This is a genomic window from Streptomyces sp. NPDC053513 (assembly GCF_044544765.1).
GTDB lineage: Bacteria > Actinomycetota > Actinomycetes > Streptomycetales > Streptomycetaceae > Streptomyces > Streptomyces litmocidini.
The window spans coordinates 383,247-424,265 of the sequence record NZ_JBITXP010000005.1 but is presented as its reverse complement, the minus strand read 5'-3'; the positions used below and the strand labels follow the sequence as shown (position 1 = coordinate 424,265).

The 41,019-nt window shown below is 70.7% G+C and carries 41 protein-coding genes and 4 tRNA genes (1 of these 45 cut by a window edge); 31 read left to right on the top strand and 14 right to left on the bottom strand.

Going from position 1 to position 41,019, the window contains the following annotated elements:
- Positions 1 to 167: 167 nt before the first annotated feature.
- Together ACIGW4_RS12175 and ACIGW4_RS12170 are read right to left on the bottom strand one after the other, a co-directional pair.
- A complete protein-coding gene (locus ACIGW4_RS12175) occupies positions 168 to 1,454 on the bottom strand; it encodes a sensor histidine kinase (protein ID WP_398710110.1) in 1,287 nt (428 codons plus the stop codon).
- Positions 1,455 to 1,613: 159 nt separating this feature from the next.
- Positions 1,614 to 2,777 carry a sensor histidine kinase gene (locus ACIGW4_RS12170; RefSeq protein WP_398710112.1) on the bottom strand — a complete coding sequence of 388 codons (1,164 nt, stop codon included), beginning with the start codon at positions 2,775 to 2,777 and terminating at the stop codon, positions 1,614 to 1,616.
- Positions 2,778 to 3,179: 402 nt separating this feature from the next.
- On the opposite strand from ACIGW4_RS12170, the gene ACIGW4_RS12165 reads away from it, so the two are divergent.
- From ACIGW4_RS12165 to ACIGW4_RS12105, 13 genes are all read left to right on the top strand, one after another.
- Positions 3,180 to 3,608, top strand: coding sequence for an NADH-quinone oxidoreductase subunit A (locus ACIGW4_RS12165; RefSeq protein ID WP_123454568.1), 429 nt, complete (start codon positions 3,180 to 3,182; stop codon positions 3,606 to 3,608).
- Positions 3,599 to 4,174: an NADH-quinone oxidoreductase subunit B gene (locus ACIGW4_RS12160; RefSeq protein WP_123454570.1), complete on the top strand. Its 576-nt coding sequence runs from the start codon at positions 3,599 to 3,601 to the stop codon at positions 4,172 to 4,174. The genes ACIGW4_RS12165 and ACIGW4_RS12160 overlap by 10 nt, the downstream gene beginning before the upstream one ends.
- Positions 4,171 to 5,571, top strand: coding sequence for an NADH-quinone oxidoreductase subunit C (locus ACIGW4_RS12155; RefSeq protein WP_399579997.1), 1,401 nt, complete (start codon positions 4,171 to 4,173; stop codon positions 5,569 to 5,571). The genes ACIGW4_RS12160 and ACIGW4_RS12155 overlap by 4 nt, the downstream gene beginning before the upstream one ends.
- A complete protein-coding gene (locus tag ACIGW4_RS12150) occupies positions 5,568 to 6,536 on the top strand; it encodes a complex I subunit 1 family protein (RefSeq protein WP_123454574.1) in 969 nt (322 codons plus the stop codon). The genes ACIGW4_RS12155 and ACIGW4_RS12150 overlap by 4 nt, the downstream gene beginning before the upstream one ends.
- On the top strand, positions 6,536 to 7,108 hold the full coding sequence (locus ACIGW4_RS12145) for an NADH-quinone oxidoreductase subunit I (RefSeq protein WP_123454576.1): 573 nt from the start codon (positions 6,536 to 6,538) through the stop codon (positions 7,106 to 7,108). The genes ACIGW4_RS12150 and ACIGW4_RS12145 overlap by 1 nt, the downstream gene beginning before the upstream one ends.
- Positions 7,105 to 7,674, top strand: coding sequence for an NADH-quinone oxidoreductase subunit J (locus ACIGW4_RS12140; protein ID WP_123454578.1), 570 nt, complete (start codon positions 7,105 to 7,107; stop codon positions 7,672 to 7,674). Before ACIGW4_RS12145 ends, ACIGW4_RS12140 begins: the two co-directional genes overlap by 4 nt.
- Positions 7,674 to 8,015 (top strand): NADH-quinone oxidoreductase subunit NuoK, encoded by a 342-nt coding sequence (nuoK, locus tag ACIGW4_RS12135; RefSeq protein WP_093874583.1) that lies wholly within the window; start codon positions 7,674 to 7,676, stop codon positions 8,013 to 8,015. The genes ACIGW4_RS12140 and nuoK overlap by 1 nt, the downstream gene beginning before the upstream one ends.
- A complete protein-coding gene (locus tag ACIGW4_RS12130) occupies positions 8,012 to 9,991 on the top strand; it encodes an NADH-quinone oxidoreductase subunit L (protein ID WP_398710117.1) in 1,980 nt (659 codons plus the stop codon). Before nuoK ends, ACIGW4_RS12130 begins: the two co-directional genes overlap by 4 nt.
- A gap of 27 nt (positions 9,992 to 10,018) precedes the next feature.
- Positions 10,019 to 11,572 (top strand): NuoM family protein, encoded by a 1,554-nt coding sequence (locus tag ACIGW4_RS12125; protein WP_399580019.1) that lies wholly within the window; start codon positions 10,019 to 10,021, stop codon positions 11,570 to 11,572.
- Positions 11,569 to 13,059 carry an NADH-quinone oxidoreductase subunit N gene (locus ACIGW4_RS12120; RefSeq protein WP_399579993.1) on the top strand — a complete coding sequence of 497 codons (1,491 nt, stop codon included), beginning with the start codon at positions 11,569 to 11,571 and terminating at the stop codon, positions 13,057 to 13,059. Before ACIGW4_RS12125 ends, ACIGW4_RS12120 begins: the two co-directional genes overlap by 4 nt.
- A gap of 36 nt (positions 13,060 to 13,095) precedes the next feature.
- On the top strand, positions 13,096 to 13,551 hold the full coding sequence (gene mscL / locus ACIGW4_RS12115) for a large conductance mechanosensitive channel protein MscL (protein ID WP_399579989.1): 456 nt from the start codon (positions 13,096 to 13,098) through the stop codon (positions 13,549 to 13,551).
- A gap of 154 nt (positions 13,552 to 13,705) precedes the next feature.
- The gene (htpX, locus tag ACIGW4_RS12110; protein WP_123454587.1) at positions 13,706 to 14,569 is read left to right on the top strand and encodes a zinc metalloprotease HtpX; all 864 of its coding nucleotides are present in this window, start codon (positions 13,706 to 13,708) and stop codon (positions 14,567 to 14,569) included.
- A complete protein-coding gene (locus ACIGW4_RS12105; RefSeq protein WP_398710120.1) occupies positions 14,566 to 14,964 on the top strand; it encodes a YccF domain-containing protein in 399 nt (132 codons plus the stop codon). Before htpX ends, ACIGW4_RS12105 begins: the two co-directional genes overlap by 4 nt.
- Positions 14,965 to 15,054: 90 nt before the next feature.
- Here the strand turns inward: ACIGW4_RS12105 and ACIGW4_RS12100 are convergent, their stop codons facing one another.
- The 4 genes from ACIGW4_RS12100 to ACIGW4_RS12085 form a co-directional block, all read right to left on the bottom strand.
- Entirely contained in the window at positions 15,055 to 16,293 is a 1,239-nt protein-coding gene (locus ACIGW4_RS12100) for an APC family permease (protein ID WP_398710121.1), read from the bottom strand.
- 10 nt (positions 16,294 to 16,303) lie between these two features.
- A complete protein-coding gene (locus tag ACIGW4_RS12095) occupies positions 16,304 to 16,933 on the bottom strand; it encodes an alpha-ketoglutarate-dependent dioxygenase AlkB (RefSeq protein WP_123454591.1) in 630 nt (209 codons plus the stop codon).
- Positions 16,930 to 17,439, bottom strand: coding sequence for a methylated-DNA--[protein]-cysteine S-methyltransferase (locus ACIGW4_RS12090; RefSeq protein ID WP_359590061.1), 510 nt, complete (start codon positions 17,437 to 17,439; stop codon positions 16,930 to 16,932). The genes ACIGW4_RS12095 and ACIGW4_RS12090 overlap by 4 nt, the downstream gene beginning before the upstream one ends.
- A 117-nt stretch (positions 17,440 to 17,556) precedes the next feature.
- Positions 17,557 to 18,048, bottom strand: coding sequence for a YajQ family cyclic di-GMP-binding protein (locus ACIGW4_RS12085; protein WP_123454594.1), 492 nt, complete (start codon positions 18,046 to 18,048; stop codon positions 17,557 to 17,559).
- A gap of 172 nt (positions 18,049 to 18,220) precedes the next feature.
- On the opposite strand from ACIGW4_RS12085, the gene ACIGW4_RS12080 reads away from it, so the two are divergent.
- Positions 18,221 to 18,302, top strand: a tRNA-Tyr gene (locus ACIGW4_RS12080).
- A gap of 65 nt (positions 18,303 to 18,367) precedes the next feature.
- Here the strand turns inward: ACIGW4_RS12080 and ACIGW4_RS12075 are convergent.
- Entirely contained in the window at positions 18,368 to 19,024 is a 657-nt protein-coding gene (locus tag ACIGW4_RS12075; protein ID WP_123454596.1) for an NAD(P)H-binding protein, read from the bottom strand.
- A gap of 2 nt (positions 19,025 to 19,026) precedes the next feature.
- The gene (locus ACIGW4_RS12070) at positions 19,027 to 20,307 is read right to left on the bottom strand and encodes an amidohydrolase family protein (protein WP_359590059.1); all 1,281 of its coding nucleotides are present in this window, start codon (positions 20,305 to 20,307) and stop codon (positions 19,027 to 19,029) included.
- Between the two features lie 206 nt (positions 20,308 to 20,513).
- Between ACIGW4_RS12070 and ACIGW4_RS12065 the strand changes: the two genes are divergently transcribed.
- The 6 genes from ACIGW4_RS12065 to ACIGW4_RS12040 all read left to right on the top strand — a co-directional run bounded on the left by ACIGW4_RS12065 (position 20,514) and on the right by ACIGW4_RS12040 (position 23,061).
- Positions 20,514 to 20,586, top strand: a tRNA-Thr gene (locus tag ACIGW4_RS12065).
- A 44-nt stretch (positions 20,587 to 20,630) separates the two neighbouring features.
- Positions 20,631 to 20,703, top strand: a tRNA-Met gene (locus ACIGW4_RS12060).
- Between the two features lie 88 nt (positions 20,704 to 20,791).
- Entirely contained in the window at positions 20,792 to 20,956 is a 165-nt protein-coding gene (gene rpmG / locus ACIGW4_RS12055; protein ID WP_003956487.1) for a 50S ribosomal protein L33, read from the top strand.
- Positions 20,957 to 21,055: 99 nt separating this feature from the next.
- Positions 21,056 to 21,508, top strand: coding sequence for a MaoC family dehydratase N-terminal domain-containing protein (locus ACIGW4_RS12050; protein WP_030687915.1), 453 nt, complete (start codon positions 21,056 to 21,058; stop codon positions 21,506 to 21,508).
- Positions 21,509 to 21,510: 2 nt separating this feature from the next.
- Positions 21,511 to 21,939, top strand: a complete 429-nt coding sequence (locus ACIGW4_RS12045; RefSeq protein WP_123454602.1) for a MaoC family dehydratase — start codon at positions 21,511 to 21,513, stop codon at positions 21,937 to 21,939.
- A gap of 12 nt (positions 21,940 to 21,951) precedes the next feature.
- A complete protein-coding gene (locus tag ACIGW4_RS12040; protein ID WP_398710126.1) occupies positions 21,952 to 23,061 on the top strand; it encodes a UDP-N-acetylmuramate dehydrogenase in 1,110 nt (369 codons plus the stop codon).
- Here the strand turns inward: ACIGW4_RS12040 and ACIGW4_RS12035 are convergent.
- Positions 23,058 to 23,690 carry an NAD(P)-dependent oxidoreductase gene (locus ACIGW4_RS12035; RefSeq protein WP_123454606.1) on the bottom strand — a complete coding sequence of 211 codons (633 nt, stop codon included), beginning with the start codon at positions 23,688 to 23,690 and terminating at the stop codon, positions 23,058 to 23,060. The two genes, ACIGW4_RS12040 and ACIGW4_RS12035, sit on opposite strands and share 4 nt — an antisense overlap.
- An 87-nt stretch (positions 23,691 to 23,777) precedes the next feature.
- Here ACIGW4_RS12035 and ACIGW4_RS12030 point away from each other — a divergent pair, with 87 nt between their 5' ends.
- Positions 23,778 to 24,374 carry a TetR/AcrR family transcriptional regulator gene (locus tag ACIGW4_RS12030; RefSeq protein WP_123454608.1) on the top strand — a complete coding sequence of 199 codons (597 nt, stop codon included), beginning with the start codon at positions 23,778 to 23,780 and terminating at the stop codon, positions 24,372 to 24,374.
- On the opposite strand, the gene ACIGW4_RS12025 is transcribed toward ACIGW4_RS12030, so the two are convergent.
- Positions 24,367 to 25,386 carry an adenosine deaminase gene (locus ACIGW4_RS12025; RefSeq protein ID WP_398710128.1) on the bottom strand — a complete coding sequence of 340 codons (1,020 nt, stop codon included), beginning with the start codon at positions 25,384 to 25,386 and terminating at the stop codon, positions 24,367 to 24,369. The two genes, ACIGW4_RS12030 and ACIGW4_RS12025, sit on opposite strands and share 8 nt — an antisense overlap.
- A 129-nt stretch (positions 25,387 to 25,515) precedes the next feature.
- Positions 25,516 to 26,742 (bottom strand): pyridoxal phosphate-dependent aminotransferase, encoded by a 1,227-nt coding sequence (locus ACIGW4_RS12020; protein WP_123454612.1) that lies wholly within the window; start codon positions 26,740 to 26,742, stop codon positions 25,516 to 25,518.
- Between the two features lie 206 nt (positions 26,743 to 26,948).
- Between ACIGW4_RS12020 and ACIGW4_RS12015 the strand changes: the two genes are divergently transcribed.
- From ACIGW4_RS12015 to ACIGW4_RS11970, 10 genes are all read left to right on the top strand, one after another.
- Positions 26,949 to 27,021, top strand: a tRNA-Trp gene (locus ACIGW4_RS12015).
- 103 nt (positions 27,022 to 27,124) lie between these two features.
- Positions 27,125 to 27,409 (top strand): preprotein translocase subunit SecE, encoded by a 285-nt coding sequence (gene secE / locus ACIGW4_RS12010; protein ID WP_030687899.1) that lies wholly within the window; start codon positions 27,125 to 27,127, stop codon positions 27,407 to 27,409.
- A gap of 43 nt (positions 27,410 to 27,452) precedes the next feature.
- Entirely contained in the window at positions 27,453 to 28,313 is an 861-nt protein-coding gene (nusG, locus tag ACIGW4_RS12005; protein WP_359590056.1) for a transcription termination/antitermination protein NusG, read from the top strand.
- 158 nt (positions 28,314 to 28,471) lie between these two features.
- Positions 28,472 to 28,906, top strand: coding sequence for a 50S ribosomal protein L11 (gene rplK, locus ACIGW4_RS12000; protein WP_030687894.1), 435 nt, complete (start codon positions 28,472 to 28,474; stop codon positions 28,904 to 28,906).
- Positions 28,907 to 29,012: 106 nt separating this feature from the next.
- Positions 29,013 to 29,741, top strand: coding sequence for a 50S ribosomal protein L1 (rplA, locus tag ACIGW4_RS11995; RefSeq protein WP_123454618.1), 729 nt, complete (start codon positions 29,013 to 29,015; stop codon positions 29,739 to 29,741).
- Between the two features lie 115 nt (positions 29,742 to 29,856).
- Positions 29,857 to 30,762 (top strand): hypothetical protein, encoded by a 906-nt coding sequence (locus ACIGW4_RS11990; RefSeq protein ID WP_399579977.1) that lies wholly within the window; start codon positions 29,857 to 29,859, stop codon positions 30,760 to 30,762.
- Between the two features lie 251 nt (positions 30,763 to 31,013).
- Positions 31,014 to 31,544 carry a 50S ribosomal protein L10 gene (rplJ, locus tag ACIGW4_RS11985; protein ID WP_030757401.1) on the top strand — a complete coding sequence of 177 codons (531 nt, stop codon included), beginning with the start codon at positions 31,014 to 31,016 and terminating at the stop codon, positions 31,542 to 31,544.
- A 112-nt stretch (positions 31,545 to 31,656) separates the two neighbouring features.
- Positions 31,657 to 32,043, top strand: coding sequence for a 50S ribosomal protein L7/L12 (rplL, locus tag ACIGW4_RS11980; protein ID WP_123454622.1), 387 nt, complete (start codon positions 31,657 to 31,659; stop codon positions 32,041 to 32,043).
- Positions 32,044 to 32,589: 546 nt separating this feature from the next.
- Positions 32,590 to 36,072: a DNA-directed RNA polymerase subunit beta gene (rpoB, locus tag ACIGW4_RS11975; protein ID WP_123454624.1), complete on the top strand. Its 3,483-nt coding sequence runs from the start codon at positions 32,590 to 32,592 to the stop codon at positions 36,070 to 36,072.
- A 108-nt stretch (positions 36,073 to 36,180) separates the two neighbouring features.
- Complete coding sequence (locus tag ACIGW4_RS11970; RefSeq protein ID WP_123454626.1) at positions 36,181 to 40,080, top strand: DNA-directed RNA polymerase subunit beta'; 3,900 nt, start codon at positions 36,181 to 36,183, stop codon at positions 40,078 to 40,080.
- A gap of 73 nt (positions 40,081 to 40,153) precedes the next feature.
- Here the strand turns inward: ACIGW4_RS11970 and ACIGW4_RS11965 are convergent, their stop codons facing one another.
- The 3 genes in view from ACIGW4_RS11965 to ACIGW4_RS11955 are tightly spaced (at most 16 nt apart) and all read right to left on the bottom strand, a layout consistent with a single transcriptional unit that may run on beyond the window.
- The gene (locus ACIGW4_RS11965) at positions 40,154 to 40,417 is read right to left on the bottom strand and encodes a hypothetical protein (RefSeq protein ID WP_123454628.1); all 264 of its coding nucleotides are present in this window, start codon (positions 40,415 to 40,417) and stop codon (positions 40,154 to 40,156) included.
- A complete protein-coding gene (locus ACIGW4_RS11960) occupies positions 40,404 to 40,637 on the bottom strand; it encodes a hypothetical protein (protein WP_116159371.1) in 234 nt (77 codons plus the stop codon). The genes ACIGW4_RS11965 and ACIGW4_RS11960 overlap by 14 nt, the downstream gene beginning before the upstream one ends.
- A gap of 16 nt (positions 40,638 to 40,653) precedes the next feature.
- A protein-coding gene (locus tag ACIGW4_RS11955) for a peptidoglycan-binding protein (RefSeq protein WP_359590053.1) crosses the window boundary here: on the bottom strand, positions 40,654 to 41,019 show its final stretch. Its footprint extends 546 nt past the window's final position; the window shows 366 of its 912 coding nt (coding positions 547–912); its start codon lies off the right edge, out of view — the gene reads right to left on this strand; its stop codon occupies positions 40,654 to 40,656.

The following is a 41,019-nucleotide window of genomic DNA, read 5'->3' as shown; positions in this document are numbered from 1 at the left end:
GCGGGTCCAGGCACCACAGCCTCTGGCGCCGGCAGGGCGCGGGTCCGTTGTGCCCACCCGTTCCGCCCCAGCGGAACGACTGCCCACAACGGGGGTGGGCACCGCCCGGCGGGCACGGCCCACACGGGCGGGCCCGCAGAGAGGGGGCGGCGTCCTGTGGGCGGGGGTTACGCGCGCCAGGGCAGTTCCGCCGTCACCGTCGTCGGCCCACCCCCCGGCGAGTCCACCGCCAGCACCCCGTCCACCGCCCCCACCCGCCCCGAAAGGTCCGCGAGACCACCGCCCGCCCCCACCCGCGCGCCCCCCACCCCGTCGTCCCGCACCTGGAGCATCAGCCGGTCCCCCGTGCGCCACACCTCCACCCACGCGCGCCGCGCGCCCGAGTGGCGGGAGACGTTCCGGAGGAGCTCCGAGGCCGTGAAGTACGCGATGCCCTCGATCGCCGGCGCCGGCCGCCCCGGCAGGTCCACGTCCACGGAGACGGGGACCGCGCACCGGGAGGCCACCGCCGACAGCGCCGCGTCGAGCCCCCGGTCGGTGAGGACCGCCGGGTGGATGCCCCGGGCGAGGTCCCGCAGCTCCTGGAGGGCGAGCTTGACCTCGCCGTGCGCCTCGTCGACGAGTACCGCCGCCGCCCGCGGGTCCCGCGCCAGCTTCTCCTTGGCGAGCCCCAGGTCCATGGCGAGCGCGGCGAGCCGGGCCTGCGCGCCGTCGTGCAGGTCGCGCTCGATGCGCCGCAGGTCGGCGGCGGCGGTGTCGACGACGACGCCCCGGTCCGACTCCAGCTCGGTGACGCGGGAGGCCAGCCGGGACGGGCCGAGGAGCCCGGAGACGAGGAGCCGGTCGACGGAGACGAACCCGCGCAGCACCCACGGCCCGGCGAGGACGAACACGAGCCCGATCAGGCTGGTCACGGCCAGTTCGAAGGGCGAGTCGAGGTAGAAGGCGTGGTTCCGGTCGCCGTACAGCTGGAGTCCTTCCTGCCCCGCCCACAGGGGGAAGACCCACTGCCACAGCGGATACGTGAAGAGGCTCCAGCCCCAGCTCCACAGCGCCACCGTGACGGAGAAGGAGAACACCGCCCACGGCATGTGCAGGACCGCGTACAGCAGGTGCCGCCACGACGCGCCGCTCTTCAGCATGGCGCCCATCCACGAGAACGCCCCGCCGGTCCGGCCGCGCACCGGCTCCGGCGCGGCCACGTCGAGGTCGAGCAGCCCGCGCGCCCGGGCCCGCTCGACCGCGCCGAAGCCCCGGCACATCGCGAGCGTCCCGGCCAGGACCGGCACGCCGAGGAAGGTGATGAGCAGTCCGGCGCCGGCCGACGCGAAGGCGACGGAGAGCGCGAACCAGCAGACACTCAGCGGCAGCCCGATCAGCACGTACAGGAAGGCGCGCCAGGTGCGGGCCTCGAACGGCGCGCGGATCGCGGCGGGGAGTCGGTGGGAGGCCATCGCGGTGTTCCTTCTCTGCTCGGAGACCCTGCTCGGCGGCTTTGCCCGGAGGCCCTGTTCGGAGGGGCGGGCGGTACGTGTTCCAGCGTTCCGTCCCGCGCCCCGCCGGACCATGAGGCGGGTGGGCGTCTGCGGGCGGGGGTTTTCCCCACCTCCCCGTCAGGCCCCCGGCCGGGAACGCCACGGCAGCTCCGCCGTGACCGTCGTCGGACCGCCCTCGGGGGAGTCGAGGACGAGCACCCCGTCGACCGCGCCGAGCCGCTCCGCGAGCCCGGCGAGCCCCGTACCGCCGTCGAGTCGCGCCCCGCCGGCCCCGTCGTCGCGCACCTGGAGCATCAGCCGGTCCCCGGCCCGCCAGGCGTCCACGGAGGCGGACCGGGCGCGCGCGTGCTTGGAGACGTTCTGGAGGAGTTCGGACACGGTGAAGTACGCGATGCCCTCGATCGCCTCGGCCGGCCGCTCGGCCAGGTCCACGTTCACCTTCACCGGCACCGTGCAGCGCGCGGAGACGGAGGAGAGGGCGGCGCCCAGGCCCCGGTCGGTGAGGACCGCCGGGTGGATGCCCCGGGCGAGGTCCCGCAGCTCCTGGAGGGCGAGCTTCACCTCGCCGTGCGCCTCGTCGACCATCGCCGCGGCGGCCTCCGGGTCCTCCAGCAGCTTCTCCTTGGCGAGGCCGAGGCCCATGGCGAGGGCCACGAGCCGGGCCTGCGCGCCGTCGTGCAGGTCGCGCTCGATGCGTCGCAGGTCGGCGGCGGCGGTGTCGACGACGACGCCCCGGTCCGACTCCAGCTCGGCGATCCGCCGCTCCAGCTCGTCGGAGGGCGAGAGCAGCCCCCGGACCATGCCCCGGTCGGCGCCGGCCAGGCCGCGGGCCAGGAAGGGCAGGACGGGCCAGAGGACGAAGAGCGAGACGAGCGCGACGGTGAACGTCAGGATCCCCCAGGGCAGCCGGATCAGCCCGTACAGCTGGGTCCGCCAGGCCACCGGGTCCTTCAGCGAGGCCCACAGCCAGCCGAAGAAGCCGCGGTGCCGCGGCGGCGGGGAGGGCTCGGCGACCTCCACCCCGAGCAGCGCGCGGGCCCGCGCCCGCTCCGACCGGCCGATGAGCCGGGCGCCGCCGAGGCCGAGGGCGAGCAGCGGCAGCCCGATCACGGTGACGGAGAGGCCCACGCCGACGGAGACGGTCACGACCGCGTAGACGAAACCGGCCAGTGCCGTGAAGAGGTTGGAGAGGAGGAAGGCGATCTCCTTCCAGGTCTCCTTCCCGTAGGCGAGCCGCAGCGGCGGACGGGACGTCTCGGCGGAATCAAGATCGGCGCTCATGACCCCCAGACTGCCGGTCGGGGGCGGCGCGACGCCATGGGGGAGGTGGGTGAGCGGGAGGGGGGATATCCCCACCGGGGAACCGATCGCGAGGTACCGGCACAGCCACCGCGAGGCACCGGCACAGCCACCGCTAGGTCCCGGCGCAGTCGCCGCGAGGCGCGGGAAGAGCCACCACGAGGCGCGGCAAGAGCCCTCGCGAGGTACGGGAGGAGCCGTCGCGAGGTACAGGAGGAGTCCTCGCGTGGCGCCGGCCCAGCCGCCGTCACGTCACCCCCGGGCCCCCGCGAAGCTACTGACGAGGCAACCGCGGAGCCGCCGGTGAGGCATCCGCGAAGGCACCCGCGCCTGCTTACGGTCCCTTTAGCAGGGCCTAGACTCGCGTCCGTACAGAAGTGACTCATGAGACACCGAGACCGAGGGGCGGACGTGCGGGAACCGACCGTTGTCGCGGCCGACGCGGCGGACTACTTCCAGACGTACTCCGTCGTCGGCGTGCTCGCCGTCGTCGGCGTGCTCTTCGTCGCCGTGGCCTTCTCGGCCAACCGGCTGCTGAGGCCCGTCGTGCCGACGCCCGAGAAGCTCCTCACCTACGAGTGCGGTGTCGACCCCGTGGGGGAGGGCTGGGCCCACACCCAGGTGCGCTACTACGTGTACGCCTTCCTCTACGTCATCTTCGCCGTCGACTCGATCTTCCTCTTCCCCTGGGCGACGGTCTTCGCCGCGCCCGGGTACGGCGCCACGACCCTGGTCGAGATGTTCGTCTTCCTCGGCTTCCTGGCTGTGGGGCTGCTCTACGCGTACAAGAAGGGCGTCCTGGCATGGACGTAACACCTGGACCCGTGTCCCTGCCCGCTCCGAAGCTGGGGCCGCTCGCCCGCCTGGCCCCCGAGCCGATGAAGGTGGTCCTGAACTGGGGCCGCCGCTACAGCCTGTGGGTCTTCAACTTCGGCCTCGCCTGCTGCGCGATCGAGTTCATCGCCGCGTCCATGGCCCGGCACGACTTCATCCGGCTCGGCGTGATCCCCTTCGCGCCGGGCCCGCGCCAGGCCGACCTGATGATCGTCTCGGGCACGGTGACGGACAAGATGGCGCCGGCGGTGAAGCGTCTGTACGAGCAGATGCCGGAGCCGAAGTACGTCATCTCCTTCGGCGCCTGCTCGAACTGCGGCGGCCCGTACTGGGACTCGTACTCCGTCACCAAGGGCGTCGACCAGATCATCCCGGTGGACGTCTACGTGCCGGGCTGCCCGCCGCGCCCCGAAGCGCTGCTCCAGGGCATCCTCAAGCTCCAGGAGAAGATCGCCCGGGAGAGCCTGGCCGAGCGGTACGCCACCGCCGCCACGGTCTCCCAGCTGACGAGCCCCCTGGTCGAGCGGCCGGGAGGCACGGCATGACCGCCTACGACTCCCTCCCCGACGCCGTGACGGAGATCTTCGGCGAGGAGGCGACGGCGGAGCAGGCGTACGACCTGCTGACCGTCGACGTCCCCCCGTCGGCCTGGCTCACGGCGCTCGAGACCGCCAGGGACGCCCTCGGCTGCACGTACTTCGACTGGCTGAGCGCCGTGGACGAGCCGGGCACGGGCTTCCGCGTCTGCGCGCACGTCGTGGCGCTGGGGGAGGGGGCTCCGAAGCGGCTCCTGCTGCGCACGACGGTGCTCCACGAGGCCCCCGTCCTGCCGACGGCGATCGGTGTGTACGCGGGCGCGGGCTGGCACGAGCGCGAGACGCACGAGATGTTCGGCGTGGCCTTCGAGGGCCATCCGCACCTCGTCCCCCTCCTGCTCCCCGAGAACTTCGAGGGCCACCCGCTCCGCAAGGACTTCGTCCTGGCGGCCCGGGTCGCCAAGGCGTGGCCGGGCGCGAAGGAGCCGGGCGAGTCGCACGACGGCGGCGGTCCCAAGCGCCGCCAGATGCTTCCGCCGGGCGTCCCGGACCCCAACGAGTGGGGCCCCCTCAAGGGCCAGCTCCCGCCGGCCCCCGCCCGCCCCGCCCGCGCGGCGGCCGGCGACCGCCCGGTCCGCCGCACCCGCACGGCCACGGAGGGCTCGGCGAGCCAGGCGGCCGCGGAGTCGGCTGCTCCGGTACGGCGTTCCCGCTCGGCGTCGGAGGGCTCGGCGAGCCAGGGCGCCGCCGAGCCCGGCGCGCCGGACGCCCCGGCGGCCCGTCCGCCGCGCCGCTCCCGCTCGGCCGCGGACGGCTCGGCGAGCCAGACGACCCCGGAGCCGGGCACGTCCCCGGAAGCGGACACAGCCCCGGAGGCCTCGGCCCGCCCGCCGCGCCGTTCCCGCTCGGCGGCGGACGGCTCGGCGAGCCAGGCGGCCCCGGAGGCCGGTGGCCAGTCGATCCCGGACACGACCGGCCCCGCGCCCCGCGCGGCGGCCGCCACTCCGCGTACCCGCAGCTCGGACGCCCCGTGGCACCACGCCCGCCCGGCCTTCGACGACGAGACGCCACCCCCGGCCACGCCGTCCGCAACGGAACCCCCCGCGCCGACGGCCCCTCAGGCCCCCGGCCCTGAGACACCGGCTTCGGAGGCCACTCCGGCTGCCGAGCCCGAGCCTCAGGCTCCGGCGGCCACCCCGGCCCCCGAGCCCGAGGCCCCGGCCCCGGAAGGCACCCCGGTCCCCGAGCCGGACGCCCCCGAGCCCGACGCCCCGGCGGGCCCCCGGGCCCCCGGGTCCAAGAACGTCCGTGCCGCCGGCTCGGGCGAAGGAGCCGACGCCGAGCCGCCCGCAGGGCGGGGCGGCACCGACACCCCCACCGACACCGCCGGAGGCGATCCCGCGTGAACGACGTACTCGACGTCGCCCTCCGGCTGGTCGTCGTCTTCGTGTGCTTCCTCGTGCTGCCGCTCGTCGTCGGGCAGACCGAGCACAAGGTCATGGCCCACATGCAGGGCCGTCTCGGCCCCATGTACGCGGGCGGCTTCCACGGCTGGGCCCAGCTCGTCGCCGACGGCGTGAAGTTCGCGCAGAAGGAGGACGTGGTCCCGGAGAACGCGGACCGGCGGATCTTCCAGCTCGCACCGGCCGTCGCCCTCCTCCCGTACCTGCTCGTCCTCCTCGCGATCCCGATCGGGCCGAGCGAAGGCGCCGTCGGGCAGGTCGTCGACGCCGGCGTCTTCTTCGTGCTCGCCGTCATGGGCGTCGGCGTCCTCGGCAGCCTCATGGCCGGCTGGGCCTCGGCGAACAAGTTCTCCCTGCTCGGCGGCCTCCGCACGGCCGCCCAGCTCCTCGCGTACGAGCTGCCGATGCTGCTCGCCGCCGCGTCCGTCGCGATGGCCGCCGGCACCGTCTCGCTCCCGGGCATCCTGAACGCCTTCGCGTGGTGGTGGGTGCCCTGGCAGATCGTCGGCGCGCTGGTGTTCTTCACCGCGGGGCTCGCCGAGCTCCAGCGCCCGCCGTTCGACATGCCCGTCGCCGACTCGGAGATCATCTTCGGCGCGTACACCGAGTACACCGGTCTCCGCTTCGCGCTCTTCCTGCTCGCCGAGTACGCGGGCATCGTCGTCCTCTGCGGTCTCACCACCGTCCTCTTCCTCGGCGGCTGGCACGGCCCCTTCGGCGCCGACGGCCTCGGCTGGGTCTGGACCCTGCTGAAGACGGCCGTCCTCGCGTTCGTCGTGATCTGGCTGCGGGTGAGCTACCCGCGCCTGCGCGAGGACCAGCTGCAGAAGCTCGCCTGGACGACCCTCGTCCCGCTCGCGCTCGCGCAGATCGCGCTCACCGGCATCGTGAAGGTGGCGATCCAGTAATGCCCATCCCCGGCTCCGGCCTCGCCAAGGGCCTCGCCGTCACGCTCCGCACGATGACGCGCAAGACCGTCACCGCGCAGTACCCGGACGTGCAGCCCGAGCTGCCGCCCCGCACCCGCGGGGTCATCGGCCTGTTCGAGGAGAACTGCACGGTCTGCATGCTCTGCGCCCGTGAGTGCCCCGACTGGTGCATCTACATCGACTCCCACAAGGAGACGGTGCCGCCCGCCGCCCCCGGCGGCCGCGAGCGCAGCCGGAACGTCCTCGACCGCTTCGCCATCGACTTCTCGCTCTGCATGTACTGCGGCATCTGCATCGAGGTCTGCCCCTTCGACGCGCTGTTCTGGTCGCCCGAGTTCGAGTACGCGGAGACCGACATCCACGAGCTCACCCACGAGCGCGACAAGCTCCGCGAGTGGATGTGGACGGTCCCCGAGCCGCCCGCGCTCGACCCGCGAGCGGAGGAGCCGAAGGAGATCGCCGCGGCCCGCAAGGCGGCGGAGAAGGCCGCCGCCCAGGCGGCCGCCGAGGCCCAGGCCGCCCAGGCCGAGGCCCAGGAGGACCAGCAGTGACCCTCGCAGCGACAACAACAGCGGCGACAGCGGCAGCCCACGGCTTCCTCTCGCCCACCGGCGTCGAGATCGCCTTCGTCCTCGTCGGCCTCGCCACCCTCGGCGCCGCCCTCGTCACCGTCACCACCCGCCAGCTGGTGCACGCCGCCCTCTGGCTGGTCGTGGCGCTCGGCGGGCTGGCCGTCGAGTACCTCCTCCTGACCGCCGAGTTCATCGCCTGGGTCCAGGTCCTGATCTACGTCGGTTCCGTCGTCGTCCTCCTCCTCTTCGGTCTCATGCTCACCAAGGCCCCCATCGGCCGCTCCCCGGACGCCGACTCCGGCAACCGGCCGGTCGCCCTCGCCGTCGCCCTGGCCGCCGCGGCCGCCCTCGTCTGGGTCGTCGTCGACGCGTTCCGCACGACCTGGATCGATCTGGACGGGCCCGCCCAGGGCTCCACCGACGTGACCGGCCAGATCCTCTTCCGGCACTGGGTGCTGCCCTTCGAGGCGCTGTCCGTGCTGCTCCTCGCCGCCCTCGTCGGCGCGATCGTCCTCTCCCGGAAGAAGAAGGAGGACGAGCGCTGATGCACCTCGCCTACCCGGCCGTCCTCGCCGCCCTCCTCTTCGCCGTCGGCCTCTACGGCGTCCTCGCCCGCCGCAACGCGATCCTGGTCCTGATGTCCGTCGAGCTCATGCTCAACGCCGTCAACCTCAACCTGGTCGCCTTCGACGTCTGGCTCCGTGACACCCTCCACGCCGGCCAGGCCCTCACCCTCTTCACCATCGCCGTCGCCGCCGCGGAGATCGGCATCGGTCTCGCCATCGTCCTGATGGTCCACCGCAACCGCGGCACCTCGGACGTCGACCGCCTGCGCGACACCAAGGAACAGCCGTCCGCCGAGGAGAAGGCCGAGGCCGCCGCGTGACCACGACCACCCTCGCCGTCCTCGTCCCCCTCCTCCCCTTCCTCGGCTCCGCCACCGGACTCCTGCTCGGCCGGACCGCGCCCGGCTTCGTCCGCCCGCTGGCCGTGCTGCCGACGCTCGCCGCCGCAGTCCTGGCCGCCCTCGTCGCCGCCCGCCAGGGCGGGGGCAGGGCGATCGACGCCACCACCCAGCTCACCCCGACCGGCTCGGTCCCCATCGATCTGAGCCTCCACATCGACGGGTTCGCCGCCCTCGTCGCCGTCCTCGTCGGCACCGTCGCCACCTGCGTGCAGATCTACTCGACCGGCTACCTCCGCGACGACCCGCGCTACCCCTCGTACGCCGCGCTCGTCTCCCTCTTCACCTCCGCGATGCTCCTCGTCGTCTACTCCGGCGACCTGATGGTGCTCCTGGTCGGCTGGGAGATCATGGGCATCTGCTCGTACTTCCTCGTCGGCCACTACTGGGAGACCCCCGAGGCCCGGTCCGCCTCCCTGAAGGCCTTCCTCGTCACCAAGCTCGGCGACGTCCCCTTCCTCATCGGCCTCTTCGCGCTCGCCGCCGACGCGGGCACGTTCCGGATCACGGGCGTCCTCGGCGCCGTCGCGAGCGGCGGCCTCGACCACCCCACCCTGATCGCGCTGCTGCTGCTCGCCGGCGTCGCCGGCAAGTCCGCGCAGTTCCCGCTCCACACCTGGCTCCCGGACGCCATGGCCGGCCCCACCCCCGTCTCCGCGCTCATCCACGCGGCGACGATGGTCGCCGCCGGCATCTACTTCACGGCCCGGCTCCTCCCGGTCTTCGCCGCCTCCGCCGCCGCGATGACCGTCCTCGCCGTGATGGCCGCGATCACGATGGTCGGCTCGGCGCTCGCCGCGCTCGCCCAGGACGACATCAAGCGGGTCCTCGCCTACTCGACGATCGGCCAGCTCGGCTACATGGCCGGCGCCCTCGCCGTCGGCGACCGCGGGGCCGCCGTCTTCCACCTCCTCTCCCACGCCGCGTTCAAGGCGCTCCTCTTCCTCGCCGCCGGCGCGGTCATCCACGCCGCCGGCACGAACTCGCTCACTGCCATGTCCCGCATGAGCGGCCTCGCGAAGCGCATCCCCGACGCGTACTGGACGATGACCGTCGCCCTCCTCGCGCTCGCCGCGGTCCCGCCCTTCGCCGGCTTCTTCTCCAAGGAAGCCGTCCTCGTGGCCGCCGAGCACACCGCCCTCGGCGAGCGGGACGTCGCCCCCGCCGGGGCCGGCTGGATCGTCCTCGTCGCAGGCCTGCTCACGGCCCTGCTGACCGCCGCGTACGCGCTCCGCCTCTGGCTGCGGACCTTCCGCGGCCGCGGCCCCGAGGCCCCGGACCACGGCCGCCAGCCGATCGCCATGACGAGCGTCCTGTGGGTCCTCGCGATCCCCTCCCTCGGCTTCGGCCTGACCGTCACGTACCTCGACGACTGGTTCGACGGGCACCCTCTGACCCCGACGCTGACCACCGCCGTCCTCGGCACCGGTCTCGCCGCCGCCGGAGCCGTCGTCACCTACGCGGTCTGGCGCACCCTCGCCGCCCGCACCCCGGCCCCGGTCGCCACCCCGCACGTCGCCCACCCCGACGCCGAGGCCGGGCTTGTCGAGGCCGAGGCGCTGCACCTGCCGCACCCCGCCGAGGACCCGGCCGACCCCGGCCGCGCCCTCCTGGGACCGCTGCACGGGCCGGCCGCCGACGGCTTCCACCTGGACGCCGTCTACCGGACCGCCTTCGTCCGCCCCGTACTCGCCGCCGCCTCCCTGGTCCGCTTCCTGGACCGCGAGGTCGTCGACACCTACGTACGAGCCGCGGGGAACGGCGCGAAGGGCCTCGGATGGCTCGTCCGCCGCGCCCAGACCGGCAACGTCCAGACCTACCTGAGCGCCCTGCTCGCCGGCTCCGTCGTCCTGGCGATCGTCGCCGTCGCCCTCGCCAACGCCGTCGCCGGAGCGTGAGCCGTGATCGATATCAGCGAATCCGTGATGCAGTTCCTTCTCGCGTTGATCGTCGTCGGCCCGCTGGCCGGCGCCGCCGCCGCTCTTCTCCCGGCCCCGCCCGGGCTGAAGGGGAAGTCACCCGACCAGGCCGTGCTCCGCCACGGCGTCACCGTCACCGGCGCCGTCCTGCTGGCCGCGATCGTCCTCGCCCTCGGCTTCGACCACGACCACCCGTCGACGATGCAGGCCACGACGGACATCAGCTGGATCAGGGCACTCGACGTGCGCATCCACCTCGGTGTCGACGGCATCTCCCTCCCCCTCCTGGTCCTGACCGCGCTGCTGACCTTCCTCTGCGCGCTGTACAGCTACTTCAAGATGCCGAGCGGGCCTTCCCCCAAGGCCTTCGTCGCGCTCCTGCTCGTCCTGGAGTCCGGCACCCTCGCCACCTTCGCCGTCCTCGACCTCGTCCTGTTCTTCCTGGCCTTCGAGACGGTCCTCATCCCGATGTACTTCCTCATCGCCCGCTGGGGCGGCGAGGGCAGGCAGGCCGCCGCCTGGAAGTTCATCCTCTACACGCTGCTCGGCTCCGTCGTCATGCTGCTCGGCCTGCTCCTCATCGGCGTGAAGGCGGGCACGTTCGACATGGTGGCACTCGCCACCGACAACGGCCGTGGACTGACCACGTCCGTGCAGGTCATCGCCATTCTCGCGATCGGTCTCGGACTGGCCGTGAAGACCCCGATGTGGCCGCTCCACAGCTGGCTCCCGGACGCCCACACCGCCGCCCCGACCGTCGGCTCCGTCCTCCTCGCCGGCGTCCTGCTCAAGATGGGCACGTACGGATTCGTCCGGATCGTCCTGCCGATCGCCCCCGACGGCATGCGGACCTTCGCCCCGTACCTCGCCGCCTTCGCCGTCGCCGGGATCGTCTACGGATCGCTCGCCTGTCTCGCCCTCGCCAAACCCGGCAACAAGGGCGACCTCAAGCGCCTCATCGCGTACTCCTCCGTCGGCCACATGGGCTTCGTGCTCCTCGGCATCGCCACCATGACCCCCACCGGCGTCAACGGCGCGCTCTTCGCCAACATCGCCCACGGCCTCATCACCGGCCTGCTCTTCTTCCTGGTCGGCGCCGTCAAGGACCGGTACGGCACCGCCGACCTCGACACCCTCGCCGGAGCCACCGGCGCCGCCCTCTACGGCCGCGCCCCCCGCCTCGGCGCCCTCCTCGCCTTCGCCGCAGTCGCCTCCCTCGGACTGCCCGGCCTCGCCGGCTTCTGGGGCGAGATGCTCGCCCTCTTCGGCGCCTTCGACCCGGCCGCCGGGCTCAGCCGCCCCGCCTTCCTCACCTTCATGGCGATCGGCGCCTTCGGCACCCTCCTCACCGCCGCCTACCTCCTCGTCGTCGTCCGCCGCGTCTGCATGGGTGGCCCGCGACCCGCCGGGGAGACGGCCATCGCCGACGTCCAGGGGTACGAGTTCGCCGCCTGGACCCCGCTCGCCGCCCTCACCGTCCTCGCCGGACTCTGGCCCGCCGTCCTCCTCGGCCTCACCGACCCGGCCGTCCAGCAGCTCCTCGCGGGAGGCCCCCGATGACGTCCCTCGTCCAGTCCGTCGACTGGCTCACGATCGCGCCCCCGACCCTCACCGCCGCGGTCGCGCTCGTCGTCCTCGTCGCCGACCTCTTCGTCCCCGAGGAGCGCAAGCAGCTCCTCGGCTGGACCGCGATCGGCGGCCTCACCGCCGCCCTCGCCCTCCTCCTGCCGCTGCGGTCCGGCGACCGCCAGACCTTCTGCCTCACCGCCGACACCCGCGTCCAGGCGTGCAGCTACACCGCCGACCACTTCACCCTGGTCATCCAGCTGCTCGTCTTCGCCGGCGCGCTGCTCACCGCACTCCTCTCCCTGGACGCCACCCGCGAGAGGCTCCCGGCCGGCGAGTACTGGTTCCTGCTGCTCTCCTCCGCCGCCGGCGCCGCCCTGCTGCCCGCCTCGCGGGACCTGGCGACCCTCGTGGTCGCCCTGGAGGTGGCCTCGCTCCCGGCCTTCGCGCTCGTCGGCCTCAAGCGCGGCGACCGCATGTCCGGCGAGGCCGCGCTCAAGTTCTTCCTCTCCTCCGTCACCGCGACCGCCGTCACCCTCCTCGGCGTCAGCTTCGTGTACGCGGCGACCGGCACCCTCCACCTCACGGAGATCGCCCAGCGCCTCGACGACGTCCCCGGACAGCTCCAGACCCTCGCCGAGGCCGGCGTCGCCCTCACCCTCGTCGGCTTCGCCTTCAAGACGGCCGCAGTCCCCTTCCACTTCTGGGTCCCCGACACCTACGTCGGCGCCCCGCTGCCCGTCGCCGCCTACCTCTCCGTCGTCGGCAAGGCCGTCGGGTTCACCGGCCTCGTCCTGGTGACCGTCGTCGCCTTCCCGTCGTACGCGGACGTGTGGGGCCCGGCGCTCGCCGTCCTCGCCGCGCTCACCATGACCGCGGGCAACGTCGCCGCCCTCCGCCAGGTCCCCACGCGCGCGTGGAGCGCGGTACGGCTCCTCGCCTGGTCCTCCGTCGCCCAGGCCGGCTACCTCCTGGTGCCGATCGCGGCCGCCGCGTACTCCAGCGACGACCAGATCGGCGCCACCGTCGCGTACGCCCTGATGTACGCCGTCGTGAACCTCGGCGCCTTCGCGGTCGTCGCGCTCGTCGCCCGCGCCCATCCCGAGAACCGGATCGCGGACTACCGGGGCCTGTACGCCGCCAGCCCCGCCACGGCCCTCGCGCTCGGGTTCTTCCTCCTGAATCTGGCCGGTTTGCCCCCGGGTATCATCGGCCTCTTCGCCAAGGTGACCGTCTTCTCGGCGGCCGTCGACGCGGGCCTCGGGTGGCTGGCCGTGGTCATGGGCGTCAACGTCGTGATCGCGCTCTACTACTACCTGCGCTGGACGGCCCTGCTCTTCCGCGCGCCGGAGGGCGCCCCCGTCACGCACAAGGCCCCCGTGCCGGTCACCCTGGCGATCGTGCTGACCGCCACCGCCGGGGCCGTGCTGTCGGGCTACCCGCAGTTCGCCCTCCACTTCGCGGCGACGACCCTGTTCTGACCCCCCACACACGGAAACACCGAGGAGCGACAACCCGTGCTGAACGGATTCAAGGACTTCATACTTCGCGGGAACGTCATCTCCATGGCCATCGGCCTGGCCGTCGGCTCGGCGTTCACGGCCGTCGTCACCGGCTTCAGCAAGGCGTTCATCACCCCGCTCATCGGTCTGGCCACCGGCTCGGTCGGCGACTTCAGCGAGGCCAAGTTCACCATCGGCAAGACGGACTTCCCCTACGGCCTGGCGATCGCCGCCGCCATAGCGTTCGTCATCACCGCCGCGGTCCTCTACTTCCTCATCGTCGTCCCCATGACGAAGATCCAGGAGAAGTTCGCCAAGGAGGAGGCGAAGGACCCCAAGGCGGAGAAGCGCGACTGCCCCCGCTGCTTCACCGAGATCCCGGCCATCGCCTCCCGCTGCGCCCACTGCACCAGCGAGGTCGAGCCCGTCGCCCTCACCGCCGCCCTGGAGAAGATCCCCGCCGCCCGCTAGCGGCCGACGGCTCACCCGTACGGCCCACACGGCACCCCGCGCGAGCCGGGGAACCCGAACCTTTCGCCTGGCGTTGACCAGTACGGGAGGGTCCACTGGACGAGTAGACCACGAGGAAAAGGGTTCCCCTGCCGCACCACCTGGAGGGCGTACCGTGCACCGCCGGCACAACGGGCTGAGGACCGCCGTCCTCCTCGGAGGGCTCTCGGCCCTCATCATCGTCATCGGCAGCTTCTTCGGGCGTACGGGGCTGATCGTCGCGCTGCTCGTGGCGCTCGGCACCAACGCGTACGCGTACTGGAACAGCGACAAGCTGGCGCTGCGGGCCATGCGGGCCCGGCCGGTGAGCGAATTCGAGGCACCGGCGCTGTACCGGATGGTCCGCGAGCTCTCCACCCAGGCCCGCCAGCCCATGCCCCGGCTCTACATCTCACCCACCCAGGCGCCCAACGCCTTCGCGACCGGCCGCAACCCGCGCAACGCCGCCGTCTGCTGCACCGAGGGCATCCTCGCCCTCCTCGACGAGCGGGAGCTCCGCGGGGTCATCGGACACGAGCTGAGCCACGTCTACAACCGGGACATCCTCATCTCCTCGGTCGCCGGAGCGCTCGCCTCCGTGATCATGTTCCTGGTCAACTTCGCCTGGCTGATCCCCGTCGGCCGCTCCGACGACGACGACGGCCCCGGCATCCTCGGCTACCTGCTGATCCTCATCCTCGGCCCGATCGCCGCCTCGATCATCCAGCTCGCCATCTCCCGCTCCCGCGAGTACGAGGCCGACGCCTCCGGCGCCCAGCTCACCGGCGACCCGCTCGCCCTCGCCAACGCCCTGCGGAAGCTGGAGTCCGGCACCAGGCAGCTGCCGCTGCCGCCCGAGCCGAGGATCGAGACCGCGAGCCACATGATGATCGCGAACCCCTTCCGGCCCGGGCAGGGCCTCTCCAAGATGTTCTCCACCCATCCACCGATGGCCGAGCGCATCGCCCGGCTCGAACAGATGGCAGGTCGACGCCCGTGAAGACGATCCTCAACGTCATATGGCTGGTCCTGTGCGGATTCTGGATGTTCCTGGGCTACATCGCCGCGGGTGTCCTGCTCTGCGTCACGATCATCGGCATCCCCTTCGGGCTCGCCGCCTTTCGCATCGGCCTCTACGCGCTCTGGCCCTTCGGCCAGACGGTCGTCGACCGGCGCGACGCGGGCGCGCCGTCCTGCGTCGGCAACGTGCTGTGGCTGATCCTGGCGGGGTGGTGGCTGGCGCTCGGGCACATCACGACGGGCATCGCCCTCTGCATCACGATCATCGGGATCCCGCTGGGTGTCGCGAACTTCAAGATGATTCCGGTGTCGCTGCTGCCGCTGGGCAAGGAAATCGTCCCGACGGACCAGCCGTACGGCTACACGAACCACTGACACGCCGCCCCGGCGGAACGGCACCCCCGCGGTGCGGGCCCAGCGGGCGCGACCCCGTGGCGGGGGAGCGTCCGTAGGGGGCCGGCAGGGTCATGGGCGCGGTGGTGTCGCCCGCCCCCGGCTCACCGCCCAGGCCACCACACCCGCCGCCACGACCCCCGAGCCCGCCAGGACGGAGCCGAGGGGGAGGGCGAAGGCGAGAGCGGCGCAGCCGGTGAGGCCGAGGGCGGCCAGGGGGCGGGCGCGGCCGCCGAGGGTCCAGGCGGAGGCGTTCGCGATCCCGTAGTAGACGAGGACGCCGAAGGACGAGAAGCCGATCGCGCCCCGCACGTCCACCGTCGCCGCCACCACGGCCACCACCGCGCCCACCGCGAGCTCCGCCCGGTGCGGGACCCGGTGGCGGGGGTGTACGGCCGCGAGGGCCGTCGGCAGGTACGCGTCGCGGGCCATCGCCAGGGTCGTGCGGGAGACCCCGAGGATCAGGGAGAGCAGCGAGCCGAGGGCGGCGACCGCCGCGCCGACCGTCACCAGCGGCACCAGCCACCCGGCGTCCGCCGCGCGGGCGGCGTCGGCGAGCGGCGCGGGGGAGGCGGCGAGGGCCGAGGGGCCGAGGACGGTGAGCACGCTCACCGCGACGAGGGCGTAGACGGCGAGCGCGAGGCCGAGCGCGAGCGGCACCGCGCGGGGGATGGTGCGGGCCGGGTCGCGGACCTCCTCGCCGAGCGTGGCGATCCGCGCGTACCCTGCGAACGCGAAGAAGAGCAAACCCGCGGCCTGGAGAACGCCGTCCGTCGTGAAGGCGTCGCCAGGGGCCGCCAGTCCCTCTCCGCCGGCTCCGAGGGACACCGTGACGACGCAGGCGAGCACTGCCAGGACGAGTGCCACGATCACCCGCGTGAGGAGCGCGGATTTCTGAACTCCCCTGTAGTTGACGGCTGTCAGGGCGGCCACGGCGGCGACCGCCACCGCGTGCGCCTGCTCCGGCCACGCGTAGGCCCCGACCGTGAGTGCCATGGCCGCGCACGAGGCGGTCTTGCCGGCGACGAACGCCCAGCCGGCCAGATAACCCCAGAACGATCCGAGGCGTTCGCGACCGTACACGTACGTGCCGCCGGAGGCCGGGTGGAGAGCGGCGAGCCGTGCCGAGGCCATGGCGTTGCAGTACGCCACGACGGCGGCGAGCCCGAGCGCGCAGAGCAGTCCGGCCCCGGAACCGGCCGCGTCCGCAGCGGGTCCGAGCGCGACGAAGATCCCGGCTCCGATCATCGAGCCGAGGCCGATCACGACCGCGTCGAAGAGGCCCAGGGAGCGGCGCAGTTCCGGTGTCATGCTCCGCACATTAAACGCTGAGTCCGGTCTCCCTGAGCGTGATGTTCAGCCGCCCCACCAGGCCCAGCCCCGGCTCGGCCGTCCCCGGGAACACCTTGGGGACCCCGTGGTGGACCCAGCGCGAAGCCCCGCCGAAGACGAAGAGGTCCCCGGAGCCCAGGTCGACGTCCTGGTAGGGCCGGCCGCGGTTCTCCTCGTTCCCGAAGCGGAACACGCACCGGTCCCCGAGGCTCAGCGACACCACCGGCGCGGAGGAGCGCTCCTCCCGGTCCTGGTGCATCCCCATCCGCGCCCCCGGCGCGTAGAAGTTCACCAGCGCGGTGTCGGGGGTGAAACCGCCGTGCTCGCCGTACGCCTCGACGAGCGCCGCCCGGCCCAGCTCGACCAGCCAGTCCGGCAGCGCGATCCCGACCGCGTCGAGGTAGCGGTACGGCACCCACTGCCGCCCCAGGGCCAGTGAGCGCACCGACATCACGCCGCCGCCGGGCAGCACGGTGTGCCGGTACGGGAAGGGCCCGCGCCCCCACTCCCGGCAGGCGTCCACCAGCTCCCGCCGGCGCGCGAACGGCAGCCACGCGGGCACGTGCACCGCCCCGGGCGCGATCTCGGCCCGCTCGCGGGGGAAGAGCCCGTCGGTCACGCGGGGGAGCCTTCGAGGGCCCCCTCGAGGCCGAGGAGCCGCTCCTTGCGCTCGAGGCCCGCGGCGTACCCGCGCAGGCTTCCGTCGGCGCCGATCACCCGGTGGCAGGGCCGCACCACGAGCAGCGGATTGCGGCCGATCGCGGTGCCCACGGCCCGTACCCCGGCGCCGGGCGAACCGACCCGCCGGGCGATCTCCCCGTACGAGACGGTGGTCCCGTACGGGATCTCCTCCAGGGCCCGCCAGACGCGCCGCTGGAACGCGGTCCCGGTGTCGCCGGAGAGCGGCAGGTCGAACCGGTCGCGGCGGCCGGCGAAGTACTCGCCCAGCTGCCCGGCGGCCTCGGCGAACGCCTCGGGCGCGAGCGTCCAGCCGTCCCCGACCGCGACGGCGCCCTTCTGCCCCGGCAGGGACAGCGAGCGCAGCACGGCCCGGCCCCCTTCGGCGAGCTGTCCGACGAGGAGCATCTCGCCCAGGGGGCCGTCGACGTACGCGTACACGGTCATGACTGGTTCCTCTCCCCGCACGGGTCTTCCGGAGACCCAGTGTGCGGGGGCCGCCCGGTCCCGGACCGGCGGTATTCGGACACGACCCTCATGGCCCGCTACGGGATCGGCGTGAGGTCAGCGGTAGTTCACGAACTGGATCGCGAAGTCGAAGTCCTTGCCCTTGAGCAGCGCCTGCACGGCCTGCAGGTCGTCCCGGCTCTTCGAGCTGACGCGCAGCTCGTCGCCCTGGACCTGGGCCTTGACGCCCTTGGGGCCCTCGTCGCGGATGGTCTTCGCGACCTTCTTGGCGTTCTCCTGGGAGATGCCCTCCTGCACGGAGGCGAAGAGCTTGTACTCCTTGCCGGACAGCTGCGGCTCGCCCTCGACGTCCAGCGACTTCAGCGAGATGCCGCGCTTGATCAGCTTGGACTGGAAGATGTCGAGGATCGCCTTGACGCGCTCCTCGCCGTTCGCCTGCATCAGGATCTTCTCGCCCGACCAGGAGATCGAGGCGTTGGTTCCCTTGAAGTCGTAGCGCTGCGAGATCTCCTTCACGGCCTGGTTGAGGGCGTTGTCGACCTCCTGCCGATCGACCTTGGAGACGATGTCGAAACTGGAGTCGGCCATGACTCGTGGCTCCTTGCTCGGATGCTGTGGGGTACCCCAGAAGCCTAGGGGGTGAGCCGCCGACCGAACCGCTGATCAATCGGGTGGCGAAGCACCCCCCGGGATCAGGTATTGTTTACGTCGTTGCCGGGGAACACCGCAGAAAAGCGGAGGACCAAGGCAGCGAACCCATGGCGATGTGCCCGAGTGGCCAATGGGAGCGGACTGTAAATCCGTCGGCTTAGCCTACCCAGGTTCGAATCCTGGCGTCGCCACGTGAAGAAGGCCCCCGGTGCTTGCACCGGGGGCCTTCACTCGTTTCCGGGGGTGACCGAAGGGGTCAGTTGCCGGCCACGTCCTTCACCGCGACCGAGACCGGGACCGAACCGGCGACCAGTTCCAGGGTCAGGCCGGCGGTCGCCGGGGTGTCGAGGAGCTCGGCGAGGACCGCGGCCACGTCGTCCCGGGGGACCGGCCCGCGGCCCGTGCGGGCCTCCAGGCGGACCATGCCCGTGCCCGCGTCGTCCGTCAGGGAGCCGGGGCGCAGGATCGTCCAGTCCAGGGCCGTGCGGGAGCGGATGTCGTCGTCGGCCGCGCCCTTCGCGCGGAGGTAGGCGTCGAAGACCTCGTCGCCCGGGTGGGAGGCGTCCGCGCCCATCGAGGAGACGACGAGGTACCGGCGCACGCCCGCGCGTTCCGCCGCGTCGGCGAACAGGACGGCCGCCGCCCGGTCCACCGTGTCCTTGCGGTCGACGCCGCTGCCCGGGCCCGCGCCCGCCGCGAAGACGGCCGCGTCGGCGCCCTGCAGCACCGCGGCCACCATCTCGACCGACGCCGACTCCAGATCCAGGACGACGGGCTCGGCGCCCGCCTCCCGCAGATCGGCGCCCTGCTCCGGTCTGCGGATGATCCCCGCGACCTCGTGCCCGGCGTGCGAGAGCAGCCTCTCCAGGCGCAGGGCGATCCGTCCGTGTCCTCCAGCGATGACGATGCGCATACTCACGACCGTACGTCGGGACCGGCCGGAGGGCTCCCCGGCTCGGGCGGTCGCTCCGGGCGCGCCTGGCGCGGCAGGTCCAGGGCCGCCGCCGAGTCGCAGTACTCCCGCACCGCGCTCGTCCGGGCCACCACCCGTCCCCGGTGCACCACGATCCGGCTGTACGCGAGGGACAGCACGCCCGCGAGGCGCTCGCCGCGCACCGCGAGCAGCTCCGCCGGGAAGCCGGCCTCCACCCGCACCTCCGGCAGGCCCATCGCCTCCCGCGCCCGCTCGCTCACCGCCCCGTACGCCTCCCGGGGCGGCAGTCCGCCGAGCGAGGCCAGCAGGTAGGCCGCCTCCAGCGGGTCCCCCCGCCCCACCGGGTTGGCCACGTCCCGCAGCGCCCCGCTGCCCGCCGCGACCCGCACCCCGGCCGCCCGCAGCAGCCGTACGGGCGCCGCTCCGCGCAGCTCCGTGCCGGAGCAGCCGCCCTGGGGCAGGCAGATCACCGTCACCCCGGCCGCCGCCAGCCGGTCCGCCGTCCGGCTCGCCGTGTCGGTGGGGAGCCGGGCGAGGCCGGCGCACGGGCCGATCACGACCCCGGGCCGCAGTCCGCCGGCCATCGCCGCGAGCCGGGCGAGGCGGGCGGGGTCGTCCCCGTCGGTGTGCAGGTCGACCGGGACGCCGTGCTCGGCCGCGACGGCGAGGACGGCCTCCACGTACCCGGCCGGGTCCGGGTCGAGGTCCGGGCAGCCGCCGACCACCCCGGCGCCCATCTTCACCGCGTCCCGCAGCATCGCGAGTCCGTCCGCCCCCGCGACGCCCGTGAGCAGCCGGGGCACGGCGACGGCCGTCAGGTCGGCGAGGCCGCGCAGCGAGCGCCGGGCCTGAAGGACCGCTTCGAGCGGGCCGAGTCCGTGGACGTCGCCGATGCGCACGTGCGCGCGGAGCGCGGTCGCGCCGTGGCCCAGCTGGAGGAGCGCGGCCTCGGTGGCCCGCCGTTGCACCTCCTCGGGGGCGTACGGGACGGGGCCCGGGGTGTCGGCGGAGAGCGCGGTGTCGGCGTGGGCGTGGGGTTCGGCGGCGGCGGGCAGCAGGAGGTAGCCGGCCAGGTCGACCCGGGCGCCCACGGTGGTGAGGCTGCCCGCGGTGCCGACGGCCTCGATCCGGTTGCCGACGAGCCGTACGTCCACGGTCCGTCCGTCGGTGAGGCGCGCGTGGGAGAGCAGGAGCGAGGTCGAGTCGGCGGTGGTGGCGGCCCCGTCCTCGGGCGGCTGGGGCTGCTTGCTGTCGGCTGACATCGGGCTCCTCAAGGCTCCTCAAGATCAAGATCGCGCAGCGTGGGGCCGAGCCTAGGGGCGCTCGGAGCGACCTTCGAGGAGGAGCGCAATAGTCGTACCGATGAGGCCACGAGTGGCGTACGGGACGCCTGGTGAGGGGTGTCGCGAGGCCGCCGGGAAACGGATTTGGGTGATGGGCCGGAGACCGTGTAATGTCTTCCTCGCTCGCCCCAATAGCTCAGTCGGTAGAGCGTCTCCATGGTAAGGAGAAGGTCTACGGTTCGATTCCGTATTGGGGCTCTGGTGAGAGGGATCCCGCCTTCGGGCGGGATCCGGATCATCAAAGCGGTGTAGCTCAGTCGGTAGAGCAAGCGGCTCATAATCGCTGTGTCACCGGTTCAAGTCCGGTCACCGCTACAGACAGTAGCCGATTGTGGGGTCGGTCCTGCGATCGGCTACTCTTCTATGCGTTCATCCGTCCATCCGTCCGTCAAGGAGCACTCACGTGGCTGCCACCGACGTCCGCCCGAAGATCACGCTGGCCTGCGTGGAGTGCAAGGAGCGGAACTACATCACCAAGAAGAACCGGCGTAACAACCCGGACCGTCTTGAGATGAAGAAGCACTGCCCCCGCTGCAACTCGCACACCGCGCACCGCGAGACGCGCTAATCAGGCTCGTACACGAGGCCGTCCCCACCAGGGGGCGGCCTCGTGTCGTTTATCGGCATCACGGCAACATCGGCAAGAAATCCAGGAGGTATCGAGTCCATGGCGCTCGACCAGTCCTTCGTGGGCCGGACCTATCCGCCCACCGCGCCCTACGAGGTCGGCCGCGAGAAGATCCGCGAGTTCGCCGAGGCGATCGGTGACGCCAATCCCGCCTACACCGACACCGAGGCGGCCAAGGCGCTCGGGCATTCCGATGTGATCGCCCCGCCCACTTTCGTGTTCGCCATCACGTTCAAGGCGGCCGGCGCCGTCATCGAGGACCCGCAGCTGGGCCTCGACTACAGCCGCGTCGTCCACGGCGACCAGAAGTTCGCCTACACCCGGCCCGTACGCGCCGGGGACCGGCTCTCGGTCACCTCCACCATCGAGGCGATCAAGTCCCTCGCCGGCAACGACATCCTGGACATCCGCGGCGAGGTCCACGACGCCTCCGGCGAGCACGTCGTCACCGCCTGGACCAAGCTCGTCTCCCGCGCGCCCGAGGGGGCCTGACCATGACCGCGAAGATCGCCTACGACGAGGTCGAGGTCGGCACCGAGCTGCCCGCGCAGACCTTCCCCGTGACCCGCGCCACGCTCGTGCAGTACGCCGGCGCCTCCGGGGACTTCAACCCGATCCACTGGAACGAGAAGTTCGCGGTCGAGGTCGGCCTCCCGGACGTCATCGCCCACGGCATGTTCACCATGGCCGAGGCGATCCGCGTCGTCACCGACTGGACCGGCGACCCCGCCGCCGTCGTCGAGTACGGCGTCCGCTTCACCAAGCCGGTCGTCGTCCCCAACGACGAGGCCGGCGCCCTGATCGAGGTCTCCGCCAAGGTCGCCGCCAAGCTGGACGACCAGCGGGTGCGGGTCGACATCACGGCCACGAGCGCCGGGCAGAAGGTCCTGGGCATGAGCCGGGCCGTCGTACGACTGGCCTGACCCCGTGAGCCCATGACCCGTCGCCGGCGCGCGAGGGGTCATGGGCTTTCTCGTACTCTTGAGCCCGTGCAGCTCCTCAACGACGCCCCCCTCGCGCCCCTGACCACCTTCCGGCTCGGCGGTCCCGCCACCCGGCTGGTCACCGCCACCACCGACGACGAGGTCATCGCCGCCGTCCGCGAGGCCGACGCCACCGGGGCCCCGCTGCTGATCATCGGCGGCGGATCCAACCTGGTCATCGGGGACAAGGGCTTCGAGGGCACCGCGCTGCGCATCGCCACCACCGGCTTCACCCTCGACGGGACCCGTCTGGAGGTCGCCGCCGGCGAGGTCTGGACCGACGTCGTCGCCCGGACCGTCGAGGCCGGGCTCGCCGGGATCGAGTGCCTGGCCGGCATCCCCGGCTCGGCCGGCGCGACCCCCATCCAGAACGTCGGCGCGTACGGACAGGACGTCTCCGCCACCCTCACCGAGGTCGTGGCGTACGACAGGGACGACCACCGGGTCGTCACGCTGACGAACGAGCAGTGCGACTTCTCGTACCGGCACAGCCTCTTCAAGAAGCTCCCCGACACCTACGTCGTGCTGCGCGTCCGTTTCGAGCTGGAGGACGCCGGCGGCCTGTCCGCCCCGATCGCCTACGAGCAGACCGCCCGCGCCCTCGGCGTCGGGATGGGCGACCGGGTGCCGCTCGCCCACGCCCGCGAGACCGTCCTGAAGCTGCGCGCGAGCAAGGGCATGGTCCTGGACCCCGAGGACCACGACACCTGGTCCGCCGGATCCTTCTTCACCAACCCGATCCTCCCGAACGAGGAGTTCGACGCCTTCCGGGCCCGCGTGGCCGAGCGCCTCGGCCCCGAGGCCCAGGCACCGGCGTTCCCCGTGGGCACCTCCTTCACCAAGACCTCGGCGGCCTGGCTGATCGACAAGGCCGGCTTCACCAAGGGGTACGGCTCCGGGCCCGCCCGGATCTCCACCAAGCACACGCTCGCCCTCACCAACCGGGGCGAGGCGACCACCGAGGACCTCCTCGCCCTCGCCCGCGAGGTCGTCGCCGGAGTGCACGAGGCCTTCGGCGTCACCCTCGTCAACGAGCCGGTGACCGTGGGCGTGGAGCTCTAGTACGCCACCCCGACGGCCTGTTTGACCGTCGCGGGGTCGTCGATCATCGCCAGCATCGCGTGCGCCACGTCCGCGCGGGCCAGGGAGCGGCCCCGGGGAGGGGTGCCGCCGACGACCTTGCGGTACCGGCCGGTGCCCGGCCCGTTCGTCAGCTTGGGCGGGCGCACGGACGTCCAGTCGGCGCCGCTCGCGGCGAGCTCCGCCTCCATGACCCGCAGGTCGGCGTAGACGTCCTTCAGGACGCTGTTGACGATCGCCAGCACGGCCTTGTCGACGAGGGCCTGGCCGTCCGGGACCGGGCCCAGCGGGGCCGCGCTGACCACCAGGAGCCGGCGCGTCCTCTCGGCCTCCATCGCCGCGAGCACCGAGCGGGTGAGCCGGGCGGCCACGCCCGCGTCCGCCCGGGTGCGGGCCCCGAGGCCCGAGAGCACCGCGTCCCGGCCCGCGACCGCCCCGCGCAGGGCCTCGGGGTCGGACAGGTCGGCCCGGCGGACCGTCAGGCGGGAGCCCGTCGCCGTGAGCCGCGCGGGGTCCCGGACCACCGCCGTCACCTCGTGGCCCGAGGCCAGGGCCTGCCGGACGACCTCCTGGCCGATGCCGCCGGTCGCACCGAAGACTGTGAGCTTCATGTCGCACCCTCCCCGGGTGGGTAAGTATTCACTCACCCCCAGGGTGAGTGGATACTCACTCACACGTCAAGCGTGGCTGGAGGATGCATGGAACAGAGGTCGACCCGCACCCGGATCGTCGACGCCGCCCGCGACCTCATGCGGACGGCGGGGCTCGCCCGCACCACCACCAAGGAGATCGCCAAGGCGGCCGGCTGCTCGGAAGCCGCCCTCTACAAGTACTTCAGCAGCAAGGAAGAGCTCTTCCTGACCGTCCTGAACGAGCGCCTGCCCCAGCTCGGCGGCCTCCTCGGCACGCTCGTCGCCGACCCCGGCGGCCGCACCGTCGAGGAGAACCTCGTCGAGGTCGCCCGGCAGGCCGCGCTCTTCTACGAGCAGACCTTCCCGGTCGTCGCCTCCCTCTACGCGGAGCCGCAGCTCAAGCGGCGCCACGAGGAGGCCATGCGCACCTACGGCATGGGCCCCCACAAGCCCATCGAAGGCCTCGCCGCCTATCTCCGCGCCGAACAGCGGCACGGCCGCATCGGCCCCGACGCCGACCCGGTGGCCGCCGCCTCCCTGCTCCTCGGGGCCTGTGTGCAGCGCTCCTTCGCCTGGGAGATGAGCCCGGACCGCAGGCCGCCGGACTCCCTCGACGACTTCGCGCGCTCGCTCGCCCGCACCCTGCTCCGGGGAATCAGCTAGCGAGCCAGTCGTCGATGCCCGCGAGCAGCTTCGCCCTGACGTCCTCGGGCGCCGCCGAGCCCCGCACCGACTGCCGGGCCAGCTCCGCCAGCTCCGCGTCCGTGAACCCGTGGTGCCGACGGGCGATCTCGTACTGCGCCGCGAGCCGCGAACCGAAGAGCAGCGGGTCGTCCGCACCGAGCGCCATCGGCACCCCGGCCTCGAAGAGGGTCCGCAGCGGCACGTCCTCGTGCTTCTCGTACACCCCGAGCGCGACGTTCGACGCCGGGCAGACCTCGCAGGTCACGCCCTTCTCGGCGAGCCGCCGCAGCAGCCCCGGGTCCTCCGCCGCCCGCACCCCGTGACCGACCCGCGCCGCCCGCAGGTCGTCCAGGCAGTCCCGTACGGACGACGGCCCCGTCAGCTCGCCGCCGTGCGGGGCCGCGAGGAGGCCGCCCTCCCGCGCGATCGCGAAGGCCCGGTCGAAGTCCCGGGCCATGCCCCGCCGCTCGTCGTTGGAGAGCCCGAAACCGACCACCCCCCGGTCCGCGAAACGCACCGCGAGTCGGGCCAGGGTCCGCGCCTCCAGGGGGTGCTTCATCCGGTTCGCCGCGACGAGCACCCGCATCCCGAGCCCGGTCTCCCGGGAGGCCCCGTCCACCGCGTCCAGGATGATCTCCAGGGCCGGGATCAGACCGCCCAGGTGCGGGGCGTACGAGGTGGGGTCGACCTGGATCTCCAGCCAGCCGGAGCCGTCCCGCACGTCCTCCTGCGCCGCCTCGCGCACCAGCCGCCGGATGTCCTCCGGCTCGCGCAGGCAGGAGCGGGCGATGTCGTAGAGCCGCTGGAAGCGGAACCAGCCGCGCTCGTCGGTCGCCCGCAGCTTGGGGGGCGTACCGCTGCTCAGCGCCTCCGGGAGGTGCACGCCGTACTTGTCGGCCAGCTCGATGAGCGTCGTGGGCCGCATCGAACCGGTGAAGTGCAGGTGCAGATGGGCCTTGGGCAACAGGGTGATATCGCGTACATGCTCCATCGGCCGATACTGCCGCACCCGAATGGACGAATACAGTCCGTTTCCCCGATCGGGACCTTGCTAGAACGCAAGAACGGGCCCCCGGTTCCGAGAACCGGGGGCCCGCAGTCCCTGAATTCGAGGACTGGATCAGTCGCGCGCCTCGGCGAGGAGCTTCTGGATCCGGGACACGCCCTCCACCAGGTCCTCGTCGCCCAGCGCGTACGACAGGCGCAGGTAGCCCGGGGTGCCGAAGGCCTCGCCCGGGACGACCGCGACCTCGGCCTCGTCCAGGATCAGGGCGGCCAGCTCGACCGAGTCCTGCGGGCGCTTGCCGCGGATCTCCTTGCCGAGCAGCCCCTTCACCGACGGGTACGCGTAGAACGCGCCCTCGGGCGTCGGGCAGTACACGCCCTCGATCTCGTTCAGCATCCGCACGATCGTCTGGCGGCGGCGGTCGAAGGCGGCGCGCATCTCGGCGACCGCGTCCAGGTCGCCGGAGACGGCGGCGAGCGCGGCCACCTGCGCGACGTTGCTCACGTTGGACGTGGCGTGCGACTGCAGGTTCGTCGCGGCCTTGACGACGTCCTTCGGGCCGACGATCCACCCGACGCGCCAGCCCGTCATCGCGTACGTCTTCGCCACGCCGTTCACCACGATGCACTTGTCGCGCAGCTCGGGCACGATCGCCGGCAGCGAGACGAACTTCGCGTCGCCGTAGACCAGGTGCTCGTAGATCTCGTCCGTCAGGACCCACAGGCCGTGCTCGACGGCCCAGCGGCCGATCGCCTCGGCGTCCGCCTCGCTGTAGACCGCGCCGGTCGGGTTCGAGGGGGAGACGAAGAGGACGACCTTGGTCTTCTCCGTGCGCGCCGCCTCCAGCTGCTCCACCGAGACCCGGTAGCCCGTGGTCTCGTCGGCCACGACCTCCACCGGGACACCGCCCGCGAGGCGGATCGACTCGGGGTACGTCGTCCAGTACGGCGCCGGGACGATGACCTCGTCGCCCGGGTCGAGGATCGCCGCGAAGGCCTCGTAGATCGCCTGCTTGCCGCCGTTGGTCACCAGGACCTGGGAGGCGTCGACCTCGTAGCCGGAGTCGCGCAGCGTCTTGGCGGCGATCGCGGTCTTCAGCTCGGGCAGACCGCCGGCCGGCGTGTAGCGGTGGTACTTGGGGTTCTTGCAGGCCTCGACGGCCGCCTCGACGATGTAGTCCGGCGTCGGGAAGTCGGGCTCACCCGCGCCGAAACCGATCACCGGGCGCCCGGCGGCCTTGAGGGCCTTGGCCTTGGCGTCGACGGCGAGGGTGGCGGACTCGGAGATCGCACCGATCCGGGCGGAGACCCGACGCTCGGTGGGAGGGGTAGCAGCGCTCATACGGCCCATCGTCCCAGACCGCGTCGAGGCCCGGCACACAGGTTTCACGGACCGGACAGGAACGGTCATTCCCGGTCGTACGCGCGTCCGGCGGCAGGTCGGCGCGCTTTCTGTTCGACGTGAGGGCCCATGACCACGTATGCTCACTCCTCGTTGGCCCACAGCGACCACATCTCACGATGCGGTAGGTTGGGGGGCACCGACAAAGGGTCGTAGCTCAATTGGTAGAGCACCGGTCTCCAAAACCGGCGGTTGGGGGTTCAAGTCCCTCCGGCCCTGCTACACACACCGCCAGGTGTTGTGCGCATGTACGTACTTCATTGCACCGCCGTGCGGCTCCACCCGGGCGCGGCACGGCCGACCCGGAATCAGGTGAGAGATCGTGACGGACGCCGTAGGCTCCATCGACATGCCTGATGCCGACGAGTCCGCAGAGTCGAAGAAGAAGTCCCGCAAGGGCGGGAAGCGCGGAAAGAAGGGCCCTCTGGGCCGTCTCGCGCTCTTCTACCGCCAGATCATCGCCGAGCTCCGCAAGGTCGTCTGGCCCACGCGCAGCCAGCTTTCGACGTACACCACCGTGGTGATTGTCTTCGTCGTCATCATGATCGGCCTCGTCACCGTGATTGACTATGGCTTCCAGGAAGCAGTCAAGTACGTCTTCGGCTGACTTTTTGTTCCACCCATCTGTATCGCAGGAAGAAGCAGCCACCGTGTCTGACGCGAACCTGAACGACGCCTTCGAGTCCGAGTCCGTCGAGGACGAGCTGGACATCGTCGAGGCCGCCGACGAGGACGTCGAGGACGTCGAGGTCGACGCTGCTGAGGACGCTGCGGACGAGGACGTCGAGATCGACGAGGACGAGTCCGACGAGGCTGACGAGGACGACGCCGTCGAGGCCGAGGTCGAGGACGCCGAGGAAGAGACCGAGGAGGAGGCCGAGCCGGCCGCCCCGGTCGACCCGGTCGCCGCGCTCCGCGAGGAGCTCCGCACCCTCCCCGGCGAGTGGTACGTCATCCACACCTACGCGGGCTACGAGAAGCGCGTGAAGGCCAACCTCGAGCAGCGTGCCGTCTCGCTCAACGTCGAGGACTTCATCTACCAGGCCGAGGTCCCCGAGGAAGAGATCGTCCAGATCAAGGGCGGCGAGCGGAAGAACGTCAAGCAGAACAAGCTTCCCGGCTACGTCCTCGTCCGCATGGACCTGACGAACGAGTCCTGGGGCGTCGTCCGCAACACCCCCGGCGTCACCGGCTTCGTGGGCAACGCCTACGACCCGTACCCGCTGACCCTGGACGAGATCGTCAAGATGCTCGCCCCGGAGGCCGAGGAGAAGGCCGCCCGCGAGGCCGCCGAGGCCGAGGGCAAGCCGGCTCCGGCCCGCAAGCTGGAGGTCCAGGTCCTGGACTTCGAGGTCGGCGACTCGGTCACCGTCACCGACGGCCCGTTCGCGACCCTCCAGGCCACGATCAACGAGATCAACCCGGACTCGAAGAAGGTCAAGGGCCTCGTCGAGATCTTCGGTCGCGAGACCCCGGTCGAGCTCAGCTTCGACCAGATCCAGAAGAACTGATCTCACCGTCTTCCGACCAGGTCAGAGTGGCTTCCACAGCCGCTCTGACCTGCTCGGTTTTTAGCCGCGCGACTATACCCGTTATCGTTGTGCGGTATGCCTCCATCCGGATGACCGGATGGCGGGCTGAACACTCTCACTAGGACCCGGAGAGAGCAATGCCTCCCAAGAAGAAGAAGGTCACGGGGCTTATCAAGCTCCAGATCAACGCCGGTGCGGCCAACCCGGCCCCGCCGGTCGGCCCCGCGCTGGGTCAGCACGGCGTCAACATCATGGAGTTCTGCAAGGCCTACAACGCCGCGACCGAGTCGCAGCGTGGCATGGTCGTGCCGGTGGAGATCACGGTCTACGAGGACCGCACCTTCACCTTCATCACCAAGACTCCGCCGGCCGCCAAGCTGATCCTCAAGGCCGCGGGTGTGGAGAAGGGCTCCGGCGAGCCGCACAAGACCAAGGTCGCCAAGCTCACGGCCGCCCAGGTCCGCGAGATCGCCACGGTCAAGCTCCCCGACCTCAACGCCAATGACCTGGACGCCGCGTCCAAGATCATCGCCGGCACCGCCCGTTCCATGGGCATCACGGTCGAGGGCTGATCACCCCCCGTCTGACCTCTTAGTGGTAGGGCCGGCGCGGTCCGCACCACGACTCCATACCTGCCACGCGGCGTCAGCCGCATGGTGTAACTGCACAGGAGAAGCAGTGAAGCGCAGCAAGGCTCTCCGCAACGCGGACGCCAAGGTCGACCGCGAGCGGCTCTACGCCCCCCTCGAGGCCGTCCGTCTCGCCAAGGAGACCGCCACCACGAAGTTCGACGGCACCGTCGAGGTCGCCTTCCGCCTGGGTGTCGACCCGCGCAAGGCCGACCAGATGGTCCGTGGCACCGTGAACCTCCCGCACGGCACCGGCAAGACCGCCCGGGTCCTGGTCTTCGCGACCGGTGAGCGTGCCGAGGCCGCGATCGCCGCGGGCGCCGACATCGTCGGCTCCGACGAGCTCATCGACGAGATCTCCAAGGGCAACCGCCTGAACGAGTTCGACGCCGTTGTGGCCACCCCGGACCTCATGGGCAAGGTCGGCCGCCTCGGCCGCGTCCTCGGCCCGCGTGGTCTCATGCCGAACCCCAAGGTCGGCACCGTCACCCCCGATGTCGCGAAGGCTGTCAACGACATCAAGGGCGGCAAGATCGAGTTCCGTGTCGACAAGCACTCGAACCTGCACTTCATCATCGGCAAGGTCTCCTTCGACGACACGAAGCTGGTCGAGAACTACGCCGCGGCCCTGGAGGAGATCCTCCGTCTGAAGCCGTCCGCCGCGAAGGGTCGCTACATCAAGAAGGCGGCCATCACGACGACGATGGGCCCCGGCATCCCGCTGGACTCCAACCGCACCCGCAACCTCCTCGTCGAGGAGGACCCGGCCGCGGTCTGAACCTCACCGGTTCACTGAGTGGTCAAGCCGGCCCCGCACCTCTCCGGAGGTGCGGGGCCGGCTTCTTGCTACGGTGCGAGGGACCGCACAGTCATGGACCAAGGGGTGGGGACTCATGAGCACGTCCGCTTGGAAGCGCGCGGGCATCGCGCTGACGGCAGCGGCCGTCGTCACGGGGATCGCGGGCTGTCAGGACGGCGACGCGAAGGCCGGGGGAGCCGAGTCGCGGGCGCAGAGCCACGGCGACGTCACGAAGGTCATCCAGGCCGCGTACGAGAAGACCTCGGCCGCCAGGGCCGCCAAGGTCAGGATGACCATGAGCATGGAGGGCGTCGGCGCGGAGTCCGGCACCGTCGAGATGACGGGGACCCAGGGCTGGAACCCGGCGGTGATGGACTTCACCATGAAGGGCTCCATGCTGTCCGCCGGCAAGCCCGGCGGGCCCGAGCAGATGCACGTGATCATGCTCGACCAGGCCATGTACATGGACATGGGCGCCGAGCAGGCCGCCGGGATGGGCGGCAAGCGCTGGCTGAAGCTGGACCTGAAGGCCGTCGCGGAGGCATCCGGCGACAAGGCGCTGCAGAAGCAGATGACCGGCGGCCTGGACAACATGAACCAGGACCCGTCCCAGCAGCTCGCCCTGCTCCTGGACTCCCCGGACCTGAAGCACGTCGGTGCCGAGAAGGTCAACGGCATGGAGACCCAGCACTACAGGGGCACGCTCACCTTCGAGCAGATGCTCAAGGCCAACGAGTCGTCGAAGCTCCTCTCCAAGGAGGACCACGACAAGCTCATCGCCAACGTGAGGAAGGCGGGCCTCAAGGGCTACGACACCGAGCTCTGGGTCACCGAGGACGGCTACCCGGCCCGTATGAACCTCGGCATGACCATGGCGCAGGGCACCATGCAGATCCGGGCCGACTACAGCGACTACGGCACCAAGGTCGCCGTCCAGGCCCCGCCGGCCAAGGAGACCGTGGACCTCTTCGAGGCGCTGAAGGGCTCCGGCAAGGCCTGATTTGCACCCGGCGCAGGCCATCACGTACGCTTCCACAGAAGCCAAAGACCGCTGGTCGTTGCTGTGCCCTTACCGGGTGCGGTGGCCGAAGGATCCGCTGACGACGGACGACCCGCGCAGGTGACTGTGGAAGTGTTCCCGGACCTTACCGTTCGGTCGAGCTCAGCCCCGTGCGCCTGCGCCCGGGGCGTTTTGTTTTGTTCAGCCTCCTTCTGAGCGGTCCTCATCACCCGGAAGGAGGCTGACGCACTATGCCGACGCCCAACAAGGCTGCATCGGTGGCCGAGCTCAAGGACGCGTTCCAGAGCTCCAACGCCGCCGTGCTGACCGAGTACCGGGGTCTCACCGTCGCGCAGCTCAAGACGCTGCGTCGCTCTCTCGGTGAGAACGCCCAGTACGCCGTGGTGAAGAACACGCTGACCAAGATTGCGGCCAACGAGGCCGGGATCACCGCACTGGACGAGCACTTCGCTGGTCCGACCGCGGTCGCCTTCGTCACCGGTGACCCGGTGGAGTCGGCGAAGGCCCTGCGTGACTTCGCCAAGGAGAACCCGAACCTCATCATCAAGGCCGGTGTCCTTGACGGTAAGGCTCTCTCCGCCGACGACATCAAGAAGCTTGCGGACCTCGAGTCCCGCGAGGTTCTGCTCAGCAAGCTGGCCGGCGCGTTCAAGGGCAAGCAGTCTCAGGCTGCTCAGCTCTTCCAGGCGCTGCCGTCGAAGCTCGTCCGCACCGTGGACGCGCTTCGCGCCAAGCAGGCCGAGCAGGGCGGTGCCGAGTAATTCGGCTCGCGCATTGATCCGCGCCGCCTAGTGCGCGGGTCGTAGCGGGCCGTTACGCCCGCCTCTATAGACACATCGGCACCTGCCGAGATTAGTGGAAGGATCGCCCATCATGGCGAAGCTCTCTCAGGACGACCTCCTCGCCCAGTTCGAGGAGATGACCCTCATCGAGCTCTCCGAGTTCGTGAAGGCCTTCGAGGAGAAGTTCGACGTCACCGCCGCCGCGGCCGTCGCCGTTGCCGCCGGCCCGGTCTCGGGTGACGGTGGCGCCGCCCAGGCCGAGGAGCAGGACGAGTTCGACGTCATCCTCGAGGGTGCCGGCGACAAGAAGATCCAGGTCATCAAGGTCGTGCGCGAGCTCACCTCCCTGGGCCTCAAGGAGGCCAAGGACCTCGTCGACGGCACCCCGAAGCCGGTCCTCGAGAAGGTCGCGAAGGACGTCGCCGACAAGGCCGCCGAGTCCCTCAAGGCCGCCGGCGCCTCCGTCACGGTCAAGTAAGACCGTTTCGGCTCGCTGAGCTGACTCCTGCCCCCGTGTAACGCGGAGGCACCGAGAGGCGATCATCCATCTGGGTGGTCGCCTCTCGGCGTTCCCGGAACGGGCGTGGCGGGGGTCCTGGAGGCCGCCGGAAGCGGAGTATGGTGATCTTCGCCGTGCGCCCCGGGACGAACAGGTCTTGACGAACCGCACGCAGCGCGCAATTCTCAGGACGCGTCGTCACAACGATCCGTTTCCGAGGCATGGATCGACGACCGAACGGGCAGTATCGAGGTGCGCCGCACGGCGCGAGGTACCGCGGAGTTGAGAGCAACGAGGGTCGCGAAGAAGTCGCCCTGGACATCAGTGAGCCAAGTGGCTACACTGACCCTTTGCGCTGCCTGTTAGCTGCCCCCTGCCCGTCACCAGGGGCATACCTTCGCATCAACTTCGTGGACCGACCCCGTCTGACCTGGCCTTTCGGCCGGCTCAGGAAACGTCTGCCGTGAAGTGCTGCAGGGGACCGGTACGCGCGTAGTGAGTCCGAGCCCTCGGAAGGACCCCCTCTTGGCCGCCTCGCGCAACGCCTCGACCAATACGAACAACGGCGCAAGCACCGCCCCGCTGCGCATCTCCTTTGCAAAGATCAAGGAGCCCCTCGAGGTTCCGAACCTCCTCGCGCTGCAGACCGAGAGCTTTGACTGGCTGCTCGGCAACGCCGCCTGGAAGGCTCGCGTCGAGGCTGCCCTTGAGTCGGGACAGGACGTCCCCACGAAGTCCGGTCTGGAGGAGATCTTCGAGGAGATCTCCCCGATCGAGGACTTCTCCGGGTCGATGTCGCTGACCTTCCGCGACCACCGCTTCGAGCCGCCGAAGAACTCGATCGACGAGTGCAAGGACCGTGACTTCACGTACGGCGCCCCGCTCTTCGTCACCGCCGAGTTCACCAACAACGAGACCGGCGAGATCAAGTCCCAGACGGTCTTCATGGGCGACTTCCCGCTCATGACCAACAAGGGCACCTTCGTCATCAACGGCACCGAGCGCGTCGTGGTGTCGCAGCTGGTCCGTTCCCCCGGTGTCTACTTCGACTCGTCGATCGACAAGACGTCCGACAAGGACATCTTCTCCGCCAAGATCATCCCGTCCCGGGGTGCCTGGCTGGAGATGGAGATCGACAAGCGCGACCTGGTCGGTGTCCGCATCGACCGCAAGCGCAAGCAGTCCGTCACCGTCCTCCTGAAGGCCCTCGGCTGGACCACCGAGCAGATCCTGCAGGAGTTCGGCGAGTACGAGTCCATGCGCGCCACCCTGGAGAAGGACCACACCCAGGGCCAGGACGACGCGCTGCTCGACATCTACCGCAAGCTCCGTCCGGGCGAGCCGCCGACCCGCGAGGCCGCTCAGACGCTGCTCGAGAACCTCTACTTCAACCCGAAGCGCTACGACCTCGCCAAGGTCGGCCGCTACAAGGTGAACAAGAAGCTCGGCGCCGACGAGCCGCTGGACGCCGGTGTCCTCACCACCGACGACATCATCGCCACGATCAAGTACCTGGTGAAGCTCCACGCGGGCGAGACCGAGACGATCGGCGAGAACGGCAACGAGATCGTCGTCGAGACCGACGACATCGACCACTTCGGCAACCGTCGTCTGCGCAACGTCGGCGAGCTCATCCAGAACCAGGTCCGCACGGGTCTGGCTCGTATGGAGCGCGTCGTCCGCGAGCGGATGACCACCCAGGACGTCGAGGCGATCACCCCGCAGACCCTGATCAACATCCGCCCGGTCGTGGCGTCGATCAAGGAGTTCTTCGGCACCTCGCAGCTGTCCCAGTTCATGGACCAGAACAACCCGCTGTCGGGTCTGACGCACAAGCGTCGTCTCTCGGCGCTGGGTCCCGGTGGTCTCTCCCGTGAGCGGGCCGGCTTCGAGGTCCGAGACGTGCACCCGTCCCACTACGGACGCATGTGCCCGATCGAGACCCCCGAAGGCCCGAACATCGGTCTGATCGGTTCGCTCGCCTCGTACGGCCGCGTCAACGCGTTCGGCTTCATCGAGACGCCGTACCGCAAGGTCGTCGACGGCCAGGTCACCGACGAGGTCGACTACGTCACCGCCGACGAGGAGGACCGCTTCGTCATCGCGCAGGCCAACGCCGCGCTCGACGAGAACCTCCGGTTCACCGAGAACCGCGTCCTGGTCCGCAAGCGTGGCGGCGAGGTCGACTACGTCGAGCCGTCGGACGTGGACTACATGGACGTCTCGCCGCGCCAGATGGTGTCGGTCGCGACCGCCATGATCCCCTTCCTCGAGCACGACGACGCCAACCGTGCCCTCATGGGCGCGAACATGATGCGTCAGGCCGTCCCGCTGATTAAGTCGGAGGCCCCGCTCGTCGGCACCGGCATGGAGTACCGCTGCGCCACCGACGCCGGCGACGTGCTCAAGGCCGAGAAGGACGGTGTCGTCCAGGAGCTGTCGGCCGACTACATCACGGTCGCCAACGACGACGGCACGTACATCACGTACCGCCTGCACAAGTTCTCCCGCTCCAACCAGGGCACCTCTGTGAACCAGAAGGTCGTCGTGGACGAGGGCGACCGCGTCATCGAGGGCCAGGTCCTCGCCGACGGTCCCGCCACCGAAGACGGCGAGATGGCGCTCGGCAAGAACCTGCTCGTGGCGTTCATGCCGTGGGAGGGCCACAACTACGAGGACGCGATCATCCTGTCGCAGCGCCTCGTGCAGGACGACGTCCTCTCCTCGATCCACATCGAGGAGCACGAGGTCGACGCCCGTGACACCAAGCTCGGCCCCGAGGAGATCACCCGGGACATCCCGAACGTCTCCGAGGAGGTCCTCGCGGACCTCGACGAGCGCGGCATCATCCGCATCGGTGCCGAGGTCGTCGCCGGCGACATCCTGGTCGGCAAGGTCACCCCGAAGGGCGAGACCGAGCTGACCCCGGAGGAGCGCCTGCTCCGCGCGATCTTCGGTGAGAAGGCCCGTGAGGTCCGTGACACCTCGCTGAAGGTGCCGCACGGCGAGATCGGCAAGATCATCGGCGTCCGCGTCTTCGACCGCGAGGAGGGCGACGAGCTTCCCCCGGGCGTGAACCAGCTGGTCCGCGTCTACGTCGCCCAGAAGCGCAAGATCACCGACGGTGACAAGCTCGCCGGCCGTCACGGCAACAAGGGTGTCATCTCCAAGATCCTCCCGATCGAGGACATGCCGTTCCTCGAGGACGGCACCCCGGTCGACATCATCCTCAACCCGCTGGGTGTCCCGTCCCGAATGAACCCGGGACAGGTCCTGGAGATCCACCTCGGCTGGCTCGCCAGCCGCGGCTGGGACGTCTCCGGGCTCGCGGACGAGTGGGCGCAGCGCCTCCAGGCGATCGGCGCCGACCAGGTCGCCCCCGGCACCAACGTCGCCACCCCGGTCTTCGACGGTGCGCGTGAGGACGAGCTCGCGGGTCTGCTCCAGCACACCATCCCGAACCGCGACGGCGAGCGCATGGTGCTCCCGTCCGGCAAGGCGAGGCTGTTCGACGGCCGCTCCGGCGAGCCGTTCCCGGACCCGATCTCCGTCGGGTACATGTACATCCTCAAGCTGCACCACCTGGTCGACGACAAGCTGCACGCGCGTTCGACCGGCCCGTACTCGATGATCACCCAGCAGCCGCTGGGTGGTAAGGCCCAGTTCGGTGGCCAGCGCTTCGGTGAGATGGAGGTGTGGGCGCTGGAGGCTTACGGCGCCGCGTACGCCCTCCAGGAGCTGCTGACGATCAAGTCCGACGACGTGACCGGCCGCGTGAAGGTCTACGAGGCCATCGTCAAGGGCGAGAACATCCCTGAGCCCGGCATCCCCGAGTCCTTCAAGGTCCTCATCAAGGAGATGCAGTCCCTGTGCCTCAACGTGGAGGTGCTGTCCTCGGACGGCATGTCCATCGAGATGCGCGACACCGACGAGGACGTCTTCCGCGCAGCGGAGGAGCTCGGCATCGACCTGTCCCGGCGCGAGCCGAGCAGCGTCGAAGAGGTCTGACGGGAGTCCGGTGCGGGGACTCGGTGAAACACCGCTGAGTCCCCCGCCGGCCCCAGGACCCCCGTATCAGACCCACAGCCTTACAACCCTGAGAGGGATTGACGCATAGTGCTCGACGTCAACTTCTTCGACGAGCTCCGGATCGGTCTGGCCACCGCTGACGACATCCGTCAGTGGAGCCACGGCGAGGTCAAGAAGCCGGAGACCATCAACTACCGCACCCTGAAGCCCGAGAAGGACGGACTCTTCTGCGAGAAGATCTTCGGTCCGACCCGGGACTGGGAGTGCTACTGCGGCAAGTACAAGCGCGTCCGCTTCAAGGGCATCATCTGTGAGCGGTGTGGCGTCGAGGTCACCCGCGCCAAGGTGCGCCGTGAGCGGATGGGCCACATCGAGCTGGCCGCGCCCGTCACCCACATCTGGTACTTCAAGGGCGTTCCGTCGCGCCTCGGCTACCTGCTCGACCTCGCCCCGAAGGACCTGGAGAAGGTCATCTACTTCGCGGCGTACATGATCACGTACGTCGACGACGAGCGTCGTACGCGTGACCTGCCCTCCCTGGAGGCGCACGTCTCCGTCGAGCGCCAGCAGATCGAGAACCGTCGCGACTCCGACCTGGAGGCCCGCGCCAAGAAGCTCGAGAACGACCTCGCCGAGCTGGAGGCCGAGGGCGCCAAGGCCGACGTGCGCCGCAAGGTGCGCGAGGGTGCCGAGCGCGAGATGAAGCAGCTGCGCGACCGCGCGCAGCGCGAGATCGACCGTCTGGACGAGGTCTGGTCGCGCTTCAAGAACCTCAAGGTCCAGGACCTGGAGGGCGACGAGCTCCTCTACCGCGAGCTGCGTGACCGCTTCGGCACGTACTTCGACGGCTCGATGGGTGCCGCGGCGCTGCAGAAGCGCCTGGAGTCCTTCGACCTGGAGGAGGAGGCCGAGCGCCTCCGCGAGATCATCCGCACCGGCAAGGGCCAGAAGAAGACCCGTGCGCTCAAGCGCCTCAAGGTCGTCTCCGCGTTCCTGCAGACGGCGAACAGCCCCAAGGGCATGGTCCTCGACTGCGTCCCGGTCATCCCGCCGGACCTGCGTCCGATGGTGCAGCTGGACGGTGGCCGCTTCGCGACCTCCGACCTGAACGACCTGTACCGCCGTGTGATCAACCGCAACAACCGTCTGAAGCGTCTGCTCGACCTCGGTGCCCCCGAGATCATCGTGAACAACGAGAAGCGGATGCTCCAGGAGGCGGTCGACGCCCTCTTCGACAACGGCCGTCGCGGTCGCCCGGTGACGGGCCCCGGCAACCGTCCGCTGAAGTCCCTCAGCGACATGCTGAAGGGCAAGCAGGGTCGTTTCCGTCAGAACCTGCTCGGCAAGCGTGTCGACTACTCGGCGCGTTCCGTCATCGTCGTCGGCCCGCAGCTCAAGCTGCACCAGTGCGGTCTGCCGAAGGCCATGGCGCTGGAGCTCTTCAAGCCGTTCGTGATGAAGCGCCTGGTCGACCTGAACCACGCGCAGAACATCAAGTCGGCCAAGCGCATGGTCGAGCGCGGCCGCACCGTCGTGTACGACGTCCTCGAAGAGGTCATCGCCGAGCACCCGGTGCTGCTGAACCGTGCGCCCACGCTGCACCGCCTCGGCATCCAGGCCTTCGAGCCGCAGCTGGTCGAGGGCAAGGCCATCCAGATCCACCCGCTCGTCTGCACCGCGTTCAACGCGGACTTCGACGGTGACCAGATGGCCGTCCACCTGCCGCTCTCCGCGGAGGCGCAGGCCGAGGCCCGCATCCTGATGCTGTCCTCGAACAACATCCTCAAGCCCGCCGACGGCCGTCCGGTGACGATGCCGACCCAGGACATGGTCCTCGGTCTGTTCTTCCTCACCACCGACGGCGAGCTCCGTGACACCAAGGGCGAGGGCCGCGCGTTCGGCTCCACGGCCGAGGCGATCATGGCGTTCGACGCCGGCGAGCTCGCGCTGCAGTCGCAGATCGAGATCCGCTTCCCGGTCGGCACCGTCGCTCCCCGTGGCTGGGTCCCCCCGGTCGCCGAGGAGGGCGAGCCGGAGTGGCAGCAGGGTGACTCGTTCCGTCTGAAGACCTCGCTGGGCCGCGCGCTCTTCAACGAGCTGCTGCCCGAGGACTACCCGTTCGTCGACTACTCCGTCGGCAAGAAGCAGCTCTCCGAGATCGTCAACGACCTCGCCGAGCGCTACCCCAAGGTCATCGTGGCGGCGACGCTCGACAACCTGAAGGCGGCGGGCTTCTACTGGGCGACCCGTTCCGGCGTCACCGTGGCCATCTCCGACGTCGTCGTTCCCGAGGCGAAGAAGGAGATCGTCAAGGGCTACGAGGCGCAGGACGAGAAGGTCCAGAAGCAGTACGAGCGCGGTCTGATCACCAAGGAAGAGCGCACGCAGGAGCTCATCGCGATCTGGACCAAGGCGACCAACGAGGTCGCCGAGGCGATGAACGCGAACTTCCCCAAGACGAACCCCATCTTCATGATGGTTGACTCGGGTGCCCGAGGAAACATGATGCAGATGCGGCAGATCGCCGGTATGCGTGGTCTGGTGTCGAACGCGAAGAACGAGACCATCCCGCGTCCCATCAAGGCGTCCTTCCGCGAGGGCCTCTCCGTCCTCGAGTACTTCATCTCGACGCACGGTGCCCGTAAGGGTCTCGCCGACACCGCCCTGCGTACCGCCGACTCGGGTTACCTGACCCGTCGTCTGGTGGACGTCTCGCAGGACGTCATCATCCGCGAGGAGGACTGTGGCACCGAGCGCGGTCTGAAGCTGCGGATCGCGGCCAAGGACGAGGCCGGTGTCCTGCGGAAGACGGACGACGTCGAGACCTCCGTGTACGCGCGGATGCTCGCCGAGGACGTCGTCGTCGACGGCAAGGTCATCGCGCCGGCCAACGTCGACCTGGGTGACGTGCTCATCGACGCCCTCGTCGCCGCGGGCGTCGAGGAGGTCAAGACCCGTTCGGTCCTGACCTGTGAGTCCGCCGTCGGCACCTGCGCGTTCTGCTACGGCCGTTCGCTCGCCACCGGCAAGCTGGTCGACATCGGTGAGGCGGTCGGCATCATCGCCGCCCAGTCCATCGGTGAGCCCGGTACCCAGCTGACGATGCGTACCTTCCACACCGGTGGTGTGGCCGGTGACGACATCACCCAGGGTCTGCCCCGTGTCGTCGAGCTCTTCGAGGCGCGGCAGCCGAAGGGTGTCGCCCCGATCTCCGAGGCGGCCGGTCGCGTCCGCATCGAGGAGACCGAGAAGACCAAGAAGATCGTCGTCACCCCGGACGACGGCACCGACGAGACGGCCTACCCGATCTCGAAGCGTGCCCGTCTGCTCGTGGGCGAGGGCGACCACGTCGAGGTCGGCCAGAAGCTCACCGTGGGTGCCACCAACCCGCACGACGTGCTCCGGATCCTCGGTCAGCGCGCGGTCCAGGTCCACCTGGTCGGCGAAGTCCAGAAGGTCTACAACTCGCAGGGCGTGTCGATCCACGACAAGCACATCGAGATCATCATCCGGCAGATGCTGCGCCGCGTGACGATCATCGAGTCCGGCGACGCGGAGCTCCTCCCGGGCGAGCTGGTCGAGCGCTCGAAGTTCGAGCAGGAGAACCGTCGTGTGGTCACCGAGGGCGGTCACCCCGCCTCCGGCCGTCCGCAGCTGATGGGTATCACCAAGGCCTCGCTGGCGACGGAGTCCTGGCTGTCGGCCGCCTCCTTCCAGGAGACGACCCGAGTCCTGACGGACGCGGCGATCAACGCCAAGTCCGACAGCCTCATCGGCCTCAAGGAGAACGTCATCATCGGTAAGCTCATCCCGGCCGGTACGGGTCTGTCCCGCTACCGCAACATCCGGGTCGAGCCGACCGAGGAGGCCAAGGCCGCGATGTACTCGGCCGTCGGCTACGACGACATCGACTACTCGCCGTTCGGCTCGGGCTCCGGCCAGGCCGTTCCGCTGGAGGACTACGACTACGGTCCGTACAACCAGTAAGCGAGTCGCTCGACCGAAGGGCGGCCACCCCGTTGCGCACGGGGTGGCCGCCCTTCGGCGTGTCACGGAGGGGTCACCTGACGGCCAGCTCCCAGAGCGCCACGAGCACGCCGGCGCTCGCCGTCACCGCCGCGATGCTGGCCAGCGGCCAGCGGGCCCGTTCCAGCTCGTCGAGGCGGGCCTCGTGGTCGGCGAGCTGCTTGTCGGTCTGGTCGCTGCGCTGCACGAGCAGGGCGAGCGAGCCGTCGACGCGGGCGAAGCCGGCCTCCAGGGTGCCGCGGAGCCGCTCCAGTTCCAGGGCGACGGCGACGGGATCGTTCGGATCAGGCTCGGTCATCGGCACCGCCCGGGGTGGGGCGCAGCCAGGACGGCAGCAGGTTCTGCACCAGGTCGAGGGCCATCACCCGGGCCAGTCCGCCGGCGACGGCCAGCGCCCCCGCGACCCAGGGGAGGGTCGCGGGGATGCCGGAGGCGTCGACGATGGCGGGGAGCACGACGGCGATGCCGACGGCGGACTGGAGGACGGTACGGGCCGTGCGCTTGGCGGCATCGGACATCACTGTGCTCCTTGCGTTACTTCGTGTACGGGACCTTCAGCGCGTTCCAGGACGCGGCGCCCGGGATGCCGTCGGCGTCGGAGCCGCGGAAGCCGAGCTTGTGCTGCCACTTCGCGTAGCTGAGGCGGTCGGCCTCGCCCCAGCGGGGGCTCGGGCCGACGGTGTACGCGGAGCAGCCCTCGGCGACGAGGCGGCGGCCCATGGCGGTGATGATCGGGGAGCTCGTCTCCCTGCGGAAGAACGAGGTGCCCGGGAAGGGCTGGAGGCGGGGGGTGGCCGGCTTGCCGGCGTCGGGGGCGGGCTTGGCGGGGGCCTTGTTCAGCCGGGCCTGGACCCGGTCGCGCATCGTCGGCATGGCGAAGCCCCGGGGGTCGTCCTTCCA

Excerpts from the sequence above, each read along its gene's own strand:
- ACIGW4_RS12070 (WP_359590059.1), bottom strand. The coding sequence starts at position 20,307 with ATGTCAGCCGACAGCAAGCAGCCCCAGCCGCCCGAGGACGGGGCCGCC.
- ACIGW4_RS12170 (WP_398710112.1), bottom strand. The coding sequence starts at position 2,777 with ATGAGCGCCGATCTTGATTCCGCCGAGACGTCCCGTCCGCCGCTGCGG.
- ACIGW4_RS12075 (WP_123454596.1), bottom strand. The coding sequence starts at position 19,024 with ATGCGCATCGTCATCGCTGGAGGACACGGACGGATCGCCCTGCGCCTG.
- ACIGW4_RS12145 (WP_123454576.1), top strand. The coding sequence starts at position 6,536 with ATGCCCATCCCCGGCTCCGGCCTCGCCAAGGGCCTCGCCGTCACGCTC.
- ACIGW4_RS12030 (WP_123454608.1), top strand. The coding sequence starts at position 23,778 with ATGGAACAGAGGTCGACCCGCACCCGGATCGTCGACGCCGCCCGCGAC.
- ACIGW4_RS12125 (WP_399580019.1), top strand. The coding sequence starts at position 10,019 with ATGCAGTTCCTTCTCGCGTTGATCGTCGTCGGCCCGCTGGCCGGCGCC.
- ACIGW4_RS12165 (WP_123454568.1), top strand. The coding sequence starts at position 3,180 with ATGAGACACCGAGACCGAGGGGCGGACGTGCGGGAACCGACCGTTGTC.
- ACIGW4_RS12090 (WP_359590061.1), bottom strand. The coding sequence starts at position 17,439 with ATGACCGTGTACGCGTACGTCGACGGCCCCCTGGGCGAGATGCTCCTC.
- ACIGW4_RS12040 (WP_398710126.1), top strand. The coding sequence starts at position 21,952 with ATGACCCGTCGCCGGCGCGCGAGGGGTCATGGGCTTTCTCGTACTCTT.
- ACIGW4_RS12175 (WP_398710110.1), bottom strand. The coding sequence starts at position 1,454 with ATGGCCTCCCACCGACTCCCCGCCGCGATCCGCGCGCCGTTCGAGGCC.
- ACIGW4_RS12035 (WP_123454606.1), bottom strand. The coding sequence starts at position 23,690 with ATGAAGCTCACAGTCTTCGGTGCGACCGGCGGCATCGGCCAGGAGGTC.
- ACIGW4_RS12025 (WP_398710128.1), bottom strand. The coding sequence starts at position 25,386 with ATGGAGCATGTACGCGATATCACCCTGTTGCCCAAGGCCCATCTGCAC.
- ACIGW4_RS12020 (WP_123454612.1), bottom strand. The coding sequence starts at position 26,742 with ATGAGCGCTGCTACCCCTCCCACCGAGCGTCGGGTCTCCGCCCGGATC.
- rplK (WP_030687894.1), top strand. The coding sequence starts at position 28,472 with ATGCCTCCCAAGAAGAAGAAGGTCACGGGGCTTATCAAGCTCCAGATC.
- ACIGW4_RS12120 (WP_399579993.1), top strand. The coding sequence starts at position 11,569 with ATGACGTCCCTCGTCCAGTCCGTCGACTGGCTCACGATCGCGCCCCCG.
- nuoK (WP_093874583.1), top strand. The coding sequence starts at position 7,674 with ATGCACCTCGCCTACCCGGCCGTCCTCGCCGCCCTCCTCTTCGCCGTC.
- rplL (WP_123454622.1), top strand. The coding sequence starts at position 31,657 with ATGGCGAAGCTCTCTCAGGACGACCTCCTCGCCCAGTTCGAGGAGATG.
- ACIGW4_RS11965 (WP_123454628.1), bottom strand. The coding sequence starts at position 40,417 with ATGACCGAGCCTGATCCGAACGATCCCGTCGCCGTCGCCCTGGAACTG.
- ACIGW4_RS12050 (WP_030687915.1), top strand. The coding sequence starts at position 21,056 with ATGGCGCTCGACCAGTCCTTCGTGGGCCGGACCTATCCGCCCACCGCG.
- ACIGW4_RS12155 (WP_399579997.1), top strand. The coding sequence starts at position 4,171 with ATGACCGCCTACGACTCCCTCCCCGACGCCGTGACGGAGATCTTCGGC.
- ACIGW4_RS12160 (WP_123454570.1), top strand. The coding sequence starts at position 3,599 with ATGGACGTAACACCTGGACCCGTGTCCCTGCCCGCTCCGAAGCTGGGG.
- rplJ (WP_030757401.1), top strand. The coding sequence starts at position 31,014 with ATGCCGACGCCCAACAAGGCTGCATCGGTGGCCGAGCTCAAGGACGCG.
- ACIGW4_RS11990 (WP_399579977.1), top strand. The coding sequence starts at position 29,857 with ATGAGCACGTCCGCTTGGAAGCGCGCGGGCATCGCGCTGACGGCAGCG.
- ACIGW4_RS12100 (WP_398710121.1), bottom strand. The coding sequence starts at position 16,293 with ATGACACCGGAACTGCGCCGCTCCCTGGGCCTCTTCGACGCGGTCGTG.
- ACIGW4_RS12085 (WP_123454594.1), bottom strand. The coding sequence starts at position 18,048 with ATGGCCGACTCCAGTTTCGACATCGTCTCCAAGGTCGATCGGCAGGAG.
- ACIGW4_RS12045 (WP_123454602.1), top strand. The coding sequence starts at position 21,511 with ATGACCGCGAAGATCGCCTACGACGAGGTCGAGGTCGGCACCGAGCTG.
- ACIGW4_RS11960 (WP_116159371.1), bottom strand. The coding sequence starts at position 40,637 with ATGTCCGATGCCGCCAAGCGCACGGCCCGTACCGTCCTCCAGTCCGCC.